22 protein-coding genes and 1 pseudogene (1 of these 23 running past the window's edge) are annotated in these 57,671 nt (G+C 69.5%); 12 read left to right on the forward strand and 11 right to left on the reverse strand.

Annotation, left to right across the window (positions count from 1 at the left end):
- From HR086_RS02285 to HR086_RS02310, 6 genes are all read left to right on the forward strand, one after another.
- On the forward strand, positions 1–32,909 hold a 32,909-nt coding region (locus HR086_RS02285; RefSeq protein WP_174464717.1), incomplete at its 5' end, for a non-ribosomal peptide synthase/polyketide synthase.
- A gap of 117 nt (positions 32,910–33,026) precedes the next feature.
- A complete protein-coding gene (locus tag HR086_RS02290) occupies positions 33,027–33,491 on the forward strand; it encodes a DUF4442 domain-containing protein (protein ID WP_174464718.1) in 465 nt (154 codons plus the stop codon).
- A gap of 243 nt (positions 33,492–33,734) precedes the next feature.
- Positions 33,735–35,333, forward strand: coding sequence for a PKD domain-containing protein (locus tag HR086_RS02295; RefSeq protein ID WP_174464719.1), 1,599 nt, complete (start codon positions 33,735–33,737; stop codon positions 35,331–35,333).
- A gap of 94 nt (positions 35,334–35,427) precedes the next feature.
- Entirely contained in the window at positions 35,428–35,784 is a 357-nt protein-coding gene (locus HR086_RS02300; RefSeq protein WP_141640287.1) for a MerR family transcriptional regulator, read from the forward strand.
- A gap of 7 nt (positions 35,785–35,791) precedes the next feature.
- Entirely contained in the window at positions 35,792–36,727 is a 936-nt protein-coding gene (locus HR086_RS02305) for an alpha/beta fold hydrolase (protein ID WP_174464720.1), read from the forward strand.
- A 101-nt stretch (positions 36,728–36,828) separates the two neighbouring features.
- Positions 36,829–37,383 carry a DUF1801 domain-containing protein gene (locus HR086_RS02310; RefSeq protein ID WP_174456265.1) on the forward strand — a complete coding sequence of 185 codons (555 nt, stop codon included), beginning with the start codon at positions 36,829–36,831 and terminating at the stop codon, positions 37,381–37,383.
- A 291-nt stretch (positions 37,384–37,674) separates the two neighbouring features.
- On the opposite strand, the pseudogene HR086_RS02315 reads toward HR086_RS02310, so the two are convergent.
- The 4 genes and pseudogenes from HR086_RS02315 to HR086_RS02330 all read right to left on the reverse strand — a co-directional run.
- Positions 37,675–38,085 (reverse strand): annotated as a pseudogene (locus HR086_RS02315) (DUF1801 domain-containing protein); the annotation flags it as partial.
- A gap of 25 nt (positions 38,086–38,110) precedes the next feature.
- A complete protein-coding gene (locus HR086_RS02320; protein ID WP_141640291.1) occupies positions 38,111–38,509 on the reverse strand; it encodes a DoxX family protein in 399 nt (132 codons plus the stop codon).
- Positions 38,510–38,527: 18 nt separating this feature from the next.
- Positions 38,528–39,073: an SRPBCC family protein gene (locus HR086_RS02325; protein WP_174456267.1), complete on the reverse strand. Its 546-nt coding sequence runs from the start codon at positions 39,071–39,073 to the stop codon at positions 38,528–38,530.
- The gene (locus HR086_RS02330) at positions 39,060–39,407 is read right to left on the reverse strand and encodes a helix-turn-helix transcriptional regulator (protein ID WP_141640293.1); all 348 of its coding nucleotides are present in this window, start codon (positions 39,405–39,407) and stop codon (positions 39,060–39,062) included. Before HR086_RS02330 ends, HR086_RS02325 begins: the two co-directional genes overlap by 14 nt.
- A 144-nt stretch (positions 39,408–39,551) precedes the next feature.
- Here HR086_RS02330 and HR086_RS02335 point away from each other — a divergent pair, with 144 nt between their 5' ends.
- Positions 39,552–41,924, forward strand: coding sequence for an excinuclease ABC subunit UvrA (locus HR086_RS02335; protein WP_174464721.1), 2,373 nt, complete (start codon positions 39,552–39,554; stop codon positions 41,922–41,924).
- Positions 41,925–41,999: 75 nt separating this feature from the next.
- Here the strand turns inward: HR086_RS02335 and HR086_RS02340 are convergent, their stop codons facing one another.
- The 3 genes from HR086_RS02340 to HR086_RS02350 all read right to left on the reverse strand — a co-directional run bounded on the left by HR086_RS02340 (position 42,000) and on the right by HR086_RS02350 (position 47,776).
- The gene (locus tag HR086_RS02340) at positions 42,000–45,065 is read right to left on the reverse strand and encodes a serine/threonine-protein kinase (RefSeq protein ID WP_174464722.1); all 3,066 of its coding nucleotides are present in this window, start codon (positions 45,063–45,065) and stop codon (positions 42,000–42,002) included.
- A complete protein-coding gene (locus tag HR086_RS02345) occupies positions 45,062–45,958 on the reverse strand; it encodes a transcriptional regulator (protein WP_174464723.1) in 897 nt (298 codons plus the stop codon). Before HR086_RS02345 ends, HR086_RS02340 begins: the two co-directional genes overlap by 4 nt.
- A gap of 117 nt (positions 45,959–46,075) precedes the next feature.
- The gene (locus tag HR086_RS02350; protein ID WP_174464724.1) at positions 46,076–47,776 is read right to left on the reverse strand and encodes a hypothetical protein; all 1,701 of its coding nucleotides are present in this window, start codon (positions 47,774–47,776) and stop codon (positions 46,076–46,078) included.
- Positions 47,777–47,989: 213 nt separating this feature from the next.
- Here HR086_RS02350 and HR086_RS02355 point away from each other — a divergent pair, with 213 nt between their 5' ends.
- The gene (locus HR086_RS02355) at positions 47,990–48,673 is read left to right on the forward strand and encodes a hypothetical protein (protein ID WP_174464725.1); all 684 of its coding nucleotides are present in this window, start codon (positions 47,990–47,992) and stop codon (positions 48,671–48,673) included.
- A 172-nt stretch (positions 48,674–48,845) separates the two neighbouring features.
- Here HR086_RS02355 and HR086_RS02360 read toward each other — a convergent pair whose 3' ends face one another.
- Together HR086_RS02360 and HR086_RS02365 are read right to left on the reverse strand one after the other, a co-directional pair.
- Positions 48,846–49,058 carry a hypothetical protein gene (locus tag HR086_RS02360; RefSeq protein ID WP_174464726.1) on the reverse strand — a complete coding sequence of 71 codons (213 nt, stop codon included), beginning with the start codon at positions 49,056–49,058 and terminating at the stop codon, positions 48,846–48,848.
- A 9-nt stretch (positions 49,059–49,067) separates the two neighbouring features.
- On the reverse strand, positions 49,068–49,478 hold the full coding sequence (locus HR086_RS02365) for a VOC family protein (RefSeq protein WP_174464727.1): 411 nt from the start codon (positions 49,476–49,478) through the stop codon (positions 49,068–49,070).
- Positions 49,479–49,554: 76 nt separating this feature from the next.
- Between HR086_RS02365 and HR086_RS02370 the strand changes: the two genes are divergently transcribed.
- Positions 49,555–50,073, forward strand: coding sequence for a MarR family winged helix-turn-helix transcriptional regulator (locus tag HR086_RS02370; RefSeq protein ID WP_141640302.1), 519 nt, complete (start codon positions 49,555–49,557; stop codon positions 50,071–50,073).
- Between the two features lie 79 nt (positions 50,074–50,152).
- Here the strand turns inward: HR086_RS02370 and HR086_RS02375 are convergent, their stop codons facing one another.
- A complete protein-coding gene (locus tag HR086_RS02375) occupies positions 50,153–52,024 on the reverse strand; it encodes an invertase recombinase-like protein (protein ID WP_373564249.1) in 1,872 nt (623 codons plus the stop codon).
- A 352-nt stretch (positions 52,025–52,376) separates the two neighbouring features.
- On the opposite strand from HR086_RS02375, the gene HR086_RS02380 reads away from it, so the two are divergent.
- From HR086_RS02380 to HR086_RS02390, 3 genes are all read left to right on the forward strand, one after another.
- Positions 52,377–54,836: an ABC transporter permease gene (locus HR086_RS02380; RefSeq protein ID WP_174464728.1), complete on the forward strand. Its 2,460-nt coding sequence runs from the start codon at positions 52,377–52,379 to the stop codon at positions 54,834–54,836.
- A 76-nt stretch (positions 54,837–54,912) separates the two neighbouring features.
- The gene (locus HR086_RS02385) at positions 54,913–56,196 is read left to right on the forward strand and encodes a radical SAM protein (RefSeq protein WP_174464729.1); all 1,284 of its coding nucleotides are present in this window, start codon (positions 54,913–54,915) and stop codon (positions 56,194–56,196) included.
- Positions 56,193–57,161 carry a hypothetical protein gene (locus HR086_RS02390; RefSeq protein ID WP_174464730.1) on the forward strand — a complete coding sequence of 323 codons (969 nt, stop codon included), beginning with the start codon at positions 56,193–56,195 and terminating at the stop codon, positions 57,159–57,161. Before HR086_RS02385 ends, HR086_RS02390 begins: the two co-directional genes overlap by 4 nt.
- 75 nt (positions 57,162–57,236) lie before the next feature.
- Here the strand turns inward: HR086_RS02390 and HR086_RS02395 are convergent, their stop codons facing one another.
- A protein-coding gene (locus HR086_RS02395; protein WP_174463896.1) for a TetR/AcrR family transcriptional regulator crosses the window boundary here: on the reverse strand, positions 57,237–57,671 show its 3' portion. 204 nt of this gene lie beyond the right edge of the window; only the last 435 of its 639 coding nucleotides appear in the window; its start codon lies off the right edge, out of view; it ends in the stop codon at positions 57,237–57,239.

The raw sequence follows: 57,671 nt of genomic DNA on the forward strand, positions 1-57,671 counted from the left end.
CGGACCTCCAGGCCTTCGTCCGCCAGCACCACCTCACCCTCAATGCACTGGTCCAGGCCGCTTGGACGCTGGTGCTCTCACGTCACACCGGTGAGCAGGACATCCTCTTCGGCGCCACGACGTCGGGTCGCTCCGCCGACGTCTCCGGCATCGAACACGCCGTCGGCCTCTTCATCAACACGCTGCCCGTTCGCATCTTCGTCGACGAAGACGCCACCGCGCTCTCCTGGCTCCAGCAGCTCCACACCCAGCAGCTCGAGCTGCGCCAGTTCGAGCACACGCCGCTGACCCATCTCCAGCGGTGGAGCGACGTGCCGCGTGGCACGCCCCTCTTCGAGTCCCTCTTCATCGTCGAGAACTTCCCCGTCGACGCCGCCGTCAACTCGGCCAGCGCCGAGCTGGGCATCCGCGACTTCAGCGCGCGTGAGCAGGCCGATACCCCGCTGGAGGCGTACGTCATCCCCGGGGACGCCCTGGAGCTGCGCCTGCTCTTCGACGCCGCTCGCTTCGAGCCCTCTACCCCCGAGCGCCTCCTGCGCCACTGGAGCGTCGCGCTTCAGGCCCTCGTCTCCAGTCCCGACTCACGCCTGGGGGCGCTCTCCTTGGTGACGGGAGAGGAGCGCGAGCAGGTCCTTCGCTCCTTCAACGCGTCCTCGCGCCACTTCGACCCCGCCTGCCTCCACCTCCAGTTCGAGGCACAGGCCGCGCTCACCCCCGACGCCACCGCGCTGTCCTTCGGTGACGTCTCGCTCTCCTACCGCCACCTCCTCCAGCGCGTCCTTCGTCTCTCCCACCGACTCCAGTCCCTCGGCCTCCGCCCGGACGCCCCCGTCGGTCTCTTCGTCCAGCGCTCCGCCGACATGGTCGCCGCCATGCTCGCCATCCTCCACGCGGGCGGCGCCTACCTTCCCCTCGACCCTGATTACCCCTCGGACCGCCTCTCCTGGATGCTCCAGGACTCTCGCGCGCCCTTCGTCCTCACCTCACGCCACCTCCTCGACTCACTGCCTGCATCGGAGGCCCAGGTCCTCCTTCTCGACGAGACGGGCGACGAGGAAGCGCGAACTCCCGGCAACGCGGACGCCGAAAACCTCGCGTATGTCATCTACACGTCGGGCTCCACCGGCCGGCCCAAGGGCGTCATGGTGCCTCACCGCACCGCCGCCAACTTCTTCGCGGCCATGGATGACCGCCTGGGCACCTCTCCTGGCACGTGGCTCGCCGTCACCTCCATCTCCTTCGACATCTCCGTCCTGGAGCTGCTCTGGACGCTCTGCCGAGGCTTCCACGTCGTCCTCCATGACGAGCGCGCCGCCTCTCGCCTCGGCACCGCGCTGACGCTGCCCGAGGTCCTCCGCCGCCACCCTGTCTCCCACCTCCAGTGCACGCCGTCCTTCGCTCGCGCCCGGGTGCTCGCGCACGAGTCACTCGGCGCGCTCGCGTCCCTCCGCTTCCTCCTCGTCGGCGGTGAGGCCCTCCCCGGCCCTCTCGCCTCCCAGCTTCGCGCCGCACTCCCCCACTCCTCCCTGCTCAACATGTATGGCCCGACGGAGACCACCGTCTGGTCCTCGTCTCACCCGTCCTCGCTCTCCGACGAAGGGGCTTCCACCCTTTCCATCGGGACGCCTCTCGCCAACAACCGTCTCTTCGTCCTCGACTCCTCCGGTCAGCCCTGCCCCATCGGCTCGCCCGGCGAGCTCTTCATCGCTGGCGAAGGTGTCGTGCGCGGCTACTTCGGTCGCCCCGACCTCACCGCCGAGCGCTTCCTCCCCGACGCCTTCTCCGGCATCCCTGGCGCGCGCCTCTACCGCACCGGTGACCTTGCTCGCTGGCGCCCTGACGGCTCGCTCGACTTCCTCGGGCGCGCCGACTTCCAGGTGAAGCTGCGCGGCTTCCGCATCGAACTGGGCGAAGTCGAAGCCGTCCTCTCACGCCACACCTCCGTCCTCCAGGCAGTCGCGGGCGTCCACCTCGATGCCTCCGGTGATGGACGCCTCGTCGCCTGGCTCGTCCCTCAGCCCGGCCTCGCGCTCGACTCCTCCGCGCTCCGCGACTTCGCCCAACGGCACCTGCCCGAGCACATGGTGCCGTCCCTCTTCGTCGCCCTGCCCGCGCTGCCACTCACGCCCAATGGCAAGGTCGACCGCAAGGCCCTCCCCGCGCCGCAGAGCCGGGGTCCACAGTCCGCCGTCGCCGACGACTCCGAGCCGAGGACACCTCAGGAGAAGGTCCTCGCCGCCATCTGGTCCGACGCCCTGCGCGTGCCGCGCGTCACGCGACATGACAACTTCTTCGCGCTGGGTGGCGACTCCATCCTCTCCATCCAGATTGTCTCCCGCGCACGCAACGCGGGCGTCCAGCTCACGACCCAGCAGCTCTTCCAACACCCGACGCTGGAAGCCCTGGCCCGAGTGGTACAGCTCCAGGGCGGCGCCTGGGCCGAGCAGTCGGACGCCGCGCTGCTCGCGCTCACCCTGCGCACGTCGACGGACTCGAAGTGGCACGAGTCCACGGACGTCGTCCTGAGCCGGTTGAAGCAGGCCATCGCCGACCGTCTCGTCACAGCAGGCACTCCGGTGGAGGACCTCTATCCGTTGTCGCCCTTGCAGCAGGGCATGCTCTTCCACACCCTCGCGGCGCCGGGCTCCGGCGTCTACGTCACCCAGTTGACGTGGACCTTCGGTGACGCCCTGGACCTGGGGGCGTTCCGGCGCACCTGGGAGGCTGTCATCCAGCGACAGCCCCTGCTGCGCACGTCCTTCCTCACGGGCGGCTCTCAGGAGCCCCTTCAGCTCGTCCACCCCGGTGCTGCCCTGCCCTGGGAGGAACTCGACTGGCGCGGAGTGGAGGAAGCAGAGCAGCAGTCCCGCTTCCAGGCCCTCCTCTCCGAGGACCGCGCTCGCGGGTTCGACCTGCGCACGCCACCGCTGCTGCGACTGACGGTCATCCGCACCGATGAGCACGCCTGGCGCGCTCTCGGGACCATGCATCACATGCTGATGGATGGCTGGAGCATGGGCCTGCTCTTCCAGGACCTCTTCACCACCTACGAGCAGGTTCGCGCGGGACTGGTGTGGATCCGGCGTGAAGCGACGACCTTCCGCGACTACATCACCTGGCTCGAACGCCAGCCGATGGCGCCGGCGGAGCTCTATTGGCGAAAGACGCTGCGTGGCTTCACCGCGCCCACGCCCCTCCCTGGTGCCCTTCCTCGAAACCCGGACTCGGTGCTCCAGCGTCAGCGCCTCCAGCTCCACCTGCCCGCGCAGACCACCACCGACCTCCAGGCCTTCGTCCGCCAGCACCACCTCACCCTCAATGCACTGGTCCAGGCCGCGTGGACGCTGGTGCTCTCACGTCACACCGGTGAGAAGGACATCCTCTTCGGCGCCACCACCTCGGGTCGCTCCGCCGACGTCTCCGGCATCGACCGCGCCATCGGGCTCTTCATCAACACCGTGCCCGTCCGCGTCTTCGTCGACGACGACACCACCACGCTCTCCTGGATCCAGCAGCTCCACACCCAGCAGCTCGAACTGCGCCAGTTCGAGCACACGTCCCTCGTGCGGCTGCACGGGTGGAGCGACGTGCCGCGTGGCACGCCCCTCTTCGAATCCCTCTTCATCGTCGAGAACTTCCCCGTCGATGCCGCCGTCAACACGGCCGGAGAGGCGCTGGGCATCCGCGACTTCACCATCCTCGACCAGACGGACACGCCGCTGGAGGCGTACGTCATTCCCGGGGACTCGCTGGAGCTGCGTCTCTTGTTCGACGCCGCGCGCTTCGAGCCATCCATCCCCGAGCGCCTCCTGCGCCACTGGGGCGTGGCGCTCCAGGCGCTGATGGCTGCCCCGGAGGCACGCGTCGCCTCCATCTCCCTGCTGCCGGGAGAGGAACTCGAGCAGGTCCTTCTCTCCTTCAACAGCAAGGCCCTCCCCACGCCGGCCCAGAGTGGTTCTGTCCTTCGTTACATCGCGCCGCGCTCACGGACGGAGGAGCAGCTCGCGCGGTTGTTCGAGCAGGTGCTGGACGTGGCGCACGTCGGGGTCGAGGACAGCTTCTTCGCGCTCGGCGGCCACTCCCTGCTCGCCACGCAGATCGTCTCACGCATCCACTCCGTGCTGGGGGTGGAGCTCCCGCTGCGCGTCCTCTTCGAGTCGCCCACCGTCGCGCAGCTCGCACGCCGGCTCGAGTCCTCGACTCATGCGGTGGAGCGCCACTCCCCGCCGCTTCAGCCTGTCTCTCGCTCGGGCGAGCTGCCCCTGTCCTTCGCCCAGCAGCGCCTGTGGTTCCTCGACAAGCTGGAGCCGGACAGCCCGTTCTACAACATGCCCGTGGGTCTCCGGCTGGAGGGGACACTCGACGTCCCCGCGCTGGAGCACGCCTTCACCGAGTTGGTGCGCCGCCACGAGGTGCTCCGCACCACCTTCCGCGAGGGTCCACTTCAAATCATCCATCCAGCGGCCCCGGTTCCGCTGCTTCGCGTGGACCTCTCCGCGCTCCCCGGTGATGAAGGTGAAGCGGAAGCCCGGCGCCTCGCTCGCGAAGAGGCGCGGCGTCCGTTCGACCTCACTCGCGGGCCGCTGCTGCGCGCCACGCTGCTCCGTCTTTCCGAGTCGCGGCACGTCCTGCTGCTGACCCTGCATCACATCGTCTCGGACGGCTGGTCCGTCGACGTGCTGGTTCGCGAGTCCGCCGCGCTATATGCCGCCTTCCGCGCGGGACACGACTCTCCGCTGCCCGAGCTGTCCATCCAGTACGCGGACTACGCGGCGTGGCAACGCGGCTGGCTCCAGGGCGAGGCGCTCGACGCGCAGCTGTCCTGGTGGCGCGAGCACCTCCAGGGTGCGCCCCGCTTCCTCGAACTCCCCACGGACTTCCCTCGGCCCGCCATCCAGGGCTTCCAGGGCGCCACCCTCACCCGCACGCTGCCGCGCGCGCTGGCAACGGCGCTCCAGGCACTCTCCCGCCGTGAGGGCACCACCCTCTTCATGGCGCTGCTGGCTGGCTTCGACCTCGTCCTCTCGCGGTACTCGGGGCAGGCGGACCTCGTCGTCGGCACGGACATCGCCAACCGCAACCGCGTGGAGACGGAGGGCCTCATCGGCTTCTTCGTGAACCAGCTCGCCCTGCGCGCGCGAACCACGCCGGGGATGACCTTCCGCGAGCTGCTCGCCCAGGTGCGCGACGTCACGCTGGGCGCCCACTCGCACCAGGACCTGCCGTTCGAGGAGCTGGTCAAGGCCCTCAACCCCGAGCGCAGCCTCGGCCATACGCCCCTGTTCCAGGTGAAGCTGGTGCTGCAGAACCAGCCTGCCGCGGCGCTGGAGGTGCCCGGCCTCACGCTGCGCCCCGAGTTCTCGGAGTCCGGCACCTCGCGCCTGGACCTCACCCTCGCCATCGTCGAGACGGAGGCCGGGCTGGAGTGCACCTGCGAGTACCGCACGGACCTCTTCGAGGCCACCACCATCGACGGGCTCGTGCGTCACCTCGGCGTGGTGCTGGAGGCCGCGGCGGCGAACCCCGGCACGCCCATCTCCGACCTGCCCCTCATGGCCCAGGCGGAGCAGCGCCAGCTCCTGGTCGACTGGAACGCATCCGCGCGCGACTTCCCTCGTGACGTCGGCGCGCACCAGCTCTTCCAGGCGCAGGCCACGCGCACCCCGGACGCCATCGCCGTGCGCTTCGAGGGCCAGCAGCTCTCCTACGCGCAGCTCGACGCTCGCGCCAATCAGCTCGCGCACCACCTGCGGGGCCTCGGCGTCCGCGAGGATGTGCCCGTCGCCCTCTGCGTGGAGCGCTCGCTCGACACCGCCGTCGCCATCCTCGGCATCCTCAAGGCGGGCGGAGCCTACGTCCCGCTCGACCCCAGCTATCCCGTCGAGCGCCTCACGTTCATGCTGCGCGACTGCGCGGCGCCCGTCCTCGTCACGACCGAGGCCATCGCCGACGAACTCCCGGCGGGGAGCGAGCAGCTCGTCCTGCTCGACGCCGAGGCGGACCTCATCGCCGCACAGCCCACCCGCGCGCCCGAGCCGGCCACCACCGCCGACAACCTCGCGTACATCATCTACACCTCCGGCAGCACCGGCAGGCCCAAGGGCACGCTCCTGCAGCACCGGGGCCTGTGCAACACGGCCCTCCAGACAGGCCGTGCCATGGGGCTCGGCACTGGAAGCCGCGTCCTCCAGTTCTTCTCCGCTGGCTTCGATGCATCGGTCTGGGAGTTCTTCGGCGCGTTGCTCTCGGGTGCCACCCTCGTGCTGGCGCCGCGTGAGCGACTCCTGCCCGGAGCACCCCTGCGTGCGCTGGCCCGGGATGAGTCCATCACCGCGGTGACGCTCACCCCCTCGGTCCTCGCGCAACTGTCGCCCGAGGACTTCCCTTCGTTGGAGACGCTCGTCTCCGCGGGCGAGGCGTGCACGCCGGAGCTGGTGCGTCGCTGGTCACCGCACGTGCGCTTCCTCAACGCGTACGGCCCCACCGAAACCACCGTCTGCGCGTCCATCACCGAGCCACTGACGGCCGGACAGGTCCTCACCATCGGTCGCCCCTGGGCCAACCTCCAGGTGTACGTACTGGACGCTTCGCTGCGCCCACAGCCCGTCGGCGTGCCCGGCGAGCTGTGCGTGGGTGGCGTCGGTCTGGCGCGAGGCTACCTGGGACAGCCCGCGCTCACCGCCGAGCGCTTCATCCCGGACGCACTCTCCGGAGTGCCCGGGGCGCGGCTCTATCGCACCGGAGACCGGGCGCGGTGGCGAGCCGATGGAACGCTCGATTACCTGGGCCGCCTCGACTCGCAGGTGAAGCTGCGCGGCTTCCGCATCGAGCTGGGTGAGGTGGAGTCCGTCCTCTCGCGGCTCCCCTCCGTGCGCGAGGCCGTCGCCGTCGTGCGCGAGGATGCTCCCGGCCTCACCCGGTTGGTGGCCTACGTCGTGGCCGAGGAGGACGAGTCGGTCGACCCGGCCTCACTGCGCGCGGCGCTCAAGGAGCGGCTGCCCGAGCACATGGTGCCCTCCGCCATCGCCGTCCTGCCCGCGCTGCCGCTCACGGCCCATGGGAAGGTGGACCGCAACGCCCTGCCTCCACCCGAAGGCACGGGCGAGACCGAGGTCCGGGAGTACGTCGCGCCCCGAGGTGAGACGGAGTCGCGGCTCGTCGCCCTGTGGCAGGAGCTGCTGCACGTCGAGCGCGTCGGCGTCCATGACGACTTCTTCGAGCTGGGTGGCCACTCACTGCTCGCCACCCAGGCCCTCTCGCGCGTGCAGGTCGCCTTCGGAGTCGAGCTGCCCTTGCGCGAGCTCTTCGAGGCCCCCACCGTGGCGCGGCTGGCCCTGAGGCTGGACACGCTGGCCCAGGCCGGCGCAAGCACCCTGAAGGCCCCCGCGCTGACGCCCGCTCCGCGCACGGGAGACCTGCCGTTGTCCTTCGCCCAGCAGCGACTGTGGTTCATCGACCAGCTCGAACCCGGCAGCTCGCTCTACAACATCCCCACGGCCCTGGAGCTGGAGGGGCCGCTGGAGGTCACCGCGCTGGAGCGCGCCTTCACCGAGCTGCAACGGCGCCACGAGTCCCTGCGCACCACCTTCGGCGCAGTGGACGGACAGGCCATCCAGCGCATCCACCCGGCCGCGCCGTTCCCGCTGCCCGCGGTGGGGCTGGAGTCGCTCGCGCCCGAGGAGCGGGACCGCGAGACGCGGCGGTTGACGTCGGAAGAGGCCCTGCGCCCGTTCGACCTCGCACGCGGTCCGTTGCTGCGCGCCACGCTGTTGCGGCGGGCCACGACTTCGCACGTGCTGCTCGTCACCCTGCACCACGGCGTCGCCGACGCGTGGTCCATGAGTGTCCTCGTGCGCGAGCTGGTCGCCCTGTACGCGGCCTTCCGCGAGGGCCTTCCGTCTCCCCTGTCGGAGCTGGCCGTGCAGTACGCGGACTTCGCCGTGTGGCAGCGCGGTTGGTTGCGAGACGCGGCCCTGGAGGAGCAACTCGCGTGGTGGCGTGACGCGCTGGCCGGCGCGCCCCCCTTGTTGGAGCTGCCCACCGACAGGCCCCGTGCCGCACTGGCCTCACGCGAGGCGGCGCTCCACCCTGTCTCCCTCGGAGCCGAGCTGTCCGAGTCCATCAAGGCGCTCTCGCAGCGCCATGGCGCCACGCCCTTCATGACGCTGCTGGCGGCGTTCCAGCTCCTGCTCGCGCGCTACTCCGGGCAGGACGATGTCGTCGTCGGCTCGCCCATCGCGGGACGCAACCGCGCCGAGACGGAGGACCTCATCGGCTTCTTCGTCAACACCCTGGTGCTGCGCGCCCAGGTGGCCCCGCGCGTGACGTTCTCCGAGCTGCTGACCCAGGTGAAGCACTCCACCCTCGGCGCGTTCGAGCACCAGGACGTGCCCTTCGAGAAGCTCGTGGAGGAGCTGCAGCCCCAGCGCAGCCTCGGCTTCTCTCCGCTCTTCCAGGTCACCTTCTCGCTGCTCAACGCGCCCACCGGCGACCTGGAGCTTCCCGGACTGAGCCTGCGCCCGCTCGCGCCAACGGGGCTGCTCGCCAAGTTCGACCTGGACCTCACCCTCTCCGAGTCCCCCACGGGCTTCGAGGGCGCGCTCCAGTTCTCCACCGCGCTCTTCGACACGGCCACCGCCGCGCGGATGGCGACGCACTTCCTCACCTTGCTCCGCGCCGCCGTGGCCCAGCCGGAGGTGCCTGTCTCCTCCCTGCCGCTCATGGACGCCGCCGAGCGGCAGCGCCTCCTCGTCGAGTGGAACAACACCGGCATCGACTTCCCGCTCGACAGCCCCGTCCATCGACAGGTCTCCGTGTGGGCCGGGCTCATGCCGCACGCCACCGCGGTCATCTCGGACGATGGCACCCTCTCCTTCTCCCAGCTGGAGGCCCGCGCCAGCCGTCTCGCCGCCCGGCTCCTCCAGACAGGTGTCCGTCCGGGCTCCCTCGTCGCGGTCTTCATGGAGCGCTCACTCGAGCTGCCCGTCGCCCTGCTCGCCATCCTCAAGGCGGGCGCCGCGTGGCTCCCATTGGACCCGGCCTATCCCCGTGAGCGACTGGCCTTCATGCTCCAGGACGCCGCGCCCCCGGTGCTCCTCACCCAGCCCCACCTCCGGGCGGCATTGCCCGAGGGCCCCACCGTCATCTCCCTCGACCCGCAGTGGGGCGCGCACGGGGATGACGGCGAGAGACGCTTCGACACCGAGGTGGCCGTGGCTCCCTCCAGCCCGGCGTACCTCATCTACACCTCCGGGTCCTCTGGCCAGCCCAAGGCCACGCTCGTCTCGCATCAGGCACTCGCCAACCACATGGCGTGGTTGCTCTCCGCCTTCCCGCTCCTGCCCGGCGACAGGGTTCTCCTCAAGACGCCGCTCAGCTTCGACGCCTCCGTCTGGGAAATCTGGGCGCCGCTCCTCGCGGGACTCCCCCTGGTCCTCGCTCCCACCGACGCTCACCGCGACCCGGCCGCGCTCCTGGCCAGCGTCCTGCGACACCGCGTCTCCGTCCTCCAGCTCGTCCCCTCCCTGCTGCGCTTCCTCCTCGACGAGGAAGGGCTTGCGAGCGCGGCTTCCCACCTCCGCTTCCTCTTCTGCGGCGGCGAAGCCCTGCCCTCCGAACTCGCGCGCCGCCTCCACGCCACGCTCCCCAGGGCCCTGCTCGTCAACCTCTACGGCCCCACCGAAGTCACCATCGACTCGACGTTCGCCCTCGCCTCACCGTCGGAGTCTCGCGCGGCCATTCCCATCGGAAGGCCGGTCTCCAACACGCGGGCCTACGTCCTCGACGCGCTCCTCGAGCCCGTCCCCACGGGGGTCCCGGGCGAGCTTTTCCTCGCCGGTGCCCAGCTCTCGCTCGGCTACCTCCACCGCCCGCACCTCACCGCGGAGCGGTTCATCCCGGACCCGTTCAGCATCGAGCCTGGCGCCCGCCTCTATCGCACCGGAGACAAGGCGCGCTGGCTCGCGGACGGCACCCTCGAGTACCTCGGCCGCCTCGACTTCCAGGTGAAGCTGCGCGGCCAGCGCATCGAGCTGGGTGAAGTCGAAGCCGCGCTCCTCGCGCACGCCGACGTTCGTGAAGCCGTCGCGCTGGTTCGAGAGGACTCGCCGGGCAACCAGCACCTCGTGGGCTACGTCGTCGCCAGCGAGACGGTGGACATCGCGGCCCTGCGCACGTTCCTCCTGGCGCGGCTGCCCGAGTACATGGTGCCCGCCGTCCTGGTACCGCTGGAGGCCCTGCCCCTCACGGCCAACGGCAAGCTCGACCGAAGCGCCCTGCCGGCCCCCGACGCTGTTCTCACCGACACCTACGTCGCGCCTCGCACCAACACCGAGCGCACGCTGGCCGCCCTCATGGCGGAGCTGCTGCGCATCGAGCGCGTCGGCGCCGAGGACTCCTTCTTCGCGCTCGGCGGCCATTCGCTCCTCGCCACCCAGCTCGCCTCGCGCATTCGCGCGGCCTTCCAGGTCGAGCTGCCCCTCCGAGCCCTCTTCGAGGCTCCCACTGTCGCGTCCCTCGCGGCGCGCATCGACGCGAGTTCGCGTGGAGGCATCTCGAAGGCGCCTCCCCTGACGCCCATGCCTCGCACCGAGGCCTTGCCGCTGTCCTTCGCACAGCAGCGACTGTGGTTCATCGACCAGCTCGAGCCGGGGAGCTCCCTCTACAACATCCCCATCGCCCTGCGCCTCGAAGGCACCCTGGACGTCGCCGCCCTCGAGCGCGCGGTCTCCGAGGTCGTCGCACGACATGAAGTGCTGCGCACCACCTTCACGGCCTCCGTCGATGGGCAGCCCCTCCAGCGAGTCCGCGCGGCTGCTCCCGTCACCATTCCGTGCATCGACCTCCGTCACCTCGACCCGACCTCCCGTTCCTTCGAGGAGCGGAGCCTTGCCCTGGAGGAGTCCGCTCGCCCGTTCGACCTGACCTCGGACTCCCTCTTCCGCCTCTGCCTCGTCCGACTGGAGGAGCACGCGCACCTGCTGCTCTTCACCGTCCACCACATCGTCTCGGATGGCTGGTCCACCGGCGTGCTGGTGCGCGAGCTGGGCGCGCTCTATGCGGCGCACCTGTCCGGCGTGCCTGCCTCACTGCCTCCGCTGCCCGTGCAGTACGCCGACTTCGCGGCCTGGCAGCGCGGCTGGCTGCGCGACGAGGCGCTGCGCACGGAGCTGGACTTCTGGAAGAAGCACCTCCAGGGGGCTCCGGCGCTGCTGGAGCTGCCCACCGACAGGCCGCGTCCCGCGGTTCAATCGCGCACGGCCTCGTCCCATCCGCTCTCCCTCGGCGCGCGGCTCTCCGAGGCCGTCAAGGCGCTCTCCCAACGTGAAGGCGCCACACCCTTCATGACGTTGCTGGCGGCCTTCCAACTCCTGCTCTCGCGATACTCCGGGCAGGACGACCTCACCGTCGGCTCGCCCATCGCCGGCCGCAAACACGCGGAGACCGAGCCCCTCATCGGCTTCTTCGTCAACACGCTCGTGCTCCGCGCGCGCATCGACTCGCGGGCCTCCTTCCGAGTGCTCCTCGCCCAGGTGCGCGCCTCCACGCTGGAGGCGTACGAGCACCAGGACGTGCCCTTCGAGAAACTCGTCGAGGAGCTGCAGCCCGAGCGCAGCCTGGGCTTCTCTCCCCTGTTCCAGGTCTTCTTCTCGCTCCTCAACACCCCCATGGGGGACCTGGAGCTTCCCGGCCTGCGCGTCCTTCCCGTCGACTTCGACAACGCCGTCGCGAAGTTCGACCTCGACCTCTCCCTCAGCGAGACGCCGTCGGGCTTCCAGGGCTCGCTCCAGTTCTCCACGGCCCTGTTCGACGCGGCCACCATCTCTCGACTGGCGTCCCACTTCCTCATGCTGCTCCGCGCGGCGGTGGAACAACCGGATGCCCCCGTCGCGTCCCTTCCGCTCATGGACGAGGCCGAGCAGCACCGCGTCCTGGTGGAGTGGAACGACACGCATGCGGACTTCCCCGCGCACACCACCGTCCACGCCCTCTTCGAGGACACCGTCGCTCGCGCTCCCAACGCGCTCGCCGTGTCCATGGGCGACGCTCAGCTCACCTTCCGTGAGCTGGAGGCCCGCGCCAATCAGCTCGCCCACGCGCTGCGCGACCTGGGTGTCGGGCGAGGCTCACGGGTGGGCCTGTACTTCCGCCGCTCGCCGGAGATGGTCGTCGCCCTCTGGGCCGCGCTCAAGGCCGGTGCCGCCTACCTCCCTCTCGACCCGGCCCTGCCCGACTCTCGCATCGCCTTCCTCCTGGACGACACCCACGTCGCCATCGTCCTCACCGAGTCGGTGCTCGCGGACGCGCTGCCCGCGAGCGCGCTCCATGTCCTCCGCGTCGACGACGACTGGGACGTCACGGCGGGCAAGCAGCCCACGACTGCTCCGGCCCCCCTGGCCACCGCCGACGACCTCGCCTACCTCATCTACACCTCTGGCAGCACCGGTCTCCCCAAGGGCGTCATGGTGGAGCACCGGGGCGTCGTGAACTACCTCACCTGGGCCCTGCGCGCGTACCGCATCGCCGAAGGCTCGGGCTCCCCGGTCCACTCGCCTCTCTCCTTCGACCTGACCGTCACCAGCCTCATCGCTCCGCTCATCGCGGGGAGACCCGTGGTGCTCGTGCCCGAGGAAGCGGGCGTGGAGGGGCTGGGTGAAGCCCTGCGCGAGGGCAGCGACTTCAGCCTCGTGAAGCTGACGCCCACGCACCTGCAACTGCTCGCCTCCCAGCTCACGCCGGGCGAGGCAGCCGGTCGCGCACGTGCGTTCGTCATCGGTGGCGAAGCCCTGACCGCCGAGGGCGTGGCCTTCTGGCGCAAGCACGCTCCGGACACCCTGCTCATCAACGAGTACGGCCCCACCGAGACGGTGGTCGGTTGCAGCGTCCACACCGTGGCCCCTGGAGACGCCACGAGCGGTTCCATCTCCATCGGCCGTCCCATCGCCAACACCCGCCTGTACGTCCTGGATGCACACCTGCGCCCCGTTCCAGTGGGCGTCGTGGGTGAGCTGTTCATCGGCGGCTCGGGCGTGGCGCGTGGCTACTGGCGGCGTCCCGCGTTGACCGCGGAGCGATTCATCCCCGATGCCTTCAGCACGCAGCCTGGAGCCCGGATGTACCGCACGGGCGACCGCGTCCGCTGGGGCGCCGACGGACGGCTGGAGTACCTGGGCCGCGCCGACTTCCAGGTGAAGGTGCGTGGTTACCGCATCGAACTGGGAGAGATTGAATCCGCGCTGCGGACGCATGCCTCCGTCGGCGACGCGGTGGTGGTGGTGCGCGAGGAGGGCCCTTTGGGCGCACGGCTCGTGGCCTATGTCGCGCCGCATGCCGGCGCTTCCCTCCCCGACATCGGAGTGCTGCGGGCGCACCTGGGTGAGCGCCTCCCGGCGTACATGGTGCCCTCGGCCATCGTCGCGCTGGAGGCACTGCCCTTGTCCTCCAACGGCAAGGTCGACCGCGCCGCGCTGCCTTCGCCGGACGCCGTGAGCACCGACTCCTACGTCGCGCCTCGCAACGAGATGGAGGAGGCCCTCGCCACGGTGTGGGCCCAGGTGTTGCGCGTCCCGCGTGTCGGCATCCACGACAACTTCTTCCAGTTGGGCGGCGACTCCATCATCAGCCTCCAGCTCGTCGCGCGCGCCCGTCGTGCCGGTCTGCACTTCGCGCCCCGGCAGCTCTTCCAGTCGCAGACCATCGCCACCCTGGCCCCCGAGGTCTCCCGGCTCCAGGCCACCACTGCTGAGCAAACGCCCGTCGTCGGCCCGGTGCTCCTCACGCCCATCCAGCGCGCGTTCCTCGAGGGCACGAATCCCGAGCCGCACCACTACAACCAGGCGCTGATGCTGCGGCTGCGCGAGCCGGTGGAGCCCTCTGTCCTCGAAGCCGCCCTGCGCAAGCTGGTGGAGCACCACGACGCCCTGCGCATCCGCTTCGTCCAGGAGGACGGCCGGTGGAGCCAGCACGGCACGGGCCTGGAGCACACCCCGTCGCTGTGCCGGGAGGACGTGTCGTCGCTGTCCACGGGTGAGCGGACCGCGCGGGTGGAAGCCATCGCCACCGAGGCGCAGAGGTCCTTCGACCTGGGCTCGGCGCCGCTCTTGTGCGCCGTCCACTTCGACTTCGGCCCGGGGGAGTCCGCGCGACTGCTGCTCGTGGCCCACCACCTCGTCGTCGACGCAGTCTCCTGGCGAATCCTCGTCGAGGACCTGGAGACCCTCTGCCGTCAGGCCCTGCGTGGCGAGGCGCCCTCGCTCCCGGCAAAGACGACGTCCTTCAAGACGTGGTCCGAGCGCCTGCACAAGCATGCCCGGTCCGAGGCGCTCGACGCCGAGCGCGCCTACTGGCTGGACGAGGCCCGCGCGCGCGTCCTCCCTCTGCCCCGAGACAGGGCGGAGGGGCTGAACACCGTCGCCTCCTCGCACACCGTCTCCACGAGTCTCGACGCCGGAGACACAGGCCTGCTGCTGCGTGAGGTGCCCGCGGCGTACCGCGCGCGGCTCCAGGATGTGTTGCTGGCCGCGCTGGGCCGTGCCCTGGCCGTGCGCACGGGCCAGTCGCGCTTCCTCGTCGAAGCCGAAGGCCACGGCCGCGAGGACCTCTTCACCGACGTGGACCTGTCACGCACCGTGGGCTGGTTCACCTCCCTCTACCCAGTCCTGCTCCAGGTGGGCGCCGGGGACAGCCCCGGTGACACCGTGCGCTCCACGCGGGACTCGCTGCGCACCCTGTCCGCCAATGGCCTGGGACACGGCCTGCTGCGCCATCTGCGCGAGGACGCCACCCATGCGCGGCTGCGCGACCTGCCCGTCCCCGAGGTGTCCCTCAACTACCTGGGCCAGGTGGACTCCACCTCCAGCGACGCCTCGCTGTTCACGTTCGCGCCAGAGGCCCAGGGTCCATCCATCAGCCCGCGTGCGCCGCGCGCGCACCTGCTCGACGTGTCAGCCGTCGTCCAGGGGGGACAACTCCACCTCTCACTCACGTACAGCCGCGACCTCCACGACGAGGCCACCGCGCGCGCGCTCGTGGAGTCCTTCAAGGACGCGCTGCGCCTGCTCGTCTCCGGCCGTGCCACGTCCGATGCCCTGCGCTACACCCCGGCCGACTTCCCGCTGGCTCGGCTGACACAGGCGACGCAGGACAGGGTGCTCCCTCCGGGCTTGCCCGTGGAGGACGTCTACCCACTGTCCGCGCTCCAGCAGGGCATGCTGTTCCAGTCGCTGATGGCGCCGGGCTCGGGCGTGTACGTCACGCAGTTCGGCTGGACGTTCGGCGCGCGCATCGACCTGGGGCTCTTCCGCCGCGCCTGGGAGACGGTGGTGGAGCGCCATGCGCCCCTGCGCACCGCGTTCGTCTGGGAAGGGCTGGATGAGCCGCTTCAGGTGGTGAGCCCGCGCGTCGCGCTGCCCTGGGAGGAGCTGGACTGGCGCGGCCTGACTCCGGACGAGCAGAAGGCCCGCTTCGATGCCCTCATGGCCTCGGACCGCGTCCGGGGCTTCGACCTGCGCCAGTCGCCCCTGATGCGCCTGACGGTGGTGAAGCTGGACGATGGGTTGCACCGCGTCCTCTGGTCCTCGCATCACCTGCTGATGGACGGCTGGAGCCTCGGCCTCGTCTTCAAGGAGCTGTTCGCCTCCTACGACGCCGCCTCCAAGGGCCAGCGTCCCGCGCTGGGGGCCGCTCCCGCGTACCGGGACTTCATCTCCTGGCTACGAGAGGACCCCACCGCGCACAGCGAGGCCCACTGGCGCGAAGCCCTCCAGGGCTTCACCGCGCCGACGCCGCTCCCGGGCGCCCGGCTCCCTGACACCAAGGACGCGCCATACGCGCAGGGCGAGCGAGGGCTCCTCTTGAGCGCCGAGACGACCCAGGCGCTGCACGCGTACGCACGCCAGCACCAGCTCACGGCCAACACCGTGCTGCAGGGCGCCTGGGCGCTGGTGCTCGCCCGCTACTCCGGTGAGCGCGATGTCATCTTCGGCACCACCGTGTCCGGCCGCGCCGCCGACGTGCCGGGCATCGAGCACATGGTGGGCCTGTTCATCAATACGTTGCCCCTGCGCAGCCGGCTGGAGCCCGACATGCCGGTGGTGGCGTGGCTCGCTTCGCAACACGCCCAGATGCAGGCGCTGAACCAGCACGAGCACGCCTCACTGGCGCGCATCCAGGCCTGGAGCGACGTGCCTCGCGGCCAGCCGCTGTTCCAGAGCCTGTACGTCTTCGAGAACTACCCCGTCGACGACGCCGTCTACTCCGGCGGCAGCGACTTCCAGGTCCGCGACCTCGCCAGCGCCGAACAGTCCGACGTGCCCTTCGTGGCCATCGTCCTGCCCGGCCCTCGGCTGGAGCTGCGCCTCGTCTACGACACGCAGCGCTTCGAGACGCCGGCGCTGGAGCGGGTGCTGCGCCACTGGGCCACGGCCCTGGAGGCCATGCTGGCCCGGCCCCAGGCCCTGCTGTCCTCGCTCTCCCTGGTGACACAGGAGGAGCGCGAGCGAGTGCTGGTGGAGTGGAACCGGACACAGCGCGACTACCCGCGCGAAGCGGGAGTGCATCAGCTCTTCGCCGAGCAGGCGGCGCGCACACCGGACGCCATCGCCGTCGAGTCCACGACGGGCATGCTCACCTACCGGGAGCTCGACGAGCGCTCCAACCAGCTCGCGCACCATCTGCGCACCCTGGGCGTCACGCCGGGGACTCGCGTGGCCCTGTGCCTGGAGCGGAGCCTGGAGCTGCCCGTGGGCCTGCTGGGCATCCTCAAGGCGGGCGCGGCCTTCGTTCCGCTCGACCCCGCCTATCCGGCGGAGCGGCTGTCCGCCATGCTCGCGAGCACGGGTGCGTCCGTCCTCGTGACCCAGGAGCGGCTCGCCGATGAGCTGCCCGCCTACGTCCCGCTCCTCGTCTGCCTCGACTCCGACTGGGAGCAGGTGGCCCTCCAGCCTGTGTCGGCGCTCGACACTCGCGCTGACGCGGACAGCCTCGCGTACGTCATGTTCACCTCGGGCTCCACGGGGCAGCCCAAGGGCGTCGCCATCCCCCATCGAGGCATCACCCGACTGGTGATGAGCGGCGAGTTCATCCACTTTGGCCCCCAGGAGGTCTTCCTCCAACTCGCGCCCATCTCCTTCGACGCCTCCACGTTGGAGGTCTGGGGCGCGCTGCTCCATGGCGCCCGCCTGGTCCTCTTCCCGCCTCACACGCCCACGCTGGAAGAGCTGGGCGCGGTGCTGGTGCGCCACCGCGTCACCACCCTGTGGTTGACGGCGGCCCTCTTCGAGCAGATGGCCATCCACCAGCCCGAGGCCCTGGCCTCCGTGCGACAGGTGCTGGCGGGAGGCGATGTGCTGCCCGTGCGGCGCGTGCGCGAACACCTGTCGCGGATGGCTCCCGACGCGGTGCTCGTCAACGGCTACGGCCCCACGGAGAACACGACGTTCACCGCGTGCCACCGGATGGAGGCAGGCGACGTCATCGGCGCTTCCGTGCCCATTGGCCGCCCCATCTCCAACACCCGCGTCTACGTGTTGGATGAGCGGTTCGAGCCGGTGCTCCCTGGTGCGCCGGGCGAGCTGTTCACGGGAGGAGACGGACTGGCCTGGGGCTACCTGGGCCGTCCGGACCTCACGGCCGAGCGCTTCGTGCCCCATCCGTTCAATGCGGGCGAGCGCCTCTACCGCACGGGCGACAAGGTGCGCTGGAGCGACGACGGCACGCTGGAGTTCCTCGGCCGCACGGACTTCCAGGTCAAGGTGCGCGGCTTCCGAATCGAGCCGGGCGAGGTGGAGAGCGTCCTGCGGCTGCACGCCAGCGTGAGCGAGGCCGTCGTCGTGGTGCGCGAGGATGCGCCCGGCGACAAGCGACTGGTGGCCTATGTCGTGGCGCCCGACGCCGACATGGCGGGGCTGAAGGACTTCCTGCGCCAGAAGCTGCCCGAGTACATGGTGCCCTCGGCCCTGGTGTGCCTGGAGTCCCTGCCGCTGACTCCGAACGGCAAGGTGGACCGCAATGCCCTGCCGGCACCGGAGCTGGAGGGCTCGGGCGCTGACGCCTTCATGGTGCCTGTCGGTGCCACCGAAGTGGCGCTGGCCAGCATCTTCTCCGACGTGCTGGGCGTCCCGCGCGTGGGGAGGAATGACGACTTCTTCGAGCTGGGCGGACACTCGCTCCTCGCCACCCAGGTCGTCTCGCGCATCCGGGCGACGTTCGACCTGGAGCTGGCCCTGCGTGAGCTGTTCGAGTCCCCGACGCTCTCCGCGCTGGCCGGGCAGGTGGACGCCCTGCGCCTGGAACGGCGAGGCCTGGGCCTGCCCCCGCTCGTGCCCGTGCCGCGCACGGACGCGCTGCCGCTGTCCTTCGCTCAGCAGCGCCTGTGGTTCATCGACCAGTTGGAGCCGGCCAGCGCCCTGTACAACATGCCCTCCGCGCTCCGGCTGGTGGGCGACCTGGACGTGGCCGCGCTGGAGCACTCCATCTCCGACGTGGTGGAGCGCCACGAGGCGCTGCGCACCACCTTCGCCTCGCGCGAAGGGGAGCCCGTGCAGCACATCCATCCGGCCGCGCCCGTGACGCTGCCGGTGGTGGACCTGAGCACCCTGCCCTCGGCCGAGCGCGAGGCCGAGGTGCTCCGCCTCGCCCGCGAAGAGGCCCTGACCCCCTTCGACCTCGCCACGGGTCCGCTCTTCCGAGTCACACTGCTGCGAGTGGAAGCGCGGGAGCATGTGCTGCTCTCGACGATGCACCACATCGTCTCCGACGGCTGGTCCACGGGCGTGCTGGTGCGAGAGCTGGGCGCCCTCTATGCGGCGCACCTGTCAGGGACACAGGCGGAGCTGCCTCCGCTGCCCGTGCAGTACGCCGACTTCGCGGCCTGGCAGCGGGGCTGGCTGCGCGACGACGCGCTCCGCACGCGCCTGGGCTACTGGAAGCGACAGCTCGAAGGCGCTCCGGCGCTGCTGGAGCTGTCCACCGACAGACCCCGTCCGGCCGTCCAGACGCGCAACGCCGCTCAGCGCGCCGTCGTGCTGTCCACGGACCTCTCCGACGCCATCAAGACCCTGTCGCAGCAGCACGGCGCCACGCCCTTCATGACGTTGCTGGCCGCGTTCCAGGTGCTCCTCGCGCGCTACTCCGGCCAGGACGACATCGTCGTCGGCTCGCCCATCGCCGGGCGCAACCGGGGGGAGACCGAGGGCCTCATCGGCTTCTTCGTCAACACGCTGGCGCTGCGCGCGCGGCTGGAGCCACGCGCCTCCTTCGCCTCGCTGCTGAAGCAGGTGAAGCGCACCACGCTGGAGGCCTTCGACCACCAGGACGTGCCCTTCGAGAAGCTCGTCGAGGAGCTGCACCCCGAGCGCAGCCTCAGCTACTCGCCGCTGTTCCAGGTCATGTTCTCCGTGCTGAACACCCCCATGGGGGCGCTGGAGCTGCCCGGGTTGCGGCTGGAGGGACTGGGGGACCACGAGATGCCCCTCAAGTTCGACCTGAACCTCACCCTGACGGAGACGCCAGCGGGCTTCGTGGGCACGCTCGACTACAACGTCGACCTGTTCGACAACGCCACCATGGCGCGGATGGTGGAGCACCTGCTCACCCTGCTCCGCGCGGCCGTGGCGGACCCCGAGCAGTCACTCTCCGCCCTGCCGCTGATGGACGAGGCCGAGCTGCGACGCGTCCTCGGAGAGTGGAACGACACCCAGACCTATGTCCTGGACGCGGACCTGCGGCCGGTCCCCACGGGCGTGCCCGGCGAGCTGTATCTGGGCGACGAGGGTCTGGCGCGCGGCGCCCCGCACCAGCCCCACCTCATCGCCGAGCGGTTCATCCCAAACCCGTTCAGCACCGAGCCCGGTGCCCGCATCTACCGCACCGGCGACAGGGCGCGCTGGCTCGCGAACGGAACCCTCGAGCACCTCGGCCGCCTCGACTCCCAGGTGAAGCTGCGCGGCTTGCGCATCGAGCCAGGTGAAGTCGAAGCCGCGCTCCTGCGACAGCCGGGCGTCCAGGAGGCCGTCGTGCTGGTGCGCGACGACCTGCTGGTCGCCTACGTGGTGCCACGAGCAGAGAGCACGCTGGAGGCCACGGAGCTCCGGCGAGGACTGCTGACCGGACTGCCTGAGCACCTGGTACCCGCGGCCTTCGTGGTGCTGGATGCGCTGCCCCTCTCGCCGAACGGCAAGCTGGACCGCGAGGCGCTGCCCGCGCCAGACCTGCAGGCCGAAGTGGAGGCTGCGTGGATCGCCCCCCGCACGCCCACGGAGCAGACGCTGGCGGAGCTGATGGCCGCCATCCTCCGCGTCGAGCAGGTGGGAGCGCAGGACAGCTTCTTCACCCTGGGAGGCCACTCGCTGCTCGCCACCCAGCTCGCCTCTCGCATCCGGGCCGCGTTCCAGGTGGACCTCCCCCTGCGCGCCCTCTTCGAGGACCCCACCGTGGCGGGCCTCGCCGCGCGCATCGACGCCAGCCGGGGGGAGACGACTCCGGCGGTGCCGCCCCTGCTTCCCGTACCTCGTACGGAGGCGTTGCCGCTCTCCTTCTCCCAGCAGCGCCTGTGGTTCATCGACCAGCTCTCCCCGGGCACGCCGCTCTTCAACCTGCCCACGGCGCTGCGCGTGGAGGGTGCACTGGAGGTCGGAGCGCTGGAGCATGCCTTCAACACCCTGGTGAACCGCCACGAGGTCCTGCGCACCACCTTCGCCATGCGTGACGGTGCGCCGGTGCAGCGCATCCGTCCCGCCTCCCGCTTCAGCATGCCCGTGATGGACCTGAGCGCGCTGTCCGAAGAGGAGCGACAGGCGCGGACGCAAGCCCTCATCGCGGCGGACGCCCTCGCTTCGTTCGACCTCTCCACGGGGCCGCTCCTGCGCGCCTCGTTGCTGAAGCATGGCGCACAGGCCCATGTGCTCCTGGTGACGATGCACCACATCGTCTCCGACGCGTGGTCCACGGGCGTCCTCGTGCGCGAGCTGGCCACGCTGTACGTGGCTCGAACCACGGGCACTCCGGCCGCGCTGCCTCCGCTGCCCGTGCAGTACGCCGACTACGCGGCATGGCAGCGCTCCTGGCTGCGCGGCGACATGCTCCAGCGACAGCTCGACTTCTGGAAGGAGCACCTCTCGGGCACCTCGGGTGTCCTCGAGCTGCCCACGGACAGGCCTCGTCCGGCCGTCCAGTCCCACAAGGGCACCCTGCTCCCTGTCGCGCTGACAGGCGAGCTGAGCGCCTCCGTGCGAGCACTGGCCCAGCGTGAGGGCGCCACGCCCTTCATGGTGCTGCTCGCGGCCTGGCAGCTCGTGCTCGCCCGCTACGCCGGGCAGGACGACGTCTCCGTGGGCTTCCCCATCGCCAACCGCCAGCAGGGGGAGACGGAGGGCCTCATCGGCTTCTTCGTCAACACGCTCGTCCTGCGCTCGCGCATTGACGCGCGCGGCTCCTTCCTCCAGCTCCTCGCCCACGTGCGGAGCGCCACGCTGGCCGCATACCAGCACCAGGACCTCCCCTTCGAGAAGCTCGTCGAGGAGCTCCAGCCCCAGCGCGACCTCGCTCGCAGCCCGCTCTTCCAGGCCACCCTCACCCTTCAGAACACCCCCGTCGAGGCCATCCAGCTCCCGGGGCTCTCCTTCGCTCCGCTCACCGCGAACATCACCACGTCGCAGTACGAGGTCAGCCTCCTGCTGGAGGAGGGGACGCAGGGCTTCTCCGGCGCCCTCAACTACAACACCGACCTCTTCGATGCGGACACGGTGAAGCGGCTGATGCGCCACTACGCCGTGCTGCTGGAGGCCGTCACCGCCGCGCCGGAGCGCCCGCTGGGCCTCGTGTCGCTGCTGTCCTCCGAGGAGCGGCATCAGGTCCTGGCGCTGTGGAACGCCGCCGCCGCGGAGTACCCGCGTGACGCGGCCATCCATCAACTCTTCGCCCGACAGGCCGCGCTCACTCCGGACGCCGTCGCCGTCGAGTCCGAGGACGCGAGCCTCACGTACGCGCAGCTCGACGCGCGCGCGAACCGGCTCGCCCATCATCTCCGCGGACTGGGCGTTCAGCCCGGCAGCCGCGTCGCCGTGCACCTGAAGCGCTCCGTGGACCTGGTGGTCGCGCTGCTCGGCACCCTCAAGGCGGGAGCCGCGTACGTCCCACTGGATGCCACCTGGCCGACCGAGCGCATGGCGTGGGTCCTGCGCCAGTCTTCCTCCGCCGTCCTGTTGACGGAGTCGTCGGTGGCAGACGAGCTGCCGGAGCTGGGCGTCGTGCTCGTCGTCATGGACGAAGAGGCCGCGCATATCGCCCGCCAGCCAGACTCGGCCCCAGCGGTGCCCGCGAGCGCGGACGCCCTGGCCTACGTCATGTTCACCTCGGGGAGCACCGGCGAGCCCAAGGGCGTCTGCGTGCCGCACCGGGGCGTCGTCCGACTCGTGCAGCCTCACGGTGCCATCCGATTCGGGCCCAACGAGGTCTGGCTCCAGGCGGCCCCCGTCGCCTTCGATGCCTCCACGCTCGAACTCTGGGGCGCGCTGCTTCACGGCGCCCGGCTCGTCCTCGCGCCTCCTGGAGCGCTTTCCCTGGAGGAGCTGGGAGCGCTGCTCGCGCGTCACCGCATCTCCTCGCTCTGGCTCACCGCTGCCCTCTACGAGCAGATGGTGACGTATCAGCCCCAGGCGCTGACCGGCGTCTCCCAGGTGCTCGCGGGTGGAGACGTGCTGCCCGCGCGGCGCGTGCGCGAACACCTCGCGCTGCTGCCTCCGAGCGGCGTCCTCATCAACGGCTACGGCCCCACCGAGAACACCACATTCTCCGCCACACATGCCCTGCGCGCGGGTGATGCGGTTGGCGACTCGGTCCCCATCGGCGGGCCGGTGCCTCACTCCTCCGCCTTCGTGTTGGACGGCTCATTCCAGCCGACGCCTCCCGGAGTGACGGGCGAGCTGTACGTCGGAGGCGACGGCCTCGCCTGGGGCTACCTCGGGCGGCCGGACCTCACCGCGGAGCGCTTCGTGCCCCATCCCTTCGGGGCTCCGGGCACGCGGCTCTACCGCACGGGTGACAAGGCCCGGTGGCGGATGGATGGAACCTTGGAGTTCCAGGGCCGCGCCGACTTCCAGGTCAAGGTGCGTGGCTTCCGCATCGAGCCCGGTGAAGTGGAGAGCACCCTGCGCCAGCACCCGGGTGTCGGCGAAGTCATCGTCGTCGTGCGCGAGGACGTGCCGGGCGACAAGCGACTCGTCGCCTACGTGGTGCCCTCGGATCATGGACTGGACACGGGCGCCGTGCGCGGCTTCCTCGAGGAGCGGCTCCCCGCGTACATGGTGCCGTCGGCCATCGTCACGCTGACAGAGCTGCCGCTGACAGCGAACGGCAAGGTCGACCGCAAGGCCCTCCCTCCGCCCGGAGTCAGCACTCAGCCTCAAGAGGCGCCCGAGATGCCACGCACCGCCACGGAGGAGGTGCTCGCGGGCATCTACGCCGAGGTGCTCGGTGTCTCGCGAGTGGGCCCGGAGGACGACTTCTTCGAGCTGGGAGGCCACTCCCTTCTCGCCACGCAGGTCGTCTCCCGCATCCGCTCCGCCTTCAACGTCGAACTCCCGCTGCGGGAACTCTTCGAAGCCCCCACCGTCGCCGGACTGGCCCGGTACCTGGATGCCTCGCGACAGGAGCAGCAGGGGCTGGAGGTTCCGGCGCTGACGCCCGTGCCGCGCACAGGCGCCCTGCCGCTGTCCTTCGCGCAGCAGCGACTGTGGTTCATCGACCAGCTCGATCCCGGCAGCGCCCTCTACAACATCCTCACGGCGCTCCGCCTCGAGGGGACACTCGACATCGCCGCCTTGGAGCGAGCGGTCTCCGACGTCGTCTCACGCCACGAGGCGCTCCGCACCACGTTCACCTCCATCGACGGGCAACCGTCCCAGGTCATCCACCCCGCGGCGCCCGTCTCCATCGCGCTCATCGACCTGCGGCACCTGGAGGATGACCACCGTCAGGCCGAGGCCCGACGACTGACGGTGGAGGAAGGAGAGCGTCCCTTCGACCTCACCTCCGGACCGTTGTTCCGCCTCTGCCTCGTCAAGCTGGCGGAGCGCGAGCACCTGCTCCTCGCCAACATCCACCACATCGTCTCCGACGGTTGGTCTTCCGGCGTGCTGGTGCGCGAGCTGGGCACGCTCTACGCGGCGCACCTCTCCGGCGAGCCGGCCGTGCTTCCTCCGCTGTCCGTGCAATACGCCGACTTCGCCGCGTGGCAGCGCGGCTGGCTGCGTGACGACGCGCTGCGGACGCGGCTGGCCTACTGGAAACAGCAACTCCAAGGAGCCCCCGCGCTGTTGGAGCTGCCCACCGACAGGCCCCGCGCCGCCCACGCGTCGCGCGAGGCCGTCATCCTCCCCATCGCGCTGGGAGCCGAGCTGTCCAACGCCATCAAGGCGCTCTCACAGCGCCAGGGCGCCACGCCCTTCATGACGCTGCTTGCCGTCTTCCAGCTCCTGCTCTCCCGCTACTCGGGCCAGGACGACATCTCCGTCGGCTCCCCCATCGCCGGCCGCAACCGCGAGGAGACCGAGGGCCTCATCGGCTTCTTCGTCAACACGCTGGTGCTCCGTGCGCGCATCGACCCACGAGCCTCGTTCCACGCGCTGTTGGAGCGCGTCCGAGCCACCACCCTGGGAGCCTTCGAGCACCAGGACGTGCCCTTCGAGAAGCTCGTCGAAGAGCTGCAGCCCGAGCGGGTCCTCGATGTCCCCCCGCTCTTCCAGGTCATGTTCTCCCTGCTGAACACGCCCATGGGAGGCCTGGAGCTGCCCGGCCTGCGAGTGCATTCCGTCGACCAGGGTGACGCGCTCGCCAAGTTCGACCTCAACCTCACCTTCGTCGAAGCACCTTCTGGATACGAAGGCGCCCTCCAGGTCGCCGCCGCGCTGTTCGATGCCTCGACGGCCGCGCGCATGGTGGCGCACTTCCTCACGCTGCTCCGCGCCGCTGTGAAGCAGCCGGATGCCCCGGTCGCGTCCCTTCCGCTCATGGACGAGGCCGAGCAGCACCGCGTCCTGGTGGAGTGGAACGACACGCATGCGGACTTCCCCGCGCACACCACCGTCCACGCCCTCTTCGAGGAAACCGTCGCTCGCACTCCCGACGCGCTCGCCGTGTCCATGGGCGACGCTCAGCTCACCTTCCGTGAGCTGGACGCACGCGCCAATCAGCTCGCCCACGCGCTGCGCGACCTGGGTGTCGGGCAAGGCTCACGAGTGGGCCTGTACTTCCGCCGCGCACCCGACATGGTCGTGGCCCTCTGGGCAACCCTCAAGGCCGGTGCCGCCTACCTGCCTCTCGACCCGGCCCTGCCCGACTCTCGCATCGCCTTCCTCCTGCAAGACACCGACGTCGCCGTTGTCCTCACCCAGGCCGCGCTCGCGGACGCACTGCTCACGAACACAGTCTCCGTCCTCCGAGTCGACAAGGACTGGGACGTCACGGCGGGCAAGCAGCCCACGACTGCTCCGGCCCCCCTGGCCACCGCCGACGACCTCGCCTACCTCATCTACACCTCTGGCAGCACCGGCCTCCCCAAGGGCGTCATGGTGGAACACCGGGGCGTCGTGAACTACCTCACCTGGGCCCTGCACGCGTACCGCATCGCCGAGGGCTCGGGCTCACCGGTCCACTCGCCGCTCTCCTTCGACCTGACCGTCACCAGCCTCATCGCTCCGCTCATCGCAGGGAGACCCGTGGTGCTCGTGCCCGAGGAGGCAGGCGTGGAGGGGCTGGGTGAAGCCCTGCGCGAGGGCAGCGACTTCAGCCTCGTGAAGCTGACGCCGACGCACCTGCAACTGCTCTCCTACCAGCTCACGCAGGGTGAGGCGGCCGGTCGCACCCGAGCCTTTGTCATCGGCGGCGAGGCCCTGACCGCCGAAGGCGTGGCCTTCTGGCGCAAGCACGCTCCGGACACCCTGCTCATCAACGAGTACGGCCCCACCGAGACGGTGGTCGGTTGCAGCGTCCACACCGTGGCCCCTGGAGACGCGACGAGCGGTGCCATCTCCATCGGCCGTCCCATCGCCAATACCCGCCTGTACGTCCTGGATGCCCACCTGCGCCCGGTGCCGGTAGGCGTCGTGGGTGAGCTGTTCATCGGCGGCTCGGGCGTGGCGCGCGGCTACTGGCGGCGTCCCGCGCTGACCGCGGAGCGCTTCATCCCCGATGCCTTCAGCGCGCTGCCTGGAGCCCGGATGTACCGGACGGGCGACCGCGTCCGCTGGGGCGCCGACGGACGGCTGGAGTACCTGGGCCGCGCCGACTTCCAGGTGAAGGTGCGTGGCTACCGCATCGAACTGGGAGAGATTGAATCCGCGCTGCGGACGCATGCCTCCGTCGGCGACGCGGTGGTGGTGGTGCGCGAGGAGGGCCCTTTGGGCGCACGGCTCGTGGCCTACGTCGCGCCGCATTCAGGCGCCCCCCTCCCCGACGCCAACGCCCTGCGGGGACATCTGGGTGAACGCCTCCCGGCGTACATGGTGCCCTCGGCCATCGTCTCGCAGGAGGCACTGCCCCTGTCCTCCAACGGCAAGGTCGACCGCGCCGCGCTGCCTTCGCCGGACGCCGTGAGCACCGACTCCCACGTCGCACCTCTCAACGCCACCGAGCGCACGCTGGCAACCCTCATGGCGGAGTTGCTGCGCATCGAGCACGTCGGCGCCGAGGACTCCTTCTTCGCGCTCGGCGGACACTCCATCCTCGCCACCCAGCTCGCCTCGCGCATCCGCACGGTCTTCCAGGTCGAGCTGCCCCTCCGAGCCCTCTTCGAGGCGCCCACCGTCTCGTCCCTCGCTGCACGCATCGACGCGAACGCTCGCGGGGGCACCTCTGCGTTGCCTCCCCTGATTCCCGTATCCCGCACCCAGGCACTGCCGCTGTCCTTCGCGCAGCAGCGCCTGTGGTTCATCGACCAGCTCGAGCCCGGCAGCGCGCTCTACAACATGCCCGCGGCGCTGCGGCTGGAAGGGGCGCTGGACGCGGACGCGCTCGAGGCCAGCTTCGACGCCCTGGTGCGACGCCATGAAGCCCTCCGCACCACCTTCCCGTCTCATGACGGCGAGCCCGTGCAGGTCATCCACCCGGCCGCGGCCTTCTCACTTCCGCTCGTGGACCTGAGCCGCGAGCACGGGGACGAGCGCGCTGCTCGGGCTCAGCGGCTCATCAACGAGGAGGCGCTCAAGCCCTTCCACCTGGCCACCGGCCCGCTGCTGCGCGCTTCGCTGCTCCGGATGGACGCGAAGGAGCACGTGCTGCTGGTGACGATGCATCACATCGTCTCCGACGGCTGGTCCATGGACGTGCTGGTGCGCGAGCTGGTCACGCTCTACGCGGCCATCACCACGAACACGTCGCCAGACCTCGCGCCATTGCCTGTGCAGTACGCCGACTTCTCCGCATGGCAGCGCGCGTGGCTGCGCGGTGAGGTGCTCCAGCGACAGCTCGACTACTGGAAGCACCAGCTCGCGGATGCGCCCGCCGTGCTGGAGCTGCCCACCGACAGGCCCCGCCCGGCGGTCCAGTCCTCCCAGGGTGGAGCGGTGCCATTCCACCTGCCCGAGGAGCTGACCCAGTCCCTGGAGTCCTTCACCCAAGCCGAAGGGGCGACGCTCTTCATGGGCGTGCTGGCCGCCTTCCAGCTCCTGCTCTCGCGTTACTCCGGGCAGGACGACATCTCCGTGGGCTCGCCCATCGCGGGACGCAACCGAGCGGAGACCGAGGGCCTCATCGGCTTCTTCGTCAACACCCTCGTCCTGCGCTCTCGCATCGCCCCACGCTCCACCTTCCGCGAGCTGCTCTCCCAGGTCCGTGCATCCACGCTCGCCGCCTACGAGCACCAGGACGTCCCCTTCGAGAAGCTCGTCGAGGAACTCCATCCCCGGCGCAGCCTGAGCCACTCGCCGCTCTTCCAGGTGATGCTCGCGCTCCAGAGCACGCCTCGACAGGCGCCGTCGCTCCGCTCCGAACAGAGCGGGCTGGAAGCACTGAAGCTCACGCCGATGGGCGTGGAGGGGCTGGAGGCGAAGTTCGACCTCTCGCTCTCGCTCGCCCGGACATCCCAGGGACTCGGAGGAGCGCTCGACTTCCGCGTGGAGCTGTTCGACGAGCGGACCGTCGCGCGCATGGCAGGGCACCTCATCACCCTGCTGAAGGCCGTGGTCACCACGCCCGATGCGGACCTGGGTTCGCTGTCCCTCCTCTCCGACGCGGAGCGGGAGCAGCTCCTCGTGACGTGGAACGACACGCACCGCGAACTGCCGTGGGGAGGGGCGCTGCACGAGCGAATCGAAGCTCAAGTCGTTCGCACACCCGATGCGCTGGCGGTCCTCGACGACACGACGTCGCTCACCTTCGACCAGCTCGACCGTCGGGCCAACAGGCTCGCCCACTGGCTGCGGGCTCACGGCGTCAGGCCCGAGTCCCGCGTCGCCATCTGCATGGAGCGCGGCGTCGACATGATTGTCGCCGTCCTCGGCGTCCTCAAGGCGGGCGGCGCGTACGTCCCCCTGGACCCCTCCCATCCTCGCGAGCGGCTCGCCTTCGTGCGCCGCGACTCCGGCGTCACGCTCATCCTCACGCAGCAACTCCTGGCCGAGCGGCTGGAGACGCCGTCCGTCAAGGTCCTCCGCATGGATGACCCGGACGTGGCCCAGATGCTCGCCAGTGAAGCGGACACCGCGCTACCCCGTGTCTCCGCGCCCCAGCACCTCGCCTACGTCATCTACACGTCGGGCAGCACCGGGCATCCGAAGGGCGTCATGATTCAGCACGCCTCCGTGATGAATCTGCATGCGGCCCTCGCGTCCACGGCGCTCGCCGGCCTGCAAGGCCCGCTGCGAGTCAGCCTCAACGCGCCGCTGGCCTTCGATGCGTCTGTCCAGCAGCTCATCCAGCTCTCCGACGGCCACACCCTGTGCGTGGTGCCCCAGGCCGTTCGCCAGGACGCACCCCGACTGGTGAACTGGGTGGAGCAACACCACATCGACGTGCTCGACTGCGCGCCGTCCCACCTGCGTCTGCTGCTCGATGAGGGGCTGGCCTCCAATCGAGCCCTGCGAGTCCTCGTCGGAGGCGAGGCGGTGGACGACGCCCTCTGGGAGCGGCTCGCCACCCATCCACGCATCACCGCCTTCAACGTCTACGGGCCCACCGAGTGCACGGTGGACTCGACGGCGCGTGCGGTGCGCGGAGCTCCGCGTCCTTCGCTCGGCTCACCGCTGACGAATGTGCGGGCCTACGTCCTGGATTCCCACCTCCAGCCTGTCCCCGTGGGTGTCTCCGGAGAGCTGTTCCTGGCCGGCGATGGCCTCGCGCGTGGCTACCTCGCGCGCCCGTCCCTCACCGCGGAGCGCTTCGTCCCCAATCCGTTCAGCTCCGTCCCCGGCGCGCGCATGTACCGCACGGGAGACAAGGTGCGCTGGCTCCCTGATGGAGAGCTCGCGTTCCTCGGCCGCCTCGACTTCCAGGTGAAGCTGCGCGGCTTCCGCATCGAGCTGGGCGAAATCGAAGCCACCCTCGCCCGCCACCCCGACATCCGTGAAGCCCTGGTCCTCCTCCGCGAGGATGTCCCAGGAGACCAGCGCCTCGTCGCCTACTACACCGCTCACTCACGCCCGCCCGAGCCCGCGGCCCTCCGCGCCTACCTCACCAAGAGACTCCCGGCCTACGAGGTCCCCGGCGCGCTCATGGCCCTGGAATCCTTCCCGCTGACGCCCAACGGCAAGGTGGACCGCAAGGCCCTGCCTTCTCCCGAAGCGACCCCCGGCGCCGACGCCTTCGTCGCTCCGCTCACACCCACCGAGGTGCGCCTCGCCGCCCTCTGGGCCGACGTCCTCCGCCTCCCGGTTGTCGGCCGGCATGACCACTTCTTCGAGCGCGGCGGCCATTCGCTGTTGGCCACCCGGTTGATGTCGCGCATCCGCTCCGTCTTCGCCCTGGAGCTCCCCCTGCGCGCCCTCTTCGAGGCGCCCACCCTGGAGTTGCTCGCCCTCCGCGTCGAGCGCGCCACCGAGGCGTCCGCGCTCCCGCCGCTGCTCCCCGCACCGCGAGACGGCGCACCGTTGCCTCTCTCCTTCGCGCAGCAGCGCCTCTGGTTCCTCGAGCAGCTCCAGCCCGGCACTCCCACGTACAACATGCCCACGGCCCTCCGCCTCGAGGGCGCGCTCGACGTCCCGTCCCTCCAGCGCGCCTTCTCGGAGCTGCTCCGCCGCCACGAAGCCCTCCGCACGTCCTTCGCCGAGGACAACGGCGCTCCCTTCCAGCACATCTCCCCCCCGGCTCCCTTCGCGCTCCTCGTGGAGGACCTCTCCTCCGTCGAGGAGCGTGAGGCCCTCGCTCGCGAGCGGGCGCATCAGGACGCCGTCCGCCCGTTCGACTTGAGTCGCGGCCCCCTGCTTCGCGCCTCCCTGCTGCGCCTCGCACCCCAGCAGCACGTGCTGCTCCTCAACCTCCACCACGCCGTCACCGACGGCTGGTCCATGGGCCTGCTCGTCCGAGAAGTGGTCACCCTCTACGAAGCCTTCCGCCAGGGACTCCACTCCCTCCTTCCCGAGCTGCCGCTCCAGTACGCCGACTACGCCCTCTGGCAGCGCCAGTGGCTCAAGGACGACGTCCTCTCCCGGCAGGTGGCCTGGTGGAAGCACCAGCTCGCCGGAGCCCCCGCGCTCCTCGAACTGCCCACCGACTTCCCTCGCCCACCGCTCCAGTCCTTCCACGGTCGCACCGTCGACTTCCAGATTCCCGGGGCCCTCGCTCGCGCCGTGGAAGCCTTCTGCAAGCAGGAGGGCGCCACCCTCTTCATGGGCGTGCTGGCCACCTTCCAGCTCCTGCTCTCGCGCTACTCCGGGCAGGACGACATCTCCATCGGCTCCCCCATCGCCGGCCGCAGGGCTTCCGAGTTGGAGGGCCTCATCGGCTTCTTCGTCAACACCCTCGTCCTGCGCTCCCGCGTCGAGCCGCGCGCCTCCTTCCGTCAGCTCCTCTCCCAGGTGCGAGCCTCCACGCTCGCCGCCTATGAACATCAGGACGTCCCCTTCGAGAAGCTCGTCGAGGAGCTCAAGCCCCAGCGCAGCCTCAGCTACTCGCCACTCTTCCAGGTGATGTTCACCCTCCAGAACACCCCCACGGACACGCTGGAGGCCGGCGAAGGCACCACGATGCTGAGCGTCCAGTCCGTCGCGCCCGACGTGCGTTCCACCCACTTCGACCTGACGCTGTCGCTCGCCGAAACGCCGGAGGGCTTCTCCGGCGCACTGACCTATCGGACCGACCTGTTCGAGGAGTCCACCATCACTCGCATGGCGGGACATTTCGCCACGCTGCTGGAAGCCGCCATCCACGCTCCCGAGACACATGTGGGCGAGCTTCCGCTGATGCCCGTCGCCGAGCGCGAGCAGATGCTGACTCGCTGGAACGACACCCATCGCGAGCGGCCCTGGGAGGGCGCCATCCACGGAGAGGCCATTGACGAGTCCTACTGGGAGAAGCTCTCCGCCCCCCGGCCCGTCGGCACCCCGCTGGCCAACGTGCAGGCCCACGTCCTCGATGCACGCATGCAGCCCGTTCCCCTGGGGGTTCCCGGCGAGCTCTTCCTCGCGGGCGCGGGCGTCAGCCGGGGCTCTCTCAGCGGGCCTGGCCTCACCGCCGAGCGGTTCCTCCCAGACCCGTTCTCGTCCACGCCGGGCGCCCGCCTCTACCGCACGGGCGACAAGGTGCGCAGACGGGACAACGGCGAGCTGGTGTACCTCGGCCGCTTCGACGACACGGTGGACCCGAAGGCCCAGCCCGCTCCGGACATGTCCTCCACGAGCAGCGAGTACGTCGCTCCGCGCAACCCTGGCGAGGAGACCATCGCGGCCCTCTGGCGCGAGCTCCTCGGCAGGCAGAAGGTGAGTGCCACCGACGACTTCTTCGCCCTCGGCGGCCACTCCCTGCTGGCCGTCCGCCTCATGTCGCTGCTTCGCGAGCGGCTGGGTGTCTCGCTGCCGGTGTCAGCCCTCTTCCAGGCCTCCACCGTGGAGCGACTGGCACGACGGGTGGAGCAGCGCGAGCAGGCTCCACGGCCCACTCCCAACCTCGTGCGCCTGGACACCGGCACGTCGACCGAGCGGCCCCTCTTCCTCGTCCACGGCGGCGGAGGCGCGGCGCTGGGCTACACCGAGCTCGTTCGTGAGCTCGGTACCCAGCGGCCCATCTACGGCCTGTCCGCGTCCGGCATGGAGGGCGGCGAGCTTCCCGAGTCCTCCGTGAAGACGCTGGCGCGCGACTACCTCGCACAGCTCCGCACGGTGCAGCCTCGGGGGCCGTACCTCCTCGGCGGCTGGTCCTTCGGCGGCGTCGTGGCACACGAGATGGCGCGGTTGCTCGAGGCCACGGGAGAGAAGGTGGACCTGCTGGTGCTGCTCGACAGCCGCGCGCCCACGCGGCAGCCGATGCCCAAGCCCGACACGCTCACGCTGCTCGCCGGCTTCGGTCAGATGCTCGGCGTGTCCTGGGGAGACGCCTCACTAGAGGTGGGGCGGCTGGAGCACCTGGGAGCGCGAGAGGTGCTGGCCCAGGTGCTGCCACGGCTGCGACTCGCCGCTCCGGCCTTGCACACGCTGGAACTCGACACGGCTGAGCGGCTCTTCAACGTCTACCAGCGACTCACCGAGGCCCAGCGTCGCCACGTGCCAGACGGTGTCTACACGGGTCGGACCGTGCTCTTCCGCGCCACCCGGTCTCCCGACGAGGCCCCGTTGCGCGAGGACCGCGGCTGGCGCGAGTGGCTCACTGGAGTGCTCTCCGTGCACGACGTCGCGGGCGACCACTTCACGATGTTGAGCGCGCCGCGAGTCTCCGAGCTGGTGGAGCAGCTCGCGCGAGACCTGGAGGACGCAGCCTCGAGGGGATGACAAAGCAGGCCATCCCCTCGGCCTCCGCGCCTCGGGGCAGACAAGGCAGTGGTGAAGATACAGCCATGACCTCCCGGGTAATCGCGCAGCCGGTGCCCGGGAGGCAGGCTGTCTGGCATGAGCTCCGCCATCTTCCGCAGCCCGCTTCTTTTCAAGGCCGTGATGAGTGTCTGGCCTCCCTATTGGGGAACCGGCATCGCCATCGATGAAGTCGACCCGCATTGGCGCAGCGCCACGGTGCGCATGCGCCAGCGCTTCTACAACGCCAACGCCTTCGGCACCCATTTCGGCGGAAGCCTCTATGCGATGTGCGACCCTCACTACGCGCTGCTGCTGATTCCGCTGCTGGGAAGCGGCTACGTCATCTGGGACAAGGCCGCGTCCATTGAGTTCCTGAAGCCCGCGCGCGGCACCGTGACGGCTGTGTTCGACTGGAGCGAAGCGCAGCTCGAGGAGATCCGCCAGAGGACGGCCGACGGAGAGAAGTTCGAGCCGCGACGCACCGTGGAGATACGCGATGGGGCGGGCGAGGCCGTCGCCCTCGTCCACAAGACCCTCTATGTGCGGCGCCGCAAGGCCTGACGCCCGGCGGTGCCATGGATTGTTCGGGGAATGCCCTACCAACGCCCATGTTTCAACGTTCCTGCCTGACTTGAATCGCTCCAAAGATTGACATGGCGAAATCGCCGCTCCCAAGGTTGGCCTGTCGCCAACGCTGGCGACCCGGAGCGCCTGCTGGTGTGAGCGAGCGCAATGGCTCTCACAGGCAGACGCGCATCGCCGTCCATTGCGTCGTTCGCGACGCTCAATGCCGAGGAGCCATCCATGTCGAAACCAAGCCAGTCAGCGCCACCCCTCTCCCGCCGCCTGTTGCCAGCACTCGCCGCCCTCGCCCTGGCCATCGCCGCACCCGTCGCCAGCGCGGCCTCCGCGGTCTACGGCGGCGGCCCGTTCTATTCGGGCGGAACCGCGGTGATGGACGACCTGCGCGCCTCGGGCTTCACCACCATCATCCTGTGGAGCTTCCACATCGAGGACAACGGCGACCTCGTCTACAACGACATCCCCGTGGTCAGGAACGGCGCATACATGGGTGATGCCGCGTGGCCGACACGCCTGGCCACGCTCAAGACCGCGCCGACCTCGGTGAATCGCATCGAGGTGTCCATCGGCGCCTGGAGCGTTCCGGACTTCGAGCGCATGGCCAGATTGGTCAATGGCACCGCCGCCGGCTGCGGCACCACCCTCGTCTGCGGCACCGGCAGCAACAGCATCCTGTACAGGAACTTCCAGGCGCTGAAGGCCGCCACCGGCGCCGACGCGGTGAACTTCGACGACGAGAGCGCCTACGCCCTGGCTCCGACGACGACCTTCGGGCAGATGCTCATCGGCCAGGGTTACAAAATCACCTTCGCGCCGTACACCCAGCAGACGTTCTGGCGGAGCCTCAAGGACAACCTGGGCAGTGCCGTCGATAGAATCTACCTTCAGGTGTACGACGGCGGCGCCGGCAACAACCCGGCGAGCTGGAACACCGCGATGGGCATGACGGTCGACCCGGGCCTGTGGTCCAGGCATGGCACTGGCTGCACTTCGGGCGACAGCCCGGCCTCGGTGCAGAGCCGGATGAGCGGCTGGAAGACCAGCGCTGGCATTCGCGGCGGCTTCATGTGGTTGTACGACGACATCCAGCGGTGCTCCGCGCAGGGCACGAGCGCGCAGTACGCGGCGGCCATCAACACCGCGGTCAGCGGCAACACCCCGCCGGTGGCGAACTTCGGCGTCACCGTCAGCAGCCTCACCGCGACCTTCACCGATTCATCCACCGACGCCGACGGCACCATCACCTCGCGCGGTTGGAACTTCGGCGACGGCGGCACCTCCACCGCGACGAACCCCTCGCGCACCTATGCGAGTGCCGGCAACTACAACGTCACCCTCACCGTCACCGACAACGGCGGCGCGAGCAATACCAAGAGCCAGACGGTCTCGGTCGGCGCGGGCGTCGCCAATCTGGCGTTGAACAAACCCACCACCAGCTCGGCCGCCTGCAACAGCAACGAGTCCGCGGCCAAGGCGGTCAACGGCAGCGTCTCGGGCGGCACCACCGACAAGTTCTGCTCGCTGGTCTCGCCGGCGTGGATGCAGGTGGACCTGGGCTCGGCGCAGACGGTCAGCAGCTTCACCCTCAAGCACGCGGGGGCCGGGGGCGAGAACACGAGCTGGAACACCCAGGCGTTCACCATCCAGACGTCGAGCAACGGGACCACCTGGAGCACGCCTGTCACGGTGAGCACCAACACCGCCAGCAGCTCCACGCACGCCATCACCTCGACGTCGGCGCGCTACATCAAGCTCAACGTGACGACGCCCACCCAGAATGGAGACCCGGCGACGCGAATCTACGAGTTCGAGGTTCGATAAGCTCTTGAAGAGGAAGCCGACCCGCGACGCACCGTCGCGGGTCTTGACCTTGACACTGGTGTCAGGGGCTAGCGTTCGTTTCCAAGAGAGCCGGATGAACATCGGAGAACTCGCCAGGCGCACGGGCTGCAGTGCGCGCTCCATCCGTCACTATGAGAAGACGGGGCTCCTCAGGTCGAATCGACGCGCGAATGGCTACCGGGATTTCGATGGGGAGTCGGTGCCCCGGGTGATGCAGGTGGCCCACCTCATCCGGCTGGGCTTCTCCCTGGGGGACATCGCCACCTTTCCCCCCTGCATGCTCCGCGACGTCACGCATGCCATCTGTCCGCAGGCGCTCGCGCTCCACCGCAAGCGACTGGCGGAGTTCGACCAACAGCTCCTGGAGCTCGCGGGCCGTCGAGACCGGCTCGCTCGCGCGCTGGGCGCGAATGCCCGCTCCACGAAATGAGGACCTCATGCATCGTCGCGACCTGATGAAGACCGCCCTCCTGGGCGCGGGCCTGCTCCCGATGCAAGGCGCCCTCGCCGCCGCGTCCGAGCGGGGCAAGCAACCCCGTCGCTCGTTCCTCCTGGTGCATGGCGCCTGGCACAACGCCCTCCACTGGGCACGCCTCACGGAGGCACTCTCCGCGCGAGGCCACCAGGTGGTGGCCATCAACCTGCCCGGACACGGACTCAATGCGCGGTTTCCCTCGGCCTACGTGACGGGCGACGCGGCGAAGCTCCTCGAGGAGCGCTCACCGCAGGGGGACCTCACCTTGGAGGACTGCGCCGTCGCCGTGGTCACCGCGATGGAGAAGCTGCGACAGGGGGCGGGCGGGACGAAGCTCGTCCTCGTGGGCCACAGCGTGGGCGGCGCCGTCATCACCCGGGCGGGAGAGCTGGCGCCACAGCACATCGGCCGGCTCGTCTACCTGAGCGCGTACTGCCCCCTGCGACTGGGAAGCCCCAGTGGCTACAACGAACTGCCCGAGGCGCGCACCGGCTACGGGGAGACGCTGTTCCTCGGTGACCCGGGGAAGCTGGGCGCGGTGCGCATCAACCCTCGCGGAGGCACGGACTATCTGGAGGCCCTTCGCGAGGCGTACTACCAGGACGTGCCCCTGGCGGACTTCCTGCCCTTCGCGCTCTCCCTGACGCCGGACCTCCCCTTGTCGCTCTGGACCGCCAAGGTGGGCGCCACCCCGGCGCGCTGGGGCCGGATTCCTCGCAGCTATCTTCGCTGCACCCAGGACCGCGCACTGGCACCGGCGCTCCAGGAGTTGATGATTCGCGAGGCCAACGCCTTCACGCCCGGCAATGCCTTCACCGTCGAGTCATTGGAGGCCTCGCACTCGCCATTCGCCTCACAGCCCGAGGCGCTCGCCGCGCTCCTGGACGGTCTGCGCTGAGCTGAAGTGAAGGTTGCCCTCGGCAGCCTGGGCCGCGCGGCTTATCCTCCAGACGTTGGAATGACGTGCGTCAAAGCCACCGAGGTCCAGGAGGGAGCACAATGGCCGGCAAGACACCCCGGAAGTCGGCGAAGGTCGCCAAGAAGACCGCCGCCAAAGCCAGCAAGCCCAAGCCCACGAAGGCCCCGGCGAAGAAATCACCGGCACGCCGTGCGGCGCCCAAAGCCACCCCGGCCCCGCGCAAGAGCGCCAAGGAGCCTCGCCTCCTCTCCGGCGGCAATCCTCAAATCGCGAAGGGCTACGGCGACGCCCCCGTGCAGGCCTACATCGCGGCCATGCCGGGCTGGAAACGCAACGTCGGGCACCGCCTCGACGCGCTCATCTCGCGCACCGTCCCCGGCGTCAGCAAGGCGGTCAAATGGAACTCGCCGATGTACGGAGTCGAAGACCAGGGCTGGTTCCTTGGCGTCCATTGCTTCGCGAAGTACGTCAAGGTGGCGTTCTTCCGCGGCACCTCGCTGCGTCCTCTCCCCCCGGGCGAATCCAAGAGCCAGGACACGCGCTACCTCGACATCCGCGAGGACACTCCGCTCGACGAAGCTCAGTTCGCCAGGTGGGTGAAGCAAGCCAGCAAATTGCCTGGCGAACGGATGTGAGCGGCCACCCGCGCCGCTCCTGAAATCAGCGCGAACGCCGCCGCCTCTTTCATCAGCGGCGGCGTGTCCGACCTCATCCGCTCAGCCTCTTCTCCAGACCCGAAATGAGGCGCCCCGTGCGGAACCACGCAGGGGCGGAATCCCTCAGGACTTCGCCTTCTTCGAGGGCCTGGCCTTCACCGCCGGCTTCGCCTTCGCCTTCGAGGGCTTCGCCTTCACCACCGCCTTCGCCTTCGCGGGCTTCGCCTTCACTACCGGCTTCGCCTTCGCGGGACTGGCCTTCACCACTGGCTTCGCCTTCGAAGGCTTCGCCTTGCCCTCGCTGTTGAGGTCGATCGCCTGGCGAATGAGCATCTTGAACGCGGCCGCATCCACCTTCTCTCCTTCGCGGATGTCGATGGCGCGGCGCGTATTCCCTTCGAGGCTCGAATTGAAGAGCCCGCCCGGGTCCATCAGGGAGGCGCCCTTGATGAAGGTCAGCTTCACGACCTCCTTGTAGGACTCGCCCGTGCAGATGATGCCGTCGTGCGACCAGACCGGAGTGCCCATCCACTTCCACTCCTCGACGACGTCCGGGTCCGCATCCTTGATGAGCTTGCGCATCCTGGCGAGGGTCTCCCCACGCCAGCCCCCAAGGTCGACGATTCTCTGCGAGATGAGCTCCGATGCCGACGGGCCTTCACTCGCGACGGGCTTTTTCATGGTCTCCTCCTAGAAATTCCAGCGCTCAGGCGGTCGCCGGGCGGAGCCCAACGGACGGGGCCTGCAGGCGGCGCCAGAAGAAGTACGAGAGCCCCCAGAGTACGCCGGTGACCACCGCGTAGATCCACGACTCCGGGCCGTGTCCCATCGCGAGGTGGGCGATGAGCGCCGAGACGAGGGTGTAGGCGAAGCCCGCATAGGCCCACTCCTTGAGCCGCGCCGGCACCGGCGCGAGCAACAGCACCACGCCGAGCAACTTGGCCCACGCGAGTTCCTTGCGGAAGTAGTGAGGGAAGCCGAGCTGGGCAATCGCCTCCGCCACCTCCGGCATGCTCAGCTGCGCGTAGGCGGTGAAGCCCATCTGCAGGCAGAGCAGCGCGGTGACGACCCAGAAGCCAATGACGATACCTTTTGAGCGGTGCATGTTCATGTCCAACGGGGGTTAGAAGGAGGGAGCTTCAACGCCGAACTGCTTGGCGTACTCGACGTTCAAGCGCTGCCAGCCATCGAACCGCATGGCGTCAGGACCCACGAGGCGTCCGATGGGCTGACCCGCGAGCAGCCGATCCATCACATCGAAGCAGATGTGCCATCCCGCGGCGCCCATCGAGATGAAGCCACGGTTGATGTTGTGCCAGAGCGTGAGCCGGGTGCCGGCCCCCTGCGGCTCCAATTCCCAGCGGAGGTCCTGCCCTCCCCAGCTGTATTCGAGCAGCCGAGGCTCGTCGGCCCGCTTGATCTGCGTCTCGGCGACCATCTGCTTCGGAGCTCCCACGGTCGACAGCTTCGCGGTGCCCACGCTCCCCAGGTTCCGGTCAGAGTCGAACGGCGCCCATTCGCGCAGATGCTCGGGCTGGGTGATGGCCCGCCAGACCTTCTCGGGAGGATGGGAGAGGTCGCGCACGACCACGAGCGTCCACTTCTCTCCCTCTTTCTGAACCCTGGCACCAGTAGCGGCACCCGGCATGTAGTGCTCACGGCTGCTCATGTTTCTTCTTTCCTTTCACAGGAGGAACCTTGTCCATCTTGTCCAGGTGCTGCTCCAGCGCATCCAGGTGCTTCGACCAGAAGCGCCTGAAGGGAATCAGCCATTCGTCGAGTTCCATGAGCGGCTCCGGTCTCAATCGATAGAGGCGACGCTGCGCTTCGATACGTGATTCCACGAACCCGGCGTCCCGCAGCACCCGCAGGTGCTTGGAGACGGACGGCTGCGACAATCGAAGCTCGCGCTCGATGTCGCCCACGGAGCGCTCCGACGAGAGCAGCAGGCTCAGGATGGCCCGTCTGTGAGGCTCCGCGATGATGGCGAACGATGATTCCACGCCCAATATATACCCATTGAGGTATATACCCGTCAAGGCATATTACTCGCCGTCAGCCGCCGGTCGACGTAGAAGCTGAGCGGCCGGACGGCCAGACCGTTCGGATGTCCCACACCCCACCCCACTGCCGTTGGTTCCCAAGCCATGACTGAGCGCAAGCCCTCCCCCAGCCAGCCTCCCGCGGACCGCCACGACCTGATTCGCGTCCGGGGCGCACGTGAGAACAACTTGAAGGACGTGAGCGTCGAGCTCCCCAAGCGACGGCTGACGGTGTTCACCGGCGTGTCGGGCTCGGGCAAGTCGTCGCTGGTGTTCGGCACCATCGCCGCGGAGTCGCAGCGGCTCATCAACGAGACCTACAGCGCGTTCGTGCAGGGGTTCATGCCGAGCCTGGGCCGGCCGGAGGTCGACGTCCTGGAGGGGCTGACGCCGGCCATCATCGTCGACCAGGAGCGGATGGGCGCCAACTCCCGCTCGACGGTCGGCACGGCGACCGACGCCAACGCGATGCTGCGGGTGCTGTTCAGCCGCCTCGGCAAGCCGTACATCGGCTCGTCCAACGCCTTCTCCTTCAACATCCCGTCGGTCCGAGGGGTCGGAGAGGTTTCAGTCGAGAAGGGCGACGGGAAGACCGAGAAGCGCGAGTTCACGGCCGCCGGCGGCATGTGCCCGCGCTGCGAGGGCATGGGCTCGATAACGGATATCGACCTGGCGCAGTTGTACGACGACACGAAGTCGCTCGCCGAGGGCGCGCTCACGATTCCTGGGTACACCCCCGACGGCTGGCAGGTGCGCATCTTCGCGGCCTCGGGCTTCGTCGACCCGAACAAGCCCATTCGGAAGTACACGAAGAAGGAGCTCCACGACTTCCTCCATCACGAGCCCATCAAGGTGAAGTTCGAGAGCATCAACCTGACCTACGAGGGCCTGATTCCGCGAATCCAGAAGTCGTTCCTGACCAAGGACAAGGAGGCGATGCAGCCGCACATCCGTGCGTTCGTGGAGCGGGCGGTGACGTTCACCCCCTGTCCCGAGTGTGGCGGCACCCGGCTCAACGCAGCCGCCCGGTCCTCCAAAATCAAGAAGATCAACATCGCGGACGCCTGCGCGATGCAGATCAGCGACCTGGCCGAGTGGATTCGCGGGCTGAACGAGCCGTCCGTCGCGCCGTTGCTGGCGACGCTGCGGCAGACGCTCGACTCGTTCGTGGAGATTGGCCTGGGCTACCTGAGCCTGGACCGGCCGTCGGGGACGCTGTCGGGCGGTGAAGCCCAGCGCACGCAGATGATTCGTCACCTCGGGTCCGCGCTCACGGACGTGACGTACGTGTTCGACGAGCCGACGGTCGGCCTGCACCCGCACGACATCCAGCGGATGAACAACCTGCTGCTGCGGCTGCGCGACAAGGGCAACACCGTGCTCGTCGTGGAGCACAAGCCGGAGGTCATCGAGATCGCCGACCACGTCGTCGACCTGGGCCCTGGGGCTGGAACCGCCGGTGGTGAGGTGGTGTTCGAGGGCACCGTCGCCGCGCTGCGGGCCAGCAAGACGCTGACCGGACGGCACCTGGACGACCGGGCTGCGTTGAAGCCGTCGGTGCGCAAGTCGTCGGGGGCGCTGAAAATCCGCGGCGCCAGCTCCCACAACCTGAAGAAGGTCGACGTCGACATCCCGCTCGGTGTGCTGGTGGTGGTGACGGGCGTGGCCGGGTCGGGAAAGAGTTCCCTGATTCACGGCTCGGTGTCGGGCAGGGACGGAGTGGTGTCGGTCGACCAGGCCCCGATTCGGGGCTCGCGGCGGAGCAACCCCGCGACGTACACGGACATGCTGGAGCCCATTCGCAAGGCGTTCGCGAAGGCCAACGGCGTGAAGCCCGCCTTGTTCAGCGCCAACTCCGAGGGCGCCTGCCCCACGTGCAACGGCGCCGGAGTCATCTACACCGACCTGGCGATGATGGCCGGCATCAGCACGCCCTGCGAGGACTGCGAGGGCCGACGGTTCCAGGCGGCGGTGCTGAAATACAAGCTCGGCGGGCTCAACATCGCCGAGGTGCTCGACCTGCCCGTCAAGGACGCGGTCGCATTCTTCGGTTCCGGCGCGGCGAAGACGCCGGCCGCGCATGAGATTCTCACGCACATGGCCGACGTCGGGCTCGGCTACCTGCGGCTCGGCCAGCCGCTCACGACGCTGTCGGGTGGCGAGCGGCAGCGGCTGAAGCTCGCGACACACATGGGCACCGACGGAGGCATCTACGTGCTGGACGAGCCGACCACCGGCCTGCACCTGGCCGACGTCGAGCAGATGCTCGGGCTGTTGGACCGGCTGGTCGACTCCGGCAAGTCGGTCATCGTCATCGAGCACCACCAGGCGGTCATGGCGCACGCCGATTGGCTCATCGACCTGGGACCGGGCGCGGGCCACGAGGGCGGGAAGATTGTCTTCGAGGGCACCCCGGCCGACCTGGTCGCGGCGCGCTCGACGCTGACCGCTGAGCACCTCGCGACGTACATCCGCTGACCAGGAGACGTGGACCACGGGGGCGCGGGTGATGACCGCGCCCCCTCGCCGTTGATGTCGCTCCCCTTGAAGCGGCTACCCGCGACAGCGCCCCAGCTCGGCCCGCGCCTCCGCCGTCTCCTGAGCGTAGGCCTTGCTCCAGGCGGACAGCTCCTCCCAGGCGTGCCGAGCCTCCACGCAGGCCTCCTCCACCGCACCCGTCAGCCGGAGCGCCCGCGCGAGCCGACGACGCACTCTCGGGACACGCGCGGAGACCACCTGCCGCGCCGTGAGCACCTCCAGCGCGGTGCGCAGCGGCACCAGAGCCTCGGAGGGCTGGCCCCGCGCGAGGTGGACGTCCCCCAGGAGGAGCATCGCCTCGATGCGCTCGGACGACGAAGGCCCCAAGTCCCGCTCCATGCTCACGAGCGCCCGCTCCACATGCCCCCGGGCCTCGTCCACCCGCCCCAGGAAGAGGAGGGCATCCGCCAGGGCTCGCAGCCCCGCGCCATCCACCTCGCCCTTGGCGACCAGGGGCGCTTGGAGCAAGACGCCGCGCGCATGAAAACCTCGCGCCTCGTCCAGGCGCCCCAGCAGACGCAGCAGCCTGCCCACCTCGTGGACGTCCAGGGCCACCTCCGGGTGTGAGGCGCCGTAGACGCGCTCGCGATGCGCCAGGACGCGTCGCACGTGCGCCAGCTCCAGCGGACGCTCGCCCTGCTCTCCCAGGACGCCGAGTCGGTTCGACTCCATCCCCATCAGCACCGGGCTGTCCGCGGCCACGCTCGCGCGCGCCACCGCCCAGCTCTCGTCCGCGGCCTTGCGCGCCTGGGCCCCATGTCCCCACTCGAAGTAGACGAGGGCCAGGTTGGACAACGTCCGGGCCACCGACAGGTTCTCCTCGCCCAGCGTCCGGCGAAGGATTCCGAGCGCCCGTTGGAGGACCGCCTCGGCCCTCGTCAACTCACCCAGCAGGGCCAGGGTGCCACCCAGGTTCGCCAGGGCCCGTCCCGTGTCCCGGTGCACCGGACCAAAGTGCTCCTCATGGAGCCGCAGCGCCTCCTCCTGCCAACGCTTCGCCTCCAGCAGGCGCCCCTGTTGCCGGGCCAGCAGGCCCAGCCGACCACTCAGCTCCGCACGCGCGTGCGTCTGTCCGCGCGTGGTGACGGTCTCCAGCGACGCACGCAAGAGCGGCTCCGCCTCCGAGAAGCGGCCCTCCTGCTCCAGCAGCTCCGCCTGCACGTTGTCCAACATCGTGTCCAACTCGGCGTCTCGCAGCGTCTCCGCCACGGCACGGGCGCGCTGGAGGAAGGGCCACGCCTCCGGGGTGCGCCCCAGGCCATATCCATGCAGCCAGGCCTGCGACTTCAGCACCCGCGCGAGCACACCCAGGTGTCGCCCCGCCTCGGCCGCCAACGAGCCCTGGGCCAGCGACGCTCGCGCGTCCTCGAACGCTCCCGCATCCTCCTGCAACAGCGCGCAGAGCTGATGCGCCTCCGCTTCCAGGGGGCGATGCCGGGTGGCGAGCGCGCGCTCCCGGGCAGGCAGCGCGATTCGCAGCGCCTCCGGTGTATGGCCCGCGAGCAGCTCCGCGTTCGCCCGCGCCAGCTCCGTGCGCACCGCGTCCACCTCCGCGCGCACCCTCGGGTCTTCCGGTGGAGACACGGCCTCCTGCAACGTGCGCACGTCCGCGCATCGGCCCACGCCGCCAATCGAGGCGCCCAGCCCGAAGCCCCGCTCCACCGTCCGCGCATCCGCTCCCTGCAGCACCACCGTCAGCCGAGACAGCTCTCCCAGCCGCTGGTCCAGACACGTCATCCGAAGCCCGAGCACTGCCTCCGACTGCTCACCGAAGACACGAGTCGCCTCGCACGCGGACTGATGCGCGTGCATCCAGTCCCGGGTCCACCGCTCCAGTGATGAGGCCACGGCCTGGAACGAGGCTTCGGCAGAAGGGTCCTCCGTCTTCAGAAATGCCAGATGTGTGGACTCACGCACGGACACATCCCAGATGCCCGCGAGGTGCCGCTCACTGCCCTGACAGAGTTCGCTCGGTGTCGCCGATGAAGGTCCCAGCACGACGAACCCCAGGCCCACCACACCTCCCGCGAGCACCGCCGTGGCGGCGATGCGCTTCCAGGCCACCACCTCCCGTGAGAGCTGGGCCCGCAGCACCTGCATGGACTCGAAGCGCCGCGACGGGTCCACGGAGAGTCCACGCCGGACCACGGCCTTGAGCCACGAGGGCACGCCCCGAGTCTCGGGACGCACCTCCTGGCGCTGCATGGACGACAGGAGTTCCTCGCGCGTGGCGCCCTCGAAGGGCCGCTGCCCGTTGAGGGCCTCGTAGAGCGCGACGCAGAAGGCGAACTGGTCCGAGCGAGCATCCCCCCGCTCTCCGCGGAGCTGCTCCGGCGCGCCGTACGCGAGCGTCCCCAGGAACGCCCCGGTGACAGTGAGTGACTCTCCGCCAGGGACTGGAGCCTCGTCTTCTCGAAGAGGCTCCAGGGCTCCCGCCGCGTTGGCCAGGCCGAAGTCGGTGATGCGCACCTGACCATCGCGCGTCAGCAGGACGTTGTCGGGCTTGAAGTCGCGGTGGATGATGCCCAGCGCATGCGTCGCCGCGAGCCCATCCGCCGCCTGGATGAAGCGCGCGAGGATTTCCCGGCGCGTGCGCGGCTTCTCCGCCAGCCACCGCCGGAGCGTGCCGCCCTCGACCAGCTCCATCACCAGGAAGAGCTGCCCCTGGAACTCGCCCACGTCGTGCAAGTGAGCGACATGGGGATGCGACAGCCGGGCCATCGTGCGGGCCTCGCGCTCCAGTCGCTGACGGGCCTGAGCCAGGGAGTCCACCCCCAGCCTCGCGAGGTTCAGCAGCTTGAGCGCCACCTTGCGGTCCAGCTCCGGGTCATAGGCGGCATGGACGCGCCCCATGCCTCCTTCGCCGAGCAGACCGAGCACCATGTACCGCCCCACGCGCGCGCCGGAGACGAGCAGCCCCGTGTCGACCAGCGGTGGAGGCGCCTCGAGTCCGCCCAGCGCGGCGAGCACGCTCCGGCACTCCGAGCAGCCCGCGACATGCTGGCGCACGACGGCCGTGCCCTCCGAGTCCAACGCGCCATTCGCGTAACCGGAGAGCGTGTTCTCGTCCGGGCAGCTCATTCGCGCACCGCCAGCAGACCCGAGAGGCTCAGGTCCAACCGACCATGGATGGCGCGCATCAGGCTGTCGACTTCCGGCTCGGGCAGAGACAGACGCTCGGCGAGCGCGCGCCGCGTGCGCTTCTCCAGCAGCGTCTGCACCGCGGAGAGCCTGCGTGAGAGCGTGGACTTGTGCAGGTCGAACAGCGCGCCCATTCGCTCCAGGGAGAGGCGCTCGACGAAGTGCAGTCGCAGCAGCTCCCGGTCCTCGTCGTCCAGCGAGGCCACCGCCCGGATGAAGGCCGCGCGCACATGCCCCCGAGCCTCCTCCCGGACGAAGCCCAGCTCCAACCCACCCGGGGCGGGATGTGCGGCGAGCACCTCCGCTTCGACGTGTGACTCTTCACCCTGCGCCTTGCGCATCCGCAGCGCGAGCCGCACCGCGGAGATGCTCACCCAGTGCAGCAGCGGGCCCATACCCGAGTAGCCAAGCAACCGTGAGGGTGCCTCCTCGCGAGGCATCAGGAGGTTGGCCCGGAGCACCTGCAGTACCTCGTCGGCGAACGCCGGTGAGGGATGGATGCGCGATAGGGGGACGCGCAGCTTGAGGAGGACCTCCTGCTCCAGGAGCTCGCAAGCCGCTGGCAGCCCCTGCGCGCAGGAGAGCGCGAGCGCGAGGTCCCGGGAATGCAGTCGCTCCAGCGCGCGCATCGGGTCCGCCGCCCGTGAAAGCTGGGCCCCGAGGTGACGCGCGAAGGTGCTCGGCTCGGGCGCGGCGGCGCGGAGGGCGGCGGCCTGGGAGACGGCTCGCTCCACGGCGGCTCGGGCTCCCGGAGCCTCTCGAAGACGGAGGGAGGACTGCTCGCCGGCGGACTGCACCACCAGCTCGAAGGACTCGGCGTCAGCCCCATGCATCCCAGGCACTCCTGACATCAAGCCCACGATTCGACGGAACCGGGGCCCACACCCAGGAGGCTACCACCGACACCCACGACGGTTCAGCGCTTCTGGAGCGCCCCGCCGCCCGACAGCTCACGGCAGGCGCAAGGTGAAACTCCAGGACCTGGCAACACCCACGAAAGGATCGGGAGAGGTGGCCACGACGCCATAAGTCCCCGACGATTGGGCGGTGAAGCGCCGGGTCGCCGTTGGCGCATCGAACAGCAGGGGAACCTCCGCGCCATTCGGGTCCAGAATCCGGAGACCCACCGCCCTGGACTCCACGACATAGGTCCGGCTCGCCTCCGACTCGAAGGCGAATACGTCGATGTCCGTCCCCAGTTCGAAGGAGCCGTCCACTGTCGCAGGGAGCGTCAACGGCGTGGCATGGGCCGCGTCATCGCCGTGGTCGTCCGTGCCCACCCGCGCCATCTTGAACGTGAAGAAGAGAGGAGCAGTCTGCGAGCTGATCGTGAAGGTGACGTCCCCCGAGGACAGCAGGTGGATGTTCCAGGTGCCACCCCCGGACGCACGATGCACGCGGAAGGACGCGACAGGAGCGCTCGTCGACAGCGTGCAGCCGGGCGTGCAGGTGAGCCGGTACACGCCATCCGCCTCGAGAGGAATCGTGAAGGCATCCAGGTCCGCCACGTTGTGGATGAGCCCGGTGACAGTCTCCTCCACCGCGACGCGAGTGGCCGTTTCGGGAGTGCCACCATGGTCATCCGGCCCCAGGTTCTCCACTCCCACCTGGAAGTCCGTCCCCCAGGCTGAGTCCTTCTGGACATGCACGTAATACGTCCCCGTCGTGGGTGCGCCCTGGACGATTCGGCTGGAGGTGGTCGCCGCCAGCGTCGTGCCGTCCGCGTCCGTGAGCTTGACGTTCGCCACACGCGAGGGCGTCAGCCTGACGTCATGGATTTCCCCCGCGGTGGCGAAGAAGGAGAAGACATCCACGTCGTTGGTGCCCTGAAGCCGTGCCGTCACGGGGACACCGTCCGTCAGTCGGGTCGCGGCGGTAATCGCATCCGCGTGTTCATCCACCCCCAGTTCGTCCAACTGGCAGTGGGTGGCCGGCAGGCTGCCGTTCGAGGTGGAGACGCGGACGAACCACGTGGTCGGGTCCGGGCTCTTGTGGCCCACGCTGCCACCCACTCCCCCTCCTGACGCTCCGCTCTCCAACACTGCGCCCGCGCCATTCATCAGAGTCAGGGAGGTTCGCTCGGACTCACAAGAGAATCGGAAGCCCTGGCCCGCCTCGGTGCGGAAGGTAAAGACATCCTCGTCATCGTCGAACTCGAGCGTGACAGGGAATGGTGCACTCGCCAGCTCCACCGGCGTCGCCGTGGCGGGTGTGTCACCGTTCGCATCCTTGCCCATGTCTTCCAAACGGTAGAGATACGTCCCCGAAGCGCCGTCCTCATCCGCGGCCACCGTGATGAACCGGGGAGACGCCTCCGTGGAAGTGAACTCCAGGTGGGCGCCGCCTCGAGCCACGACAACCAGCGAACTCATTACCTGCCCCGAGGCACCCAGCAGGCGCACGGCCACCTTGGCCAAGGTGCCGGGCCGGACGATGAAGCGAAGGCCATGGCCCGGCAGGGTGGGCATGGCGAAGACATCCTGATCCTTCCACACCCGGAAGGGAGGCTGGATGGCAGCGTCGTGGAAATCCACCGAGGGTGCCAGCGTCGTGGCGGCCGCCACGGCGTCACCGTGGTCGTCCGGCTGCCGGTAGGCGGAGATGAAACAGCTGAGGCCCGAGGCCTCCTCCCATGCGCTGCAGTGACACATGGGGGCGCCATCGTCGGAGACGCAGCGTCCCGCGCTGCATTCCACATCGGCGCAAACGCGCGCGTCTTCTTCGGCGGAAGGGAAACCACAGGCGACCCAGAGGCCGCAGGCCACCAGCGCGAACAGGCGCGGGCTGAAAAATGAGCGAATGAGGGACACCGGAGACCTTGGGTTGACGACCGTCGATTGACCGTAATAACCAAACACCCGCGCATGCAAACGCTCTCTCGTCCCGCCGCGCAGGCGCTGGTCCTGCTGTCACTCCTGGTGTCTTCTCCAACCTTGGCGGAGGAACACGCGGAGCTCGAAGGGGGCTTTCCGCGCTGGCTCGCCATCTCCGCGCGCGGGGGCTACCTCATGCCGGGCGGTCGCATGGATGGATCCGCCGAGCCGTTCTATCTGTACGAGGTCTACAAGGGGCTCTTCGCCGCCATCCTGGAACCCACCGTCCGAATCGGCCCGAACGTCGAGTTGGGGCCCTGGCTTCAGCTCGCCCACGCGCAGATGCGGATCCGCTGCTCCGCCGACCAGGCGTGTCCGGGCAGCAACCTGCGCTTCGGACTTCAAGGCAACTACCACTGGAATCCAGCCGGCCCCTACTCACCCTGGGCGGGGGTGGCGCTCGGCCACGAAACGACGTCGTTTTCGATTGGAGACGTCGACATCACGTACTCCGGGCCGGAAATCACGCTCCAGGCAGGGTTCGACAGGAACTTCGGCGGAGCCTTCTGGGCGGGGCTCTTCGTCAATGTCACGGGCGGCCGATACAGCACGCTGGATGTGGACCTGAGCACCGGCTCTGGAAGCGAGAGCCTCCGCGAGCGGACCCTCCACATGTGGGTCGGCTTCGGCTTCCGCGTGAGGCTGGCCGCGCCCCTCGCAGCGGCCCCTCGCTGAAACCAGAACAATCCTCATCGAGCCCTGATGACAGCGGTCATCACCCTCGATGGCTCCAGTCACCGGCAACAGGGCTCCAGAGCCCGTTCTGGCTGAAGCGCTTCAGAGGGGAAACGGCACACTGGGGGGACCGCGAGAGGCTGGCACACGCCGTGCCTTAGGGGAGGTCACGTCACGGGCTGGACGACGTCTGGCCCCATCCCCCACCGCATCCCCGGAGCACTCCCATGCGCGTCTCCAACCGCCCCGCGTCCACCTCCGCCACGACCCCGGCTTCGTCCTCCAGCGCGGCGGCGTCCCCCAACAAGAAGGACGGAGTCTCGAACCTCTTCGGGTTCTGACGCGGCAGCGCTCCAGCGGACCGGACGCGGCGTCGAGCGAGCATCCGCGACGCCTATGCGCCCTTCAACTCGATGGTGTTGCCCTCCGGGTCCTGGATGTAGAACGAGAAGCCGTCACCCGTCGCACCGTACCGCTCCCCAGGAGCGAACACTGCGACCCCCTGCTCGGCCAGGTGGGCGCGAATCGCCGCCTCGTCGAACGGCTGCACGGTGATGCAGAAGTGGTCGACGTTGCGACCTTCACGCCCCGGTGCCGCGCCTCCCGCGCGCCCCAGCTTTCCATCCAGGGACACCAGGTCAATCATCGCCGTCCCCACCCGCAGGTGCGTCAAGCCGAGGTGCGGCACCTCCCGGTCGACGGTGCAGCCAATCACGTCCCGATAGAAGGAGGCCATGCGCGCCGCGTCGGCGACACGCAGGACCAGGTGGTCGACCGTGGCTGGTTGGAAGGGTCGCTGACTCATCGCTGGAACTCCATTATCTTGATGTCGAGACAATGCAGCCGAATTATCTCGACGTCAAGATATCTGGAGTTCGCGAATGAGCAGGAGCACCCAGGACCATGTCGACCGCTTGCGGGGCCAGTGGGAGCGGGAGCTTCCGGACGTCGACACCCAAGGGATGGAAATCCTGGGGCGGGCCCGTCGCATCACCCTGCGGGTGCGGCCCCCCATCGAAGCGGTGTTCGAGGAGCACGGCCTGGACACGGGCGAGTTCGACGTCGTTTCAGCGCTGCTGCGCTCGGGCCCGCCCTACCGGATGCGCCCGACGGAGCTCTACAAGTCGCTGATGATTTCCTCCGGGGGGCTGACCGACCGACTGGCCCGGCTGACCCGCGCGGGCTTGATTCGCCGCCCCGCGACGGAGGGAGACGCGCGCAGCCTTCCGGTGGAGTTGACCCGGGAGGGCCGTGAGCGCACCGAGGCGGCGTTCCGCGCCGACATGGCCGTCGAGGCCCGGTTGCTCGCGGGCCTGTCACGCAACGAGCGAGCGACGCTGACCTCGCTCCTGCGGAAGCTGACGCTGAGCCTGGAGACAGCGGAGACCGAGGACGGGTGACTCACGACGAAAAGAGGGTCGAGCGCTGTCGGGTTCATCCACCCCGACCGGCGCTCGACCCCCTCATGCGACAGCGGCACTAGTCCTTCGTACAGACGACGTCGTCGACCTGGAGGTGGTCGCGGTCGGCTTCACTCCGGCTCGGATAGAGGAACAGGCGCCAGTCGCGCACGTTGCCGGTGAAGCGGAAGAACACCGGCTGCCACTCGTCACTGTCGACGACGAGGAAGTCCGTCTGCGGGCTCCAGCCTCCGCTCGAGTAGCTGCGATGACGGATGCTGCCGTGGCCACGCACCCGGTACGAGCAGGAGTAGTTGCCGCTCGGGACGTTGAACTTGTCCGTGGAGAAGCGCTCGGCGACCTGGATGGGGACGACGAACTGCAGCGCCGTCGAACCGCCGTGCACCGCGTTGAGGTAGCGCACGAGACGCGTGGGCTTGATCTCCGTGCCCGGGTCCGCGATGCCGTTGTCGATGCCGTACCAGTAGTCAGGGATGAGATGGTTCCCCTGGTAGGGGATGGAATAGATGTTCCAGGACTCGAAGCCACCGTTGCGGACGATGTTCGCGGGGTGCTCCGCGGGGACGCAGCTGCGGGTCGTCGGGTCACAAGCCGGCAGGGCGCCGACGCAGTCGAGGGTCGTGAAGCAGGCGCCTTCGGCCAGCTCACACACGCCCGTCGTGGGATTGCAGGTGGTCGCCGGGCTGCTGCACACGACTCCAGCGCAAGGGTCTCCGGCGACGCAGAGGTGCGTGCTGGTTTCGCAGACCGGCGTCTGCGGAGTCTCCGCGCAATCGGCGTGGCGGACGCATCGGTCCTCGGCGACCACGCACGTGTTGGTGTCATCACAGGCCTCCCACGCGGCGCAGTCCCCGCCGATGTTGCAGCGACCCGAGAGCGGCTCGCAGGTCGCGGAGGCATTCACGCACCGCTCCCAGGACTCGCAGCTGACCACGTCACACGGTTCGGCCGCCCGCATGCAGCGCACGTCGTCGAGGAGCAGGTTCTCTCCGCTCGTATTCCGAACGCTGAAGATGAGTTCGAACGTGTCGAAGACGTCGCTCGCCAGGTTGAAGTTGTACGTCACCTGGGTCCACGCCGTGGTGTCGACGGAGGTGTAGGACGAGTACGAGGAGTAGTCGTCGTCGAAGAAGGCATTCCGGACGTCGCCGGTGCCCCGCGCCTGGAAGGTGCAGGAGTAGCGACCGGCGGGCATCGACTTCGCCAGCGTCGTGAACCGCCGATGCGTGGAAGAGGCGTTGGTCAGCCGGACCGCGTTCACGCCTTCGAAGGCATTCGTCGTCACCTTCTGCACGGCGCCGGAATCGATATTCGACTTGCTGCCGAACCACTGCGCCGGAAGCGCATCGGGCCACACCTCGAAGCCCCAGTTGTCGATGACGCTCACGACGGGAGGCTCACCGGCGTCCGGAGTCCCACCACCCGCGTCAGGCGTCCCACCACCCGCATCGGGGAGCTCACCACCCGCGTCCGGCGTCTCCCCTCCAGCATCAGGGAGCTCACCGCCTGCGTCGGGAAGCTCTCCGCCCGCGTCCGGCGTCACCTCGCCTGCGTCGGGAAGCTCTCCGCCCGCGTCCGGCGTCACCTCGCCCGCGTCGGGAAGCTCTCCGCCCGCGTCCGGCGTCACCTCGCCCGCGTCCGGAATCTCTCCCCCCGCATCCGGCGTCACCTCGCCCGCGTCCGGAAGCTCTCCGCCCGCGTCCGGCGTCACCTCACCCGCGTCCGGAATGTCTCCGCCCGCGTCCGGCGTCACCTCGCCCGCATCCGGAGTCCCATCACCCGCGTCGGGCGTCCCACCACCCGCGTCCGGCGTCCCATTTCCCGCGTCAGTCCGGGTCTCCCCCGCATCGGGAATCACCCCAGGCTCTGAATCACCACAGGAAACAACCAAGACCAGCAACGCGGTCAGACACCCTCGAAACAACGTCAAAGCAAGCCTCCGGGTCCCAGCAAGGTTCCTCTCGTACCACAATTTTCAAGTAGCGCGGGTGGCGCCGGGGTCACAAGGGGAGCGCCCCTTGGAGGGTTCGCGACTCGGGAGATTCGCCAGGACGGTCGGTGCTGCTGGCCTCGGACACAGCGCGGCGCAACGGAGCAAGCCCGCTCCAACCGCGCCCCCATGCGGTTCCGAGCCGCTCGTTCCCATCTGGAATCAGCTCAAGGACAAGCCTGGCAGGAATTGGCGACGCCCTCGACCCGAGGCCTGATTGACGCAGCGGCCGGGTTTCAGTCTCCCCCACTCCGTGCGGCAATCGTTCGGCGGCCAGGACGTAGCCTCCCGCGTGGACACCTTCTTTGTTGGATTGCGTCAGGCACTGCGCTCGCTGCGCCGCAGCCCCGGTTTCACTCTCAGTTGCGTCCTGATGCTGGCGGTAGGCATCGGAGCGAGCACCGCGCTCTTCAGCGTGGTGGAGGGGGTGCTGCTGCGCCCCCTGCCCTATCCAAGCCCCGAGCGCCTCGTGCACCTGTCGCAGCGGACGGCCGTCGGCCGCTCGATTCCGTTCTCGGACCCCAACTTCGAGGATGTGCGGACACAGAGCCGCACCGTCTCGGCGCTGGCCCAGGTATCGGGAGCGGCGAGCGTCGCCGTCACCGGCACGGACGAGCCGACCTTCGCCATGATGGCGCTCGCCTCGCGCGACTTCTTCCGCGCCTTCGCGGTGCAGCCCGTACAGGGCCGCCTGTTCGCCGAGGATGAGCAGCAGCAGGGAGGCGCCCCGGTGGTGGTCGTGAGCCAGACCTTCTGGAAGCGGCACCTGGGCGCACGGCCGCTGCCGCTGTCGGACACCCTCACCTTCGAGGGGCGCGCCTATACCGTGGTGGGTGTGATGCCCAAGTCCTTCGACTACCCGGTGGGCACACAGCTGTGGATTCCGCGCGAGTTGAAGGCGCCCCTGCCCAGCCGGACCGCGCACAACTGGTGGGTGGTGGGACGGCTGGCGGAGGGCGTCAACCCCCAAGCCGCGCAAGCGGAGCTCACGGGCATCGCACGGGAGCTCGAGGCGCGGTACGGCCGGGAAATCTCGATGCAAGACATCGCCATGGTGCCCCTGCACGAGAGCCTGGTGGGGAGTGCCCAGTCCACGCTCTACGTGCTGCTGGGCGCCGCGGCCTTCCTGTTGCTGGTGGCGGGAGCCAACGTCACCAACCTGCTGCTGGCCCGCGCGGCGACCCACAGGCGCGAGCTCGCCGTCCGAGTGGCGCTGGGCGCCGGGCCCGGCGCGTTGGCGCGGCGGTTCCTCACCGAGTCGCTGCTGCTGTCGCTGGCCGGCGGTGCGCTGGGCACCCTGCTCGCAGCATGGAGCGTGCGCGCACTGCTCGCGTTCGAGCCGGGCCGCCTGCCACGCGTGGACGAGGTGGAGGTGAACGCCACCGCGCTCCTCTTCGCGCTCGGGCTCTCGCTGCTCCTCGCACTGGGGCTCGGGCTGGTGACGGCGTTGCGTGCGGCGCGCCAGAACCCCTGGGCCACGCTGGTGCAGGCGGGGCGCACCCAGGCCGGAGGAGTCGGAGCGGAGCGCACGCGCCGTGCCCTCGTGGTCGGACAGCTCGCGCTCGCACTGGTGCTGCTGCTGGGCGCGGCGCTGCTCGGGCGCAGCCTGATGCGCCTGCTCTCGCTGGACCCGGGATATCGCACCGAGGACGTCGCGGTGCTCAGCCTCGTGCTCCCTCCCGTCGAGGACGAGGCGGGGTGGCGGCGCAACCTTCAACTGCAGGAGCAACTCCTCGCGCGGCTGGGCGCACTGCCCGGAGTGCGCGCGGTGGGCGCCGTGAGCAACTTCCCGCTCGAGGGGAGCCCCTCGGGCTACGGCACCTTCCTCGTGCTCAACCGTCCCGACGAGGTGAAGAGCATCGAGGACTTCGGGCGGCTGGCGCATGAGCGCGAGCGCACGGGCTCCGCCGAGTACCGCGTGGCGAGCGAGGGCTACTTCCATGCGCTCGACATTCCGCTCGTGCGCGGGCGCCACTTCGATGCACGCGACACCGCCGAGACGCCTCATGTCGCCGTCATCAGCGAGTCGCTCGCGAAGGCCCGCTGGCCCCAAGAAGACCCGCTGGGCAAGACCATCCAGTTCGGCAACATGGACGGCGACCTGCGTCCCTTCACCATCGTCGGCGTGGTGGCGGACGTGCGCGAGCGGGGGTTGGATGAGGCGCCGAAGCCCATGTTCTATGGCTGCTCCCGCCAACGGGCGCGCGCCTCCTCCCGCTTCCACCTCGCCGTGTACGGCCCGGTGGGCCCCGCGGCCCTCGTCACCGCGGTCCGGCCGGTGCTGCGTGAGCTCGCCCCCGAGCTGCCCTCGCGCCTGCACACCGTGGAGAGCCTGCTCACGGACTCACTCGCGCCCAGGCGCTTCAGCCTCCTGCTGCTGGGGGCCTTCGGTGTCGTGGCGCTGCTGCTCTCTGTCGCGGGGCTCGCGGCCGTCGTGTCCTATGCGGTGGCGCAGCGCACCCAGGAGTTCGGCATCCGCTTCGCCCTGGGAGCGACGGCGGGGGACGTCCTGAAGCTGGTGCTCCGGCAGGCGGCGCTGCTCTCGGGGCTGGGCGTGGCGCTCGGCGTGCTGGGCGCCATCGGGCTCAGTCAGGTGCTCGCGGGGCTCGTCTACGGAGTGAGCACCACCGACCCGCTCGTCTTCGCCGCGGTGGCGCTCCTCCTGCTCGGCGTGGCGCTGCTCGCAAGCTGGTTGCCGGCCCGGCGAGCCTCGCGGGTGGACCCGATGACGGCGCTGCGCTCGGAGGCCTGAACCGCGCCCCACGGGCCCTTCACACATAAGTGTACTATTGACACGAAGTCTGTGGCACTGCGAGAGTGCAGCCACCATGGACACCGCCTTCGTCGCCTTCATTCCGCTGTCGAACTGGCTGCGCGGATTTGATCGCTACCGAATGCGGTACTCGAAGGCGTCCATCGCCGAGTCGACCTTCCCCGACGCGTTCTACATGTTGAAGGAAGACGAGCCCTGGGCCCCCGGGCTCGAGAAGGCGCGGCGGCTGGTGGCGAAGCTCGGTCGCGCGAAGGACCGCGTCGTCGCGTTGCGCGCGCGGCTGCCGACGTCGGGTGCGCCAGCGATGCGCCCCAATGGCACCACGGGCACGGGAATCGGCTGGCGCTGGCCCGCCCCCGAAGTGCCCCTGAGCGGAGTGGCCTGGGTCGACGACGCCGGTGCACTGCGGCCCACGCTTCATGAGGAGGTCACCGCGCAGGCCTTCCTGCTCGAAGACACGGGGCTCGCGCCCTGGGCCGACTGTCGGCCTCGCTCCTTCTCGGTGCTGCCCGTCGCGAAGGCCTGTCAGGCGAAATGCGCGTTCTGCTTCTCGAAGGCCAGTGTCTCGGACCTCGCGCGGCAGCGGAGTGTCTCGCTCGAAGAGCAACTGCACTGGGCGGACCTCGCGCGCTTACGCGGGGCGGAGCGCGCCGTCATCACCGGCGGCGGCGAGCCGACCCTGCTGGCGCCTGGCCAGTTGCGTTCGCTGGTCCGTGGCCTCGCCGAGCGATTCCCGAAGACGCTGTTGATCACCAATGGCGCGCGGCTCGACGCCGAGCAACTCCACGCCCTGCGTGACGAGGGCCTCACCACGCTGGCCGTCAGCCGTCACGGCGTCACCCGCGAGGACGACGCGCGCATCATGGGCCTGTCCGTCGACTCGGGTGCTCTCGCGCGAGCCTTTGGCCTCCGCAGCCGGGCCATCTGCGTGCTTCAGCGCGGCGGAGTCGATGACGCGGCCCAGGTCCACGCGTACCTGGAGCGCAGCGCGCGCGAAGGGTTCCACGAGGTCTGCTTCAAGGAACTCTACGTCTCCAGCCTCTCCGAGAACGCCTGGGCGCCGAGCGCCGTGAATCGCTACTGCGAGGCGAACCAGGTGCCGCTCGAAGTGGTGCTCCGCGCGATGGACGCGTGGGGCTTCACGAAGGTCACCGAACTGCCGTGGGGCAGCCCGGTGTTCGAGGGAGAGGTCGCAGGGCGCGTGCTGCGCGTCGCGGCCTACACGGAGCCCTCGGTCGGTTGGGAGCGAACACATCGGTTGGTGCGCTCGTGGAACCTCATGAGCGATGGAACCTGCCTGGCCTCGCTGGAAGACCCGGCCTCGGAGCTGCGCCGATGAAACACGACGCCTTTCTCTCCCTGGCTGACGCGTGGCGTGGCAAGCACCCCGAGCTCGTCGACCTGGCGGAGCTCAACGTCTATCGCAGCCTCGCGCCGACCTTCGCCGCCATCGCTCCGTCGACGCATCCCGAGGCGCCGTATCGGTGTCACCTCGCCGAACGCTTTCTCGCGCACCTCGAGCTCGACGCGGAACTCAAGTCCAGGACCCAGGTCAGTCACGGTGTGCGCCGCTCCCTGCGAGCGCTGTTCGGCTGGCTCGCGTCACGCAACGCCCGCGTCGGAGTTCCCGCCGACGTGTATCCGGTCTACCTCCAGCTCGCCGGGGAAGCAGGCGTCGAGGTTGTTCCATTCTCCGCGCGGGAGGGGCTGCCCGAACTCGAGGCCTGCGACGCGCTGCTCCTCTGCGAGCCGCTCAAGCCCTGGGGACGCTCCCCACGGAGCGAAGAGGCCGAGCACGTGGAGCGCTGGGTCCGGGCCGAGCCGGGAAAGCGGGTGCTCATCATCGACTCCGCGTACGCGACACCTCCCACCCCGTGGACACTCCGGCTGCTGCGAGAGGAGCTCGCGTTCGTCCTCGTCTCGCTCTCGAAGAGCTGGCTCATCCCCGACCACGTGGGGTTGTGCATCACACCTTCGCGGTGGCGGCAGGACGCGCGCGCCGTCTTCGCGCCGCTGCCGAAAGACGAACAGAAGCTGCGCATCGGCTACGCGGCCCTCACGGAGCACGCGTCCCGTCCTCGCCAGGTCGGAGCGCTGCTGGCCGAGCGAGCCCGCGCCCTGGACGCGTTCACCGCCACCCGACCCGAGCTCCGGGCATCACCGTGCGTGGGCTACTTCGCCACCTCCCAGTGCTCCTTCGATGAACTCCTGGAGCAAGGGGTCCTCGGAGTGCCCGCCTCGGTCTTCGGTGGCCCCGCGCAGGTGAGCATTCTTTCGAGCCTGCGAACCGGCCCGCCGCCGTGAGCCCTTCGGCGTCCTGAGCGGGCGGGCGACTCCCCGCCGGAATCGCCAGACGGACACCCGCGCGACACGGCGCACTCAGCCCTTGGCCTTGCCCTTGGTCCGGAGGCCACTGGCCGAGGGGTCGCGCGGCAGGTGCCGCAGGCCCATCCAGCCCAGCGCCGACACGTGCCGCACCACGTGCTCCAGGGGGATGGGACGGCCCTCCGCCGCCCACCACACCCCCACCTGCGTCACCATGCCGACGAGCGCGTTGGCGTACACCGGGGCGACCTTGGGGTTGAAGCCCGCTCGGCTGAACTCCGCCTGGAAGATGTCTCCCACCCGCTGCGCCAGGTCGTCGATGACGCGCGTGAGGCCGCGCCGGGCGCTGGACGTGGGCGAGTCGCGCGTGAGGACGGCGAAGCCCGCGGGCTCCTCCTTCGCGTAGGTGAGGAAGACCAGCACCGCGGCCTCGAAGCGCTCGCGGGCGCTGCCCTGGGCGATGGCATCCGACATGCCCTGCACCAGCCC

Source organism: Myxococcus sp. CA039A, assembly GCF_013336645.1.
Taxonomy (GTDB): domain Bacteria; phylum Myxococcota; class Myxococcia; order Myxococcales; family Myxococcaceae; genus Myxococcus; species Myxococcus llanfairpwllgwyngyllgogerychwyrndrobwllllantysiliogogogochensis.

What these genes read in the sequence shown, in the direction of transcription:
- HR086_RS02385 (WP_174464729.1), top strand. Translation starts at nt 54,913, where the DNA reads ATGGACACCGCCTTCGTCGCCTTCATTCCGCTGTCGAACTGGCTGCGC.
- HR086_RS02360 (WP_174464726.1), bottom strand. Translation starts at nt 49,058, where the DNA reads ATGCTCGCTCGACGCCGCGTCCGGTCCGCTGGAGCGCTGCCGCGTCAG.
- HR086_RS02290 (WP_174464718.1), top strand. Translation starts at nt 33,027, where the DNA reads ATGAGCTCCGCCATCTTCCGCAGCCCGCTTCTTTTCAAGGCCGTGATG.
- HR086_RS02370 (WP_141640302.1), top strand. Translation starts at nt 49,555, where the DNA reads ATGAGCAGGAGCACCCAGGACCATGTCGACCGCTTGCGGGGCCAGTGG.
- HR086_RS02320 (WP_141640291.1), bottom strand. Translation starts at nt 38,509, where the DNA reads ATGCACCGCTCAAAAGGTATCGTCATTGGCTTCTGGGTCGTCACCGCG.
- HR086_RS02355 (WP_174464725.1), top strand. Translation starts at nt 47,990, where the DNA reads ATGCAAACGCTCTCTCGTCCCGCCGCGCAGGCGCTGGTCCTGCTGTCA.
- HR086_RS02340 (WP_174464722.1), bottom strand. Translation starts at nt 45,065, where the DNA reads ATGAGCTGCCCGGACGAGAACACGCTCTCCGGTTACGCGAATGGCGCG.
- HR086_RS02390 (WP_174464730.1), top strand. Translation starts at nt 56,193, where the DNA reads ATGAAACACGACGCCTTTCTCTCCCTGGCTGACGCGTGGCGTGGCAAG.
- HR086_RS02305 (WP_174464720.1), top strand. Translation starts at nt 35,792, where the DNA reads ATGCATCGTCGCGACCTGATGAAGACCGCCCTCCTGGGCGCGGGCCTG.
- HR086_RS02300 (WP_141640287.1), top strand. Translation starts at nt 35,428, where the DNA reads ATGAACATCGGAGAACTCGCCAGGCGCACGGGCTGCAGTGCGCGCTCC.
- HR086_RS02310 (WP_174456265.1), top strand. Translation starts at nt 36,829, where the DNA reads ATGGCCGGCAAGACACCCCGGAAGTCGGCGAAGGTCGCCAAGAAGACC.
- HR086_RS02325 (WP_174456267.1), bottom strand. Translation starts at nt 39,073, where the DNA reads ATGAGCAGCCGTGAGCACTACATGCCGGGTGCCGCTACTGGTGCCAGG.
- HR086_RS02365 (WP_174464727.1), bottom strand. Translation starts at nt 49,478, where the DNA reads ATGAGTCAGCGACCCTTCCAACCAGCCACGGTCGACCACCTGGTCCTG.
- HR086_RS02345 (WP_174464723.1), bottom strand. Translation starts at nt 45,958, where the DNA reads ATGCATGGGGCTGACGCCGAGTCCTTCGAGCTGGTGGTGCAGTCCGCC.
- HR086_RS02350 (WP_174464724.1), bottom strand. Translation starts at nt 47,776, where the DNA reads ATGTGTCACTGCAGCGCATGGGAGGAGGCCTCGGGCCTCAGCTGTTTC.
- HR086_RS02335 (WP_174464721.1), top strand. Translation starts at nt 39,552, where the DNA reads ATGACTGAGCGCAAGCCCTCCCCCAGCCAGCCTCCCGCGGACCGCCAC.
- HR086_RS02295 (WP_174464719.1), top strand. Translation starts at nt 33,735, where the DNA reads ATGTCGAAACCAAGCCAGTCAGCGCCACCCCTCTCCCGCCGCCTGTTG.